Annotated in this window: 42 protein-coding genes and 1 riboswitch; of the genes, 21 read left to right on the plus strand and 21 right to left on the minus strand. The window is 57.1% G+C overall.

Translation table 11 applies throughout. The annotated features are described in order from the left end of the window. Positions 1-1,011, plus strand: a 1,011-nt coding sequence (locus B3759_RS16620) for a GTP-binding protein (RefSeq protein ID WP_291367742.1), incomplete at its 5' end; no start/stop codon positions are given. Then, positions 1,004-1,336 (plus strand): DUF6525 family protein, encoded by a 333-nt coding sequence (locus B3759_RS16625; protein ID WP_291367744.1) that lies wholly within the window; start codon positions 1,004-1,006, stop codon positions 1,334-1,336. The genes B3759_RS16620 and B3759_RS16625, both read left to right, overlap by 8 nt. Positions 1,337-1,516: 180 nt before the next feature. Here the strand turns inward: B3759_RS16625 and B3759_RS16630 are convergent, their stop codons facing one another. Together B3759_RS16630 and B3759_RS16635 are read right to left on the minus strand one after the other, a co-directional pair. Beyond that, positions 1,517-3,064: a trypsin-like peptidase domain-containing protein gene (locus tag B3759_RS16630; RefSeq protein ID WP_408736514.1), complete on the minus strand. Its 1,548-nt coding sequence runs from the start codon at positions 3,062-3,064 to the stop codon at positions 1,517-1,519. A 293-nt stretch (positions 3,065-3,357) separates the two neighbouring features. After that, positions 3,358-3,792 carry a nucleoside deaminase gene (locus B3759_RS16635; protein ID WP_291367813.1) on the minus strand — a complete coding sequence of 145 codons (435 nt, stop codon included), beginning with the start codon at positions 3,790-3,792 and terminating at the stop codon, positions 3,358-3,360. A 279-nt stretch (positions 3,793-4,071) separates the two neighbouring features. Here B3759_RS16635 and B3759_RS16640 point away from each other — a divergent pair, with 279 nt between their 5' ends. From B3759_RS16640 to B3759_RS16660, 5 genes are all read left to right on the plus strand, one after another. Next, positions 4,072-4,212 carry a hypothetical protein gene (locus B3759_RS16640; RefSeq protein WP_291367746.1) on the plus strand — a complete coding sequence of 47 codons (141 nt, stop codon included), beginning with the start codon at positions 4,072-4,074 and terminating at the stop codon, positions 4,210-4,212. Positions 4,213-4,283: 71 nt separating this feature from the next. After that, positions 4,284-5,039: a gamma-glutamyl-gamma-aminobutyrate hydrolase family protein gene (locus B3759_RS16645; RefSeq protein WP_010667387.1), complete on the plus strand. Its 756-nt coding sequence runs from the start codon at positions 4,284-4,286 to the stop codon at positions 5,037-5,039. Further along, positions 5,033-5,809 carry a pseudouridine synthase gene (locus B3759_RS16650; protein WP_291367747.1) on the plus strand — a complete coding sequence of 259 codons (777 nt, stop codon included), beginning with the start codon at positions 5,033-5,035 and terminating at the stop codon, positions 5,807-5,809. The genes B3759_RS16645 and B3759_RS16650 overlap by 7 nt, the downstream gene beginning before the upstream one ends. Continuing rightward, positions 5,809-6,363, plus strand: coding sequence for a 16S rRNA (guanine(966)-N(2))-methyltransferase RsmD (gene rsmD / locus B3759_RS16655; RefSeq protein ID WP_291367749.1), 555 nt, complete (start codon positions 5,809-5,811; stop codon positions 6,361-6,363). Before B3759_RS16650 ends, rsmD begins: the two co-directional genes overlap by 1 nt. A 6-nt stretch (positions 6,364-6,369) precedes the next feature. After that, a complete protein-coding gene (locus B3759_RS16660) occupies positions 6,370-6,960 on the plus strand; it encodes an IMPACT family protein (protein ID WP_291367751.1) in 591 nt (196 codons plus the stop codon). An 11-nt stretch (positions 6,961-6,971) separates the two neighbouring features. Here the strand turns inward: B3759_RS16660 and B3759_RS16665 are convergent, their stop codons facing one another. From B3759_RS16665 to B3759_RS16675, 3 genes are all read right to left on the minus strand, one after another. Next, positions 6,972-7,406: a hypothetical protein gene (locus B3759_RS16665; RefSeq protein ID WP_018307699.1), complete on the minus strand. Its 435-nt coding sequence runs from the start codon at positions 7,404-7,406 to the stop codon at positions 6,972-6,974. 95 nt (positions 7,407-7,501) lie between these two features. Then, positions 7,502-8,470 carry an NAD(P)H-dependent glycerol-3-phosphate dehydrogenase gene (locus B3759_RS16670; protein ID WP_291367754.1) on the minus strand — a complete coding sequence of 323 codons (969 nt, stop codon included), beginning with the start codon at positions 8,468-8,470 and terminating at the stop codon, positions 7,502-7,504. Then, positions 8,467-9,318: a 23S rRNA (adenine(2030)-N(6))-methyltransferase RlmJ gene (locus B3759_RS16675; protein ID WP_291367755.1), complete on the minus strand. Its 852-nt coding sequence runs from the start codon at positions 9,316-9,318 to the stop codon at positions 8,467-8,469. The genes B3759_RS16670 and B3759_RS16675 overlap by 4 nt, the downstream gene beginning before the upstream one ends. 441 nt (positions 9,319-9,759) lie before the next feature. Here B3759_RS16675 and B3759_RS16680 point away from each other — a divergent pair, with 441 nt between their 5' ends. Then, entirely contained in the window at positions 9,760-12,324 is a 2,565-nt protein-coding gene (locus tag B3759_RS16680; RefSeq protein ID WP_291367757.1) for a TonB-dependent receptor plug domain-containing protein, read from the plus strand. 54 nt (positions 12,325-12,378) lie between these two features. On the opposite strand, the gene B3759_RS16685 is transcribed toward B3759_RS16680, so the two are convergent. From B3759_RS16685 to B3759_RS16740, 12 genes are all read right to left on the minus strand, one after another. Further along, positions 12,379-14,502 carry a TonB-dependent receptor plug domain-containing protein gene (locus tag B3759_RS16685; protein WP_291367759.1) on the minus strand — a complete coding sequence of 708 codons (2,124 nt, stop codon included), beginning with the start codon at positions 14,500-14,502 and terminating at the stop codon, positions 12,379-12,381. 105 nt (positions 14,503-14,607) lie between these two features. Continuing rightward, a riboswitch (cobalamin riboswitch) is annotated at positions 14,608-14,842 on the minus strand. An 81-nt stretch (positions 14,843-14,923) separates the two neighbouring features. Beyond that, entirely contained in the window at positions 14,924-15,655 is a 732-nt protein-coding gene (locus B3759_RS16690) for a pyridoxine 5'-phosphate synthase (RefSeq protein ID WP_291367761.1), read from the minus strand. Next, entirely contained in the window at positions 15,652-16,680 is a 1,029-nt protein-coding gene (pdxA, locus tag B3759_RS16695; RefSeq protein ID WP_291367762.1) for a 4-hydroxythreonine-4-phosphate dehydrogenase PdxA, read from the minus strand. The genes B3759_RS16690 and pdxA overlap by 4 nt, the downstream gene beginning before the upstream one ends. Beyond that, positions 16,647-18,035 (minus strand): dipeptidase, encoded by a 1,389-nt coding sequence (locus B3759_RS16700; protein ID WP_291367764.1) that lies wholly within the window; start codon positions 18,033-18,035, stop codon positions 16,647-16,649. Before B3759_RS16700 ends, pdxA begins: the two co-directional genes overlap by 34 nt. 276 nt (positions 18,036-18,311) lie before the next feature. Next, on the minus strand, positions 18,312-19,553 hold the full coding sequence (locus B3759_RS16705; protein WP_291367766.1) for a tetratricopeptide repeat protein: 1,242 nt from the start codon (positions 19,551-19,553) through the stop codon (positions 18,312-18,314). 4 nt (positions 19,554-19,557) lie between these two features. Next, on the minus strand, positions 19,558-19,992 hold the full coding sequence (locus B3759_RS16710; RefSeq protein WP_291367768.1) for an ExbD/TolR family protein: 435 nt from the start codon (positions 19,990-19,992) through the stop codon (positions 19,558-19,560). 117 nt (positions 19,993-20,109) lie between these two features. Then, positions 20,110-20,532, minus strand: a complete 423-nt coding sequence (locus B3759_RS16715; protein ID WP_291367769.1) for an ExbD/TolR family protein — start codon at positions 20,530-20,532, stop codon at positions 20,110-20,112. A gap of 2 nt (positions 20,533-20,534) precedes the next feature. Then, positions 20,535-21,512 (minus strand): MotA/TolQ/ExbB proton channel family protein, encoded by a 978-nt coding sequence (locus tag B3759_RS16720; protein WP_291367771.1) that lies wholly within the window; start codon positions 21,510-21,512, stop codon positions 20,535-20,537. A 63-nt stretch (positions 21,513-21,575) separates the two neighbouring features. Beyond that, positions 21,576-22,238 (minus strand): energy transducer TonB, encoded by a 663-nt coding sequence (locus B3759_RS16725; RefSeq protein WP_291367773.1) that lies wholly within the window; start codon positions 22,236-22,238, stop codon positions 21,576-21,578. Between the two features lie 527 nt (positions 22,239-22,765). Then, positions 22,766-23,897, minus strand: a protein-coding gene (prfB, locus tag B3759_RS16730) for a peptide chain release factor 2 (RefSeq protein ID WP_132012048.1) whose coding sequence is annotated in 2 segments (ribosomal slippage) — positions 22,766-23,827 and positions 23,829-23,897 — 1,131 coding nt in all. Because the reading frame shifts where the segments join, the coding sequence is not laid out codon by codon here. A gap of 158 nt (positions 23,898-24,055) precedes the next feature. Beyond that, positions 24,056-26,968 carry a penicillin-binding protein 1A gene (locus B3759_RS16735; protein ID WP_291367776.1) on the minus strand — a complete coding sequence of 971 codons (2,913 nt, stop codon included), beginning with the start codon at positions 26,966-26,968 and terminating at the stop codon, positions 24,056-24,058. A 137-nt stretch (positions 26,969-27,105) separates the two neighbouring features. After that, positions 27,106-27,588 carry a glutathione peroxidase gene (locus B3759_RS16740; protein WP_291367778.1) on the minus strand — a complete coding sequence of 161 codons (483 nt, stop codon included), beginning with the start codon at positions 27,586-27,588 and terminating at the stop codon, positions 27,106-27,108. A 393-nt stretch (positions 27,589-27,981) separates the two neighbouring features. Between B3759_RS16740 and B3759_RS16745 the strand changes: the two genes are divergently transcribed. From B3759_RS16745 to B3759_RS16755, 3 genes are all read left to right on the plus strand, one after another. Then, entirely contained in the window at positions 27,982-28,503 is a 522-nt protein-coding gene (locus B3759_RS16745) for a hypothetical protein (RefSeq protein ID WP_291367780.1), read from the plus strand. A 22-nt stretch (positions 28,504-28,525) separates the two neighbouring features. Next, on the plus strand, positions 28,526-29,734 hold the full coding sequence (lpxB, locus tag B3759_RS16750) for a lipid-A-disaccharide synthase (protein ID WP_291367782.1): 1,209 nt from the start codon (positions 28,526-28,528) through the stop codon (positions 29,732-29,734). Positions 29,735-29,832: 98 nt separating this feature from the next. Further along, positions 29,833-30,378, plus strand: coding sequence for a hypothetical protein (locus tag B3759_RS16755; RefSeq protein ID WP_291367784.1), 546 nt, complete (start codon positions 29,833-29,835; stop codon positions 30,376-30,378). Between the two features lie 53 nt (positions 30,379-30,431). On the opposite strand, the gene B3759_RS16760 is transcribed toward B3759_RS16755, so the two are convergent. Beyond that, positions 30,432-31,088 (minus strand): copper chaperone PCu(A)C, encoded by a 657-nt coding sequence (locus tag B3759_RS16760; protein WP_291367786.1) that lies wholly within the window; start codon positions 31,086-31,088, stop codon positions 30,432-30,434. 206 nt (positions 31,089-31,294) lie between these two features. On the opposite strand from B3759_RS16760, the gene nrdR reads away from it, so the two are divergent. From nrdR to B3759_RS16810, 10 genes are all read left to right on the plus strand, one after another. After that, positions 31,295-31,765, plus strand: coding sequence for a transcriptional regulator NrdR (gene nrdR / locus B3759_RS16765; RefSeq protein WP_291367789.1), 471 nt, complete (start codon positions 31,295-31,297; stop codon positions 31,763-31,765). Between the two features lie 88 nt (positions 31,766-31,853). Then, the gene (gene nusB, locus B3759_RS16770) at positions 31,854-32,462 is read left to right on the plus strand and encodes a transcription antitermination factor NusB (protein WP_291367791.1); all 609 of its coding nucleotides are present in this window, start codon (positions 31,854-31,856) and stop codon (positions 32,460-32,462) included. Further along, positions 32,446-33,456 (plus strand): thiamine-phosphate kinase, encoded by a 1,011-nt coding sequence (gene thiL, locus B3759_RS16775; RefSeq protein WP_291367792.1) that lies wholly within the window; start codon positions 32,446-32,448, stop codon positions 33,454-33,456. Before nusB ends, thiL begins: the two co-directional genes overlap by 17 nt. A 208-nt stretch (positions 33,457-33,664) precedes the next feature. Beyond that, on the plus strand, positions 33,665-35,365 hold the full coding sequence (locus tag B3759_RS16780; RefSeq protein WP_291367795.1) for a methyl-accepting chemotaxis protein: 1,701 nt from the start codon (positions 33,665-33,667) through the stop codon (positions 35,363-35,365). Positions 35,366-35,705: 340 nt separating this feature from the next. Next, complete coding sequence (locus tag B3759_RS16785; RefSeq protein WP_291367797.1) at positions 35,706-36,506, plus strand: hypothetical protein; 801 nt, start codon at positions 35,706-35,708, stop codon at positions 36,504-36,506. After that, the gene (locus B3759_RS16790; RefSeq protein ID WP_291367799.1) at positions 36,506-37,531 is read left to right on the plus strand and encodes an isopenicillin N synthase family dioxygenase; all 1,026 of its coding nucleotides are present in this window, start codon (positions 36,506-36,508) and stop codon (positions 37,529-37,531) included. Before B3759_RS16785 ends, B3759_RS16790 begins: the two co-directional genes overlap by 1 nt. 53 nt (positions 37,532-37,584) lie before the next feature. Next, complete coding sequence (locus B3759_RS16795) at positions 37,585-38,571, plus strand: LysR family transcriptional regulator (RefSeq protein WP_291367801.1); 987 nt, start codon at positions 37,585-37,587, stop codon at positions 38,569-38,571. A gap of 56 nt (positions 38,572-38,627) precedes the next feature. Further along, positions 38,628-39,605 carry an ABC transporter substrate-binding protein gene (locus tag B3759_RS16800; RefSeq protein WP_291367803.1) on the plus strand — a complete coding sequence of 326 codons (978 nt, stop codon included), beginning with the start codon at positions 38,628-38,630 and terminating at the stop codon, positions 39,603-39,605. A gap of 161 nt (positions 39,606-39,766) precedes the next feature. Next, positions 39,767-40,447 carry a dienelactone hydrolase family protein gene (locus B3759_RS16805; protein WP_291367805.1) on the plus strand — a complete coding sequence of 227 codons (681 nt, stop codon included), beginning with the start codon at positions 39,767-39,769 and terminating at the stop codon, positions 40,445-40,447. A gap of 40 nt (positions 40,448-40,487) precedes the next feature. Next, positions 40,488-40,688, plus strand: coding sequence for a hypothetical protein (locus B3759_RS16810; protein ID WP_291367807.1), 201 nt, complete (start codon positions 40,488-40,490; stop codon positions 40,686-40,688). 67 nt (positions 40,689-40,755) lie between these two features. On the opposite strand, the gene ppk2 is transcribed toward B3759_RS16810, so the two are convergent. The 3 genes from ppk2 to B3759_RS16825 form a co-directional block, all read right to left on the minus strand. Then, on the minus strand, positions 40,756-41,679 hold the full coding sequence (ppk2, locus tag B3759_RS16815) for a polyphosphate kinase 2 (protein WP_291367815.1): 924 nt from the start codon (positions 41,677-41,679) through the stop codon (positions 40,756-40,758). Positions 41,680-41,803: 124 nt separating this feature from the next. Further along, the gene (locus B3759_RS16820) at positions 41,804-43,261 is read right to left on the minus strand and encodes a carbohydrate porin (protein ID WP_291367809.1); all 1,458 of its coding nucleotides are present in this window, start codon (positions 43,259-43,261) and stop codon (positions 41,804-41,806) included. Positions 43,262-43,266: 5 nt separating this feature from the next. After that, complete coding sequence (locus B3759_RS16825; protein ID WP_291367817.1) at positions 43,267-44,880, minus strand: inorganic phosphate transporter; 1,614 nt, start codon at positions 44,878-44,880, stop codon at positions 43,267-43,269. Between the last annotated feature and the right edge of the window lie 38 nt (positions 44,881-44,918).

Consider the following 44,918-nt stretch of genomic DNA (forward strand, 5'->3'; position numbering starts at 1 on the left):
ATCTGCTGCACGCTGCGCGACGATCTTCTTCAGGAAGTCCGGCGGCTCGCAGAGGAAGGACGTTTTGATTACCTGCTGATTGAATCGACCGGTATTGCGGAACCTCTTCCGGTCGCAGCGACCTTCGAATTTCGAGATGAGGCAGGCGAAAGTCTGTCCGACATTGCCCGGCTCGACACAATGGTGACGGTTGTGGACGCCGTGAACCTGCTGAAAGATTACAGCTCCACGGACTTCCTGCACGACCGTGGCGAGACCGCTGGCGAAGGCGATGACCGCGCTCTTGTGGATCTTCTGGTCGAACAGATCGAATTCGCCGATGTCGTCGTGCTGAACAAGGTTTCAAGCGCCACACCGGAACAGCGTGATGCGGCCTGGAAGATCATTCAGGCGCTCAACGCTGATGCTGACATCGTCGAAGCGGATCACGGCGTCGTTCCCTCCGCACAGATTCTGGACACCCATCGGTTCGATTACGACAAGGCCCACAAGCACCCGCTTTGGTACAAGGAACTGTTCGGATTTCAGAACCACATCCCTGAAACCGAAGAATACGGAATCCGCACCTTTGTCTGGCGGGCGCGGCGTCCTCTGGTGCCGGACCGCTTCAAAGCCTTCATCGACAGCATATGGCCGGGCGTCATCCGGGCAAAAGGCCATTTCTGGCTGGCGACACGCCCTGAATGGGTGGGAGAACTGGGTCAGGCGGGCGCGCTGGTGCGCACACAGGCGCTCGGACGCTGGTGGGCAACCATCCCGAAAGAACACTGGCCTGACGACGCTGATTGGCGCGACCATCTCTTTTCGAAATGGGACCCAGTTTACGGGGACCGACGACAGGAAATCGTCTTTATCGGCACAGCCGAGATGGATGAGGCCGCTATCAGCGCTGCCCTGAACGCCTGTCTTGTGCCCGACCTGAAAGAAGACCGGTTCGATCCACTGCTCTTCGCGCATCTGCCAGACCCTTTCCCAACTTGGGGGCAGCAGGAGGCATTGGAAGATGCCTGAAAGCGCAACCAGTAACGAACGGACCCTTCGTCACGAGATGTGGCGTCGTTATGACGGGGATGACTGGGCGGCGTTCGACGCGCTGCCGACAAGCATCCGCAGGCGCGTGACGGAACATGCTTATGACGCATGGTCGGTCAACGTGATGATCCTCTGGCGACACTACAAACGGATTTACGGACGCACGGCACGGGCCGAGCGGGCGTTGCTCCGCTATCTCGATTACTGTGAGCGGCTGGAACGGGAGGCCTTCGCCGCACGCTATGGCGAGACGTATGGCATGACTCTGCCCCATGACGCAGCAGCAGTGCCTGTTTTACGGTAGGCCGATACGAAACTTTAGGTCTCCTCTTTCAGGTTGGGGGGCTTTGCCCAGAACCCCACAAAGGGACACAGTCCCTTTGATCCCGGATGTTAAAAAAATGGGCGCACAGAAAATGTCTGTGCGCCCACCATGTTAAAACCAGCCTTCCCTCCTCAAACAGAAGGGAAGACCCGCTATATTTTACTGGCCGTCATCATCAGAGGACGGAGCATTATTGTCGCTGTTTCCATCCAGAGAAACAGCGACAAACAGCGACTGACCATCGCGCAGAATCCGCAGCATGACAGCGTGACGCGCCTTCAAGGCTGCCGAGACAGCGGAAACAGTCGCGGACGGCGTTTCGACCGCCTGTTCTCCGACGGCCTGAATCAGATCGCCGGGACGCAGACCAGCCTGATCGGCCGGGGAGCCGGGCTGCACATCCGACACCACCACGCCATGCACGGAATGATCGAGCCCAAGCTGCTGACGGATATCGCTGGTCAGCGGTTGCAGGCTCACGCCGATCTTCTCACCATGCGCTCCCGCACCAGCGGACGACGCACTATTGGCAGTGGACTGATTCACAATGTGGACAGTGAGATCTTTCGACACACCATTCCTCAGCACCGTGAGCGTCGCGTCTGTCCCTGGCGTAATGGCCGCAACCTTCACGGCAAGGGCATGCGGCGTCTCAACCGTTTTGCCATTCAGTTTGACGATCACATCGCCTGCTTTCACGCCCGCCTTGGCTGCAGGACTGTCAGGCGTGATGTTGGCGACAAGCGCACCAGCAGGCGGCGCACCCGGGCTGGCTGGTTTCAGGTTCAGCGCACTCGCCATGGACTGCGAGATGACCTGCGCTTCAACCCCGAGATAACCGCGCGTCACATGACCAGTCTTCTGAAGCTGCGACACCACCGTTTTCACGGTATCGGAAGGAATGGCGAAACCAATGCCGATCGATCCACCTGACGGCGAGAAGATGGCGGTGTTCACGCCAACAACCTTGCCGTCCTGCGTGATGAGCGGGCCGCCGGAGTTGCCGCGATTGATCGGCGCATCGACCTGAAAGAAATTGTCATACGGCCCATCGCCGATATCGCGTCCCAGTGCGGAAACGATACCCGCCGTGACGGTGCCGCCCAGCCCGTACGGGTTACCCACGGCGATGACCCACTCGCCCGGCTGCACATCATCGGACTCACCAAGCTCAATGAACGGCAGCTTTCTGGTGCTGTTCAGCTTGAGCAGCGCGATGTCGGTTTTCGGATCACGACCGATCACGCGGGCCTGCAGGGTGGTGCCGTCATCAAGCGTGGCCGTAACCTTTGTCGCCCCTTTGACCACATGATTGTTGGTCACGACATAACCGTCAGCGGAAAGGATAAAGCCCGAGCCACGCGCTTCCACCGTCTGACGCTGCTGCGGCATCATCTGGAACGGAAAAGGAAAGGGAAAAGGCGACTGCTGCATGCCCTGATCTTCGCCCTCGCCAGCATCCGGACGAATCATGGCGGTGATGGAGACGACAGCGGGTTTCACCTGTTTCACCAGCGTCACAAAATCGGGGATGGTCCGGTTTGGGCTGGTCGGCTGGATGGGACCGGGCGCGTCGGCCAGAGCCGATGGAATCAGATCAGGAACGAGAGGTGATGCAAGCGCGATGGTTCCGAGACCCGCCATGACGGCGGCTGTCGTCATGAAACGCTTGCGGGTCTGGCGGATCGACGAATTCTTTACTGGCATGTCTTTTCCGATAAATCCCTTGAACCGGGTCGTCTTGCGACCCCGAGCGATGATGGTCGGAGATGCTCGCAAGAGCAATCCGTCTCCTTGATACAAAAGGGAAATTGCCGCAGATCACCAAACGTCATCCATACGGCCAGATGAAACGTCCGTTACTTCCCTCCGGCGCGACTGCATCGGAAAGCGGGACAAATTCCCGGAAAACCCCGCTGCCCCGGGCGCAATGATCCGTTACGGAAAAGTATTAATGTTTGGTCATCCCGGAATGTCGGGTTCAAAAGGTTACACTGATCTCAGCCACGCAACTGTCTGAAAAAATCTTTCAGGAGCAGGCTGTTCTCTCTCTCCCTCACGCCACCAATAATTTCCGGATGACGCAGACAGGTTGGGTGATCAATGACACGCGGTCCATGATCAACCCCACCGCCTTTCGGGTCATACGCGCCGAAAATGATTCGCTTCACACGGAAATGCACCGCCGCCGCCGCGCACATCGGGCACGGTTCCAGCGTGACGACAAGCGTGCAGTCATCCAGCCGTGTCGAGCCAATGACCTGAGCCGCCTTTCGCATGGCGAGCATTTCGGCGTGTGCTGACGGATCGTGCCGCGCCTCGACCTCATTTCCGGCGGCAGACAGCGGAAGACCTGTTGCCGACAGAATGACGGCACCGACCGGTACCTCCCCGCGCCGGGCGGCAGAACGAGCTTCGGCCAGCGCCAGATCCATGCCGAAACAGGGCTGGAGCCCGCCGGAATGTCTTAAGTGTGAGGTCTTCTTCACGTTCTGTTTCAATAGCAGAGACCCAACCGGGAATTTTTTGTGGCGAAAAAATGTCAGAGACCACGTTTTTCGCTTGATTCCTTAACTTTTTCTCTGTCACAGTGCGTATCACGGCCTGTAACAATTCTCCATCGTGATCACGACGGAATTTGGGGATGCCGGACTGGATTATCACTGGCTACCGATGTCGTCCTGACATCGGCAAGCGTGGAAGGGGGAAAGGTCATGCAGAGTTTGACACTGGTTCTTGCCGCCGCCACCATCGGCCTGGCTTTTGCAGCATCAGATCATATTCATTCAAAACAGGAACCTGTGCCCGTCAAGGTTGATCGTGCTCATCACCACAGCGACAAGTCACAGTTCTGATTTCAGCAGTCCCTGACGTATAAGGCTCACCGCCATATACGTCAGCGGGTGTTTCCTTTAATGGGAGCGACATGGATTCATTCGCTCCCATGCCCCTTATCGGGGTCACACTCGATCAGGAACCGGGCGGCCAAGGGCAATATTCCGCGTTTCCGTGGTACGCCCTCCGTGCAAACTATATGGGCGCCGTTATCAAGGCTGGCGGTCTGCCTGTAGCGCTCCCCTACGCACCCTGTCTGACCAGCAAGATTCTCGATCGTCTGGACGGACTGATCGTCACGGGCGGTGCGTTTGACATTGATCCCGCGCTCTACGGCGAAGACCGGAGTGAAGCCACAACCACACTGAAGCCGGGTCGCACCGCATCGGAAATGGCGCTTTTGGAAGCGGCCATGGAGCGGGATATACCAGTACTCGGTATCTGTGGGGGCATGCAGCTTCTCGCCGCCGCACTGGATGGGTCACTGATTCAGGACATTGCGACCGAACAACCCGATGCTCTCCCCCATGAGCAGCCGAATCCACGCGATCAGGCCGGGCATATTGTCACCATCGAACCTTATTCCCTGCTCGGGAAAATTGTCGGGCGTGGCACGATGGCGGTGAATTCCTCGCACCATCAGGCCGTCCGTGATCCGGGACGCGGTCGAGTGTCCGCGCGGGCAGAAGATGGCATCATCGAAGCAATAGAAGACCCATCGGCACGTTTCTGTGTCGGGGTGCAATGGCATCCGGAATTTCTTATAGATCCGGGAGATCTCGCGTTATTTACGGCCTTTGTTGAGGCTGCGCAGAACGCAACAGTGTCGGGAGACGGTGTATGGTAGACGACAGTAACGAACACACGACAGAAGCACGCGGTGATCGTATCGCAAAATGGCTGGCCCGGAGTGGCGTGGCCAGCCGCCGCGATATCGAGCGCATGATCGCCGAACGCCGCATCAAGCTGAACGGCGTTGTTGTGGAACATCCGGCGACGTTCGTGACCTCCACCGATGTCGTTGCCGTTAACGGCAACATTGTTGAGGGACCACAGCACACCCGTCTCTGGCGCTACCACAAGCCGGACGGGCTGGTGACAACGCATCGCGATCCGGAAGGCCGCAAGACAGTCTTTGAGACTTTGCCGGAAGGTATGCCGCGCGTCGTCAGTGTGGGACGACTTGACCTGAACAGTGAAGGCCTGCTGCTGCTGACCAATGACGGTGCTCTGGCCCGTCGTCTGGAACTGCCTTCAAACGGCTGGCTGCGGCGCTATCGCGTGCGCGTATTCGGCGTGGTGAACGAGCGCGAGCTCGCTGGACTGGCCAAAGGCTGCTCCATTGAGGGCGTGAAATACGGCCCGATCGAAGCCTCGCTCGACTCTCGCAAGGGTGACAATGCGTGGCTGACCGTCTCCCTGCGAGAAGGCAAGAACCGTGAGATCCGTCGCGTAATGTCGGCCATGAATCTTCATGTCAGCCGTCTGTTGCGCACGTCCTACGGCCCGTTCCCTCTTGGCGAGCTCAAGCCAGGAGAGCTGGAGGAAGTGCCAGCGCGTGTCATGAAGGCGCAGATTCCACGCGATGTGGAGATCGACACCAAGCGGCGCGGCTGATGCGGATCATCGCCGGGATACGACGCGGGCGGACTCTGACAGCACCCGAAGGCAAGGCGACCCGCCCCACGGCTGACCGCGTAAGACAGGCCCTGTTCGACATGCTGCTTCATGCGCCGTGGGGTGGCCGGGACTGCGTTGAAGGCGCTCATGTGCTGGATGGCTTTGCCGGAACAGGGGCGCTTGGTCTGGAAGCGCTGTCACGCGGAGCCGCTTTCTGCACGTTCTTTGAAGTGGACCGCCCCGCTCTGGCTGCCTTGCGAGCAAACGTGCGCGATTGTCAGATGCAGGGCGTGAGCCGCATTCAGGCCTCGACGGTCCTGAAACCACCTCGGACCACAACAGCCTGCAATCTGGTGTTTCTCGACCCGCCTTATGGTCAGTCCCTGCCCGCTCAGGCGCTCACTGCTCTTACATCTATGGGCTGGATCGCGCCGGGTACCTTGATCGTCACGGAAACCGGACGGGACGAACCGATGCCGGTGGAGGGTGCGGAGATTCTGGCCGAACGGGCGCATGGCGCCGCACGCCTGTGGGTATGGCGACAGGGCTGATCGGGAATGGTCGAGACGCTGGTCGGACGGGCGGATTTCGAGAAGGAAATCAAGAAAAGCCGTTTTCTGGCAATGGCTCTTCCGGTTGAGACCGAAGAAGCCGCCATGGCCTTCATCCGGGACGTTTCCTACCCCGACGCTACCCATAACTGCTGGGCGTGGAAGATCGGCAACCGCTATCGCAGCGATGACGCAGGCGAACCGGGCGGCACGGCAGGACGCCCCATCCTGCAAGTGATCGAGACGCAAGGGTTGGACAAGGTTGTCGTGGTCGTCACGCGCTGGTTCGGCGGCGTCAAACTTGGCGCGGGAGGGCTAGTCCGGGCCTATGGCGGAACGGCGGCGGAGTGTCTACGGCTGGCGGAACGTGTCGAGGTGATCGAACGCACCCGGCTGAAATTCCACTGCCCGTTCAGCGATCTTGCTTTGGTCGGCTCACGCCTTCCCGCTCTGAATGCTGTCGTCGAAAGCGAAGAGTTCGATGCGACGGGCGCAGCCTATGTTGTGGCTGTTCCGGTTCAGCAGGTTGAGGATGTCACCCACCGGTTGGCCGACATGACCAGCGGACGGATCATGGCGACCGAAAAAGAGGACTAACGGACTGGTCGTTACCAGCCCATTCCCGGCCCCCACCAACCCGGACCATAACCATAGCCCGGACCGCCGCCCCAAGGCCCCCACATTCCCCAATTCCATGAGGAATCTTCGTAGGATTCGGCAGTCATACGGTTTTCGTCAGCCAGATACTGCGCCTGTTGATTGGCGCGGTATGTCGCATAAGCCTGCTGCGATCCGACATAAAGGCAGTCGCACACAGTCGGGTCGGCATAGACATAAGTGACAAGATCACCCTTGTCCCGCCGCAGAAAACGGTGAGCCGGGAGGCGGGTCAGCATCGCTGCCCGCTCAGGCGTATTGGCCGGTTTCAGAATAAATCCTGCCGCAGCCAGATGGTCTTCCTTCTGCGTGATTTCCTGTTGGGCGGACATGCAGCCAGAGACAGCGAGGACAGGCAGGAACAGCCAGTAACGCGATCGTTTCAAGGTTTCCTCCTTTTGCAGGCTCAGCTTTCTTCCCCTGCTACCATCAAGGAAACCAGAAAGCGTTTGTAAAAAATTTTAATCCCGTCACAGGCTCGTCAGAAATGCGCTTCCGGCCCTGCCGGCCGCGTCAGCAGACAGGTCATGACGGTTTCCAGATCAGCCCGGCCTTCGACAAGATCAGTGACAGAATCAATGATCGGCACCGAGACACCTTTCCGGCGCGCCAGTGCAGCGAGTGCTCCGGCGGTCGCAACCCCTTCAGCTACGCCTCCGCCGAGCGCTGCGGAAGTCTCTTCCAGCGTGCTTCCCTGCCCCAGCGCCAGCCCGACCCGATAATTGCGGGATGACCCTCCGGTGCAGGTCAGCAACAGATCCCCCACACCAGCCAGTCCTGCCATCGTGACTGCCTGTCCACCCAGAGCTTCTGCCAGACGACTGATTTCGGCCAGTCCACGGGTCACAAGCGCCGCACGGGCGTTCTCACCAAGTCCGGCCCCGATAGTGGCACCCGCCGCAATGGCGATGACGTTCTTTGCCGCTCCACCGAGCTGGACGCCAGCAATATCCGTGCTGTCATAAAGCCTGAAACGCGGCGTTCCGAGCAGATCAGCCAGAGAACGGGCCAGTCCCGGCTGTGCAGCGGCGATCACGGCGGCGGCGGGAAGACCATCCGCTACTTCATGAGCAAAATTCGGCCCCGAGAGGATCGCGCCGTTCAGATCGGGACGCGTGTCTTTCAGAATATCGAGCGGGAAACGCAGACTGTCCGGCTCCACACCCTTGCAGCACAGAACAACCGGTGCCGACGTTTGCACATGCTTCAGGACGGAAGCGAAATACTTCATCGGGACGACGGACAGGACCATATCCGCGTCCATCACCAGACTGTCTGTCACGGTGACGGTTTCAGGGAGCGGATGATCCGCAAGACGGGGCATGGCACCATTTGGCAACCTTGCCGCCGGATTGCGTGCCCACAACTGTACTGCTGCCCCGGCGCGTGCCGCCTGTAGCGCCAGTGCGATGCCCCATGACCCTGCCCCGATGACTGCAATCCGCTTCATTCCGGTACAATCCACTCCACAAGGGATTCCGTGTTTCCATCCCCGAGATACTTGCACAGTGTGGAGAGAATGGCAGTGCCTTCCTCATCAAATTTGAAGGGAGGATTGGCGATCAGCAGACCACAGCCGTTCAACAGTCCGGGATCGAGCGGCGGGCGAATGCTCAGTTCCAGATTCAGCAGATTTCTGTGCCCGGCATCCTGCAACGCGTGGAAAAACGCTCTCGGCGGAGAACGATGCTTAATTGGATACCAGACCGCCACAATGCCTGTCGGGAAACGCTGGCGCGCTGTCGTCACGGCCTTGACGAGATCAGTGAACTCGGACCGTTCTTCGAAAGGCGGATCGATCAGCACCAGCCCCCGCTTGGCGGTCTTGGGCGGTAACAGGGCCGTCACGGCTTCATACGCATCGCGGTGATGCACTGAGACCGCAGGGTTGTTGTGGAACAGACGTCGCAACGCCCGCTGGTCTTCCGGATGCAGTTCACAGCAGACCAGTGAATCGCCGGGACGTAGCGCACGCAGGACAATCTCCGGCGAGCCGGGATAGACCATTTTCCCGGCATATTCCTTCATCACCTGCCGCACGAGTGCGAGCCAGTCTTTCAGTGGTTCGAGGTCCGGTGTGTCGGGGGGCAGATCAAGAAGACGACCAATCCCCTCCCGCCACTCACCTGTTGCTTCCGCCTGTGGGCTGGAAAGATCGTACAGGCCGATCCCCGCATGGGTATCGAGGACAGAAAACGGCGTATTCTTACGACTGAGAGCACGCAGCAGGGCTGTCAGCAGCGCGTGTTTCATGCAGTCGGCAAAGTTGCCTGCGTGGTAGACATGGCGGTAGTTCATCCCGACGCTATAGCAGTCGATGACCTACGCTGAAACATGCCCTGCACAGCTCATCGACGTATCAAATCGCCACACAGAAACCGGCACAGAATGCTTTGCGTGAGGCACGCCTGTGGCTTAAATCCCACAACAATAGATCCCTTGTGGATGCAGTTTTATAAATTGTTGTCACTCAAGAACGTTTTCTGGTTTTCTGATCACCAGATTTCAACTCACGAAAAGCGTTCTTCGAAGACATCTCGCAAAATATACAGTTCTCATAAGCGTTTATTATAGCCGTCACATACACGGCCTCACTCTCCCATGACGGTCACGTCCAGACACAATGGCGTTGCAATCATGCAACATTAAATTATACATTTTACGATAGTTAAATGTAGTTTATTGCTTTTTGATCTATACGCATATCGAATAGGCGAAATCACCTGCGGAATATCTGTCATGACTTTTGACCTGAAACGACCCTATGGATTTTTGCATTTCAATTTCAAAACCATGGGATTGCTTGCCAGCACGTTCATCCTGACAGACGCAGCCTCAACTCAGGCGAATGCAGCGCCCTCCGCTTCGTCCTCAACGGTCACAACCAAAACGACAAAACGGAAACCGTCCGCCGCTCATCCTCTCGCAAGCAGCAGGCAGTCTGCGGTTTTCTCAGCGCCGTCACAGAAAGCCCCAATCACCGCAGTAAAGGCCGCAGACAGCGGTGAGACGGTCATCGTGACCGGCACACGTGAGACGGGAAAAAAGGCCCGCGACAGTGTCTCGCCCATCGATATTGTCACCTCCCGACAGCTTGCCGAAACCGGCATGCCTGATCTGCGAGAAGCCCTCACCCAGCTTGTGCCGTCTCTGACCATGCCGACGGGTGGGTTCGACAGCGGTGCACTGACGGATTCCTTCAGCCTCCGCGGTCTGAGTCCCAACGAAACGCTCGTGCTCGTTGACGGAAAACGCCGCCACACCACGGCCAATATTTATGCAGACCCCGGCCCTCAACAGGGGGCGACGCCCGTCGATATCGACATGATTCCGATGGCCGCCATCGATCATGTTGAAATTCTGCGAGACGGTGCCTCGGCCCAGTATGGTTCTGATGCCGTCGCAGGTGTGGTCAACATCATTCTGAAGAAAACCGATCACGGTTTTCACGCCCGCTCCATATCGGGCATTACAGCCGCCGGTGACGGATTTCAGCAGGGCATTTACCTTGATGGCGGCGCGCAACTCGGATCACGCGGTTATGTGCATGTCAGTGGTGATTTCCTGCATCAGGATCATACCTATCGAAGCGCCGATGACCTGCGCACGCAGTCCAAGATCAACAAACTTCTTGGCCAGCCCGAACAGACCCGCGAAAGCGTCTCCATCACCGCAGGCTACCACCTGACTGACTTCATCGAAGCCTATGCCGTCGCAACGTACGCGCATCGTCATGCCGAGAGCTACCAGAACTACCGGACCGCCTCCTCTCTGGCGAAATATCCAGCCTATGCAGTGATTTATCCCAACGGCTATTCACCGCTGGAAACACTTGATGAAAATGACTGGGAAGTCACAGCGGGCCTGAAAGGCGATGTGGATCACTGGCACTGGGATCTCTCGTCCGTCTATGGCCGTGATTACAACGATATCGGACTGAAAAACTCAGCCAACTACTCTCTGGCAGCAGCCACGGGACAGACGCCGACTGCCTTTATGGTGCAGGGCTACAACAACGAGATGTGGAGCAATACGTTCGATCTGAGCAAGTCTTTTCACATTGACGGGTGGCCCCACGCTATCAACGTGGCAGGCGGCGCGACCTATCGCTATGAAAGTTACGCCATCGGCACCGGTTCGGCTGCTTCGACCTATGGCTCCGGATCAGACGCCCTTTCCGGCACCACCTACCAGAATGCAGGCCATTTCAGCCGTGATGTCGTCGGCGGTTATATCGACGTGGCCACGCATCTGGCCAAAAATCTGCAACTCGATCTGGCAGGCCGTTACGAGCATTATACGGATGTCTCCGACACCGAGACCGGCAAGGCGGCGCTCCGTTACGATCCACTCCCCTGGCTCGGTTTCCGTGGCACCATTTCGAACGGTTTCCATGCCCCGACGCTTGCTCAGGAATATTACAGCTCCGTCGCGCTCTCTCCGACAGCCGCACGCGGCATCATCGGCGCAAACTCGCCGGGCGCGCTGGCAAATGGAGCCACATCCCTCAAGCCGGAGCGTTCCACCAGCGCGACGGGTGGCATCATCATTGAGCCCGTCAAGAAACTTCACATCACAGCGGACGTCTATCAGATCAATCTGCGTGACCAGATCCTGCCGGGCGGAAACGTTTATGGTGATCAGGCCATTTCCGCGCTCAACGCTAACGGCTTCCAGTTACCCTCCGAAGCCGCAAGCTGGAGTTCGGCCTCTCTTTCCACCCACTGGTTCGCCAACGTCGCCAGCACGCGCACGCAGGGCCTCGACATCACGGCCACCTACCCGACCAGTCTGGGCGATTACGGCCGTATCGACTGGGATGTCGGCATCAACCTCAACCGCACGCGCCTGACCCATCAGGGCACCGATGCACAGGGCAATAACCTGCTGACAGCGCAATCCATCGCCTACATCACCACAGGCTATCCACGCAGCAAGATGATCTGGGGAGGCCGGTATAACAGCGGCGACGGCAAGTTGACTGTCGGTCTCCACGAAATCCGCTGGGGTCAGACGACGTCGGAACTGACCTATTACACAGGGGCTACGAACTCCAGTGCGCTTTCGAGCACGGATTTTCTACCCTTCCGAAACTCGCCGAAATTCGTGACGAATCTCGAAGTGACCTATCACGTCATGCCGAAGCTCTCGTTCACGATTGGCGGCAATAATCTCTTCGACAAACGCCCAAGCCGCGTGCCGGACGGCAATCGCTATCTCGGTGTGCCGCAATATTACATGAGCACATCACAGCTTGGCATGAATGGCGGCTTTTATTATCTGCGCGCTGATCTGTCGCTCTGAAGACGCATGTCACACAGGAAAACAGCCTGTGTGACATGCATTTACGAAAACGCTTCAGTAGCTCAGCGTAAATCCGCCGTAACCGGCGCGTCCCTGCTGTAGATAACCGACCGGGTTTTCGAACTGACGGTTCAGCAGATTATCAGCCCGGGCAAAGACCGACAGGAAACGGTTGATCTGGTAGTTTGCCGCCACGTCAATGGTGAAATAGCCATGCCCCTTGGCGCATATCTCGCAATAGCTGCCACTCGCCGCGTAGACCGGATAATCGCGCCAGCCGCTGACATAGAGGATATTGCCGGACAGGGTGAGATCCTTGATCGGCTTCCATGTCGTGTTGAAGTTGAACTTATGCTGCGGGCGACGCTGGAGCGGCTGGTCATCCGTCGCGTCGCGTGCGTGCGTCCAGGTGTAGTTGAGATTGAATTCGAGATTATCGAGTGCTTTCCAGTTCAGGAACGCCTCGACGCCGAACATGCGGGCACGATCCACATTGGCGTAGGAATAGGTCGAAGTATAGCCGGAATAGGTCGCCGTTGACTGGATCAAGTTATGAACATGATTTTCATACCATGTCGCACCGAAATGCACTCGATCATGTGCCAGCTTCTGCTCAACAGTCACATCGTAACCGATCAGGCGTTCCGCTCTCAGCTTCTGATTGCCCTGATAGTTGTAGTAGCTACCGTTCAGCTTTCCAAAAAGCTGATAGAGAGACGGCCCATGAAAACCGCTACCCGCACTCGCCTTGATGACAGTTCCTGTGCCGGGAATATGGATCGCGGGCGCCACACGCCATGTCACATAATGTCCGTAGCGGGAGTTTGAATCATAACGGACATTGGCTGCACCGTAGAGGATCTGATTCCAGTTACCCTGATACTGACCATAGCCTGCTGTCGTATCCATGCTGGCGCGGTCGCTGTACGGCGCGTCATTCGTGCCCGTACCATCTCTCTGGTTGCCATAATAGGTATCATGGAAATGTTCCGCACCTACCAGAAACGAACCATATTTCTTGAGATCCAGCGTGCCGTGCCAATCAACTTTCAGACGTGAGGACCGATAATAGGTCGGGTCATACAGACGAGATCCTCCGTCCTCACCCGTGCCGGTGTAAGTAAAGTTACGCCAGTTGGTCATGTAACCAAGTCCGATCACCTGATCGAACAGGCCACCCCATGAGCGCAAATGCGCCGTGCCGCGCACGATGGCTTCATTCTGGATCGTACGCTGACGCTCGCGCTGGGCATCGCCGTAAGCTTCATCCATCATCTCGTAGGAGCCATATGACCGATAATTGCTCTGCATCAGACGCGAGGTGAGACCGAGATCGAAATTGTCCGTCACATCGTAATCCATACGGACATTCGCGCTACGGTTATCGTAGGTATTCCCGCGTTCGCGCTGCTCTTTCGTCACGTTCGAAAAGCTGCCGATATAGCGTTCGATATAACGCGGGATCGCGTGGAAACCGACCTGTCTGTAGTGCGACAGTTCGAAATTATAATGGAAGCGATCAAGGCTCCCGCGTGCGCCAAAAGCCTGATTGAACGTGCCGTAGGAGCCACCTTCCACACGCACGAAAGGCTTGATACGCCCCTGCCCTTTCGCCGTGGTCATGTCGATCACGCCCGCCATGGCGTCCGCGCCATAAAGACCACTCTGCGGACCACGCAGGATCTCAATCCGCCCCAGCCCGTCCGTCATGAATTGGGCCGGATCAAACGCACCGGACGCGCTGCTGCCGTCATTCACATCCATTCCGTCGAGGCGAACCTTTACCTCATTGGAATTGGTGCCACGCATATAGATGGCTGTCGTGCCGCCCATGCCTCCGGTGCGGACCACATTCAGGCCCGGCTGTCTTTCCAGAGTATCTGACAGGGAACGCCGCTGCTGGGTCTGAATCTGCTGCTCGGTAATGATGGTCATGGCCGTGCCGATTTCATCCGCCTTGATCGGCCGACGGGCGGCGCTCACGGTAATGGTTTCAGGCCAGCTATCGGTGTGTTCAGAGAGGATGGCGCGGACTGTCGGGACGTCAGCATTCCGGACGACCGGAGGGACAGCGGTTTTCTTCGTGTCCACAACAGTCTCAGCAGCTTGTGCGGTAGCAGCGATCAGGAACGTGGAAAAAAACGAGGCACCGGTTAACAGGAGGGCGCGAAAAGGCATTGTGGTTGGCTCGTGGTTGTCTGCGTTGCCACGAGCAAAAGGTCGTCCACGCTTTCACGCAGCCTTGCCAACCTGTCAGATCACCCCGTCCGACACGTCTCGTCCGCAACATCCGGTATGATGGCAGGTCTCCTGACTTGCGGCTGTGACAAGGATGACACTCCCTTCCCGGAGACAAATCCTCCAGTGGGCCGGCATGATGCCGGATGGACATCCTGACCGCTTACAGTTGCGGGGGCAGTCCGGGCATAGGTGGATAAACCACTGCACCCGGTTCCCTTTTCATCCCGTGGACGTGACGTGCACGCACCATATGGGAACCATCATGGGGACGTGGTTTACAGGCCGTTTACGACGAGTCAATCACGGCTGTGAGATCGGGACACAGACTGTGGCACACACGTCACAGTGCTGGGTCTTGTCAGACGTTCAGATTGGCGCGGGCCGCATCCATGAGCCGACGCATTTCCTGCACGACGGCTGGCAGGCCATCAAAAATTGCCTGTCCAATCAGGAAATGTCCGATATTCAGCTCAACAATTTCCGGAATGGCCGCCACCGGCGCGACATTACCGAAGCTGAGACCGTGTCCCGCATGCACTTCCAGTCCCAGACCCGCCGCCTGCTTCGCCGCAGCTTTCAGTCGGGCCAGCTCTCCGTCCTTCCCGTGCGCATAAGCACCCGTATGCAATTCAACCACGGCGGCACCAACGGAGGCGGAGGCTGCAATCTGCTCCGGATCAGGATCGACAAACAGGGAAACCCGAATGCCGCTTTCCCGAAGTTTTCTGATCATCGGAGAGAGAGTTTCCATCTGACCAGCGACATCCAGACCGCCCTCCGTGGTCACTTCCTCCCGACGTTCCGGCACGATACAGCAGGCGTTCGGTTTCAGTTTGCAGGCAAGCGCCACCATTTCTTCTGTCGCCGCCATTTCCATGTTCAGCGGCGCACGCAGGGTATTGCTGAGACGGATCAGATCCTCATCACGAATATGCCGCCTGTCTTCCCGCAGATGCGCAGTGATCCCGTCCGCACCCGCTTTGACGGCGAGCAGAGCAGCTTCGACTGGGTCAGGATGCATGCCCCCACGCGCATTGCGAATGGTGGCGACATGATCGATATTCACACCAAGGCGCTGACGCTGGGTCATGAGAGCAATCCTTCTTTGTGGTTCAGACGATTTTCAGACAGAACACTGGCTAGACGCAGCGCCGCGACAAGACTGGTCGCTTCGGCAATCCCTTTCCCTGCAATATCGAACGCTGTGCCATGATCCGGCGACGTGCGAACAATGGGCAATCCGAGCGTGACATTCACCCCATGCGCCATATCGAGCGTCTTGATGGGGATCAACGCCTGATCGTGATACATGCAGAGAGCAGCGTCATATTTCTGCCGGGCGCTTTCAGTGAACATCGTGTCGGGCGGCATCGGGCCAGTAACCTCAACGCCTTTCGCACGCAGACGTTCGATTGCCGGGATAATCATGTCGATCTCTTCCCGTCCCATCATCCCGTCCTCCCCGGCATGAGGGTTCAGCCCCGCAACAGCAAGACGCGGACGCTCAAAACCAAAATCCTGTTTCAGGGCAAGAGCTGTCGTCAGGCCGGTCTCGACAATCATGTCCTCACTCAGCGTATCAAGCGCCTCCCGCAGAGAAACATGGATTGTCACCGGCACCACACGCAGCATGGGGCTGGCCAACATCATGACTTCACGGCCCGGAACATGGCAGAGCTCGGCAAGAAATTCGGTGTGACCGGGATGAGGAAAGCCTGCACGCCGCAACACGGCCTTGCTGATGGGATTGGTGACAACGCCGCCCGCAACACCCGCTTTCGCCAATCCAACAGCGCGGGCAATACTGTCGATCACCGTCTGAGCATTGGCTGAATCAGGCACGCCAGCTCGGACCGGAGCGGACAGACTGAGCGGAAGAACCGGGAGAGCACTGCTGAAAACAGATGCCGCCTGCTCAATGGTTTCTATCTCTTTCACAGGCAGTGAAGCAGGCAGGCACGCCGGATCACCAAGCCACGCGAAAACTGTCCCTCCTTCCCGCAAGGCATGCCAGGCCCCGGCAGTGATCTCGGGACCAATACCGGCGGGATCGCCCATTGTCAGAGCGAGAGGCAGACGTGTCATTGTGCGAGCGCCATCAGAACGCGCACCCATGAGCGGGTGCCTTTGTGAAAGGATGTCAGACTGTATTTCTCATTCGGGGAATGGATGCGGTCATCATCCAAGCCAAAGCCGATCAGAAGCGTATCGAGACCAAGAGCTTCCTTGAGTTCACCAACAACGGGGATCGACCCACCGCAACCGATGACAGTGGCCTGCGTCCCCCATTCCTCGGTGAGCGCAGTCAATGCGCTGGCAAGTTGCGGCATGTCAGAGGGCACGACACTGGCGCGGGAACCTCCGTGCGGCTTGAATTCGACCGTGCAGTCAGACGGCACCCGCGCCCTGACGTGTTCACGAAAACTCGCGCGAATTGCTTCGGGATCCTGCTCGCCCACTAGACGAAAGGAAATCTTGGCCATCGCGCGGGCAGGCAGAACGGTCTTGAAACCGTCTTCCTCATATCCTCCGGAAATCCCGTTGACTTCACAGCTTGGTCGGCACCATGTCTGTTCCAGCGCGGAATATCCCTGCTCGCCTGCTGGCCAACGGAGCCCGACAGCGCCGAGACTGTCTTCATCTGTCGGACCGATCTCGCGCCATTGTTCGCGCACACTGTCTGGAAGCTCCGGCACACCATCGTAAAAACCGTTCAGCGTGACCCGGCCTGTCGCGCCGTCGCGCAGGCCCGCAATGATATCGCACAGCACCTGAATCGGGTTGCGAGCAGCGTTTCCGAACATGCCCGAATGAAGATCACGATCCGCGCCTATGATCGTGACTTCCTCACCGACCATGCCGCGCAACATCGTGGTGATGGCGGGCGTTTTTGCATCCAGCATGCCGGTGTCGCAGATCAGGGCGAGATCAGCTTTCAATTCTGCACTATGCGCCTTGAGGAAAGGGAGAAGGTTTTCACCTCCCGACTCTTCCTCGCCTTCAATCACAATCGTCACCCCGACGGGCAATGCGCCATTGCTTTCAATCAGGGCACGGCAGGCCTCGACAAAGGTCATGACCTGCCCTTTGTCGTCCGCCGCTCCACGGGCGCGAATTTCTTTTGTACCGTCGGGATTGGTCACAAGCTGCGGATCGAAAGGATCACTCTTCCAGAGCGAGAGTGGATCAACCGGCTGCACATCGTAATGTCCGTAAAACAGAACGTGCGGCCCGCCTGCTGGTCCTTCGCTGCGCGCCACGACAATGGGGTGACCAGGTGTTTCATGGATGGTGGCGGTAAAACCCAACGAAGACAGCTCTGCTTGCAGCCACTCGGCTGCGGCGCGGCAGTCTTTCGCGTGAGACGTCTGCGTCGAGATGCTCGGAATACGCAGGAGCGCGAAAAGACGCGCCAGCCCTGCTTCCAGATTGTCATCGACCTTTTGCAGAGCGTCCATCGGTGCGGGCATTGAGTGCTTCCTGTCTGATCCGCCCCTTCTCGCTGAGGCTGAAGCATCATGACACTGGAAACAGTCTTATGGAATGTCTGCGTAATTTTTCGATGTGTGGGGAGAGGTTTCTCTCTGCTGGCGGCAACCTCTTCCAGAAAGCGGAAATCTTACAGCGACAGTTTTGGCTCAGAATATGAGATGAGGTGCCCGAACTCTTGATCAAAGTTCGAAAGAACAGCGGCCTCATTCGTATCACCAGATGAACGGGCGATGCGACGGACCGCTGTATTGTGTTTATTTACTGGAGGCGCTTTTCAGCTTCAGTATCCAGAGCTGTGCGATATCATGCGCCGCACTGTCTCCTTCGACCGTCTGGAACGTCGCGATAGCGTTAGCTGTCTGACCGGCATCCATCTGGGCTTCACCCAGTCTCAGCCGTGCCATACCAACGTCAACCACGCCTTTTTCGATCGCCTGTTTCATAAGGGAAAGTCCCTTATCAGCCTGACCGAACGAGACGTAATTATAACCCGCGAACAGAAGCTGATCGCCAGTCTTCGCCTTCACGGCAGTCGCTTCGTCCGTTGCAAGCGACGCCTGCTTCTTGTCCGCTGCCGCGCTGATGAAGTTACGCAGCTTTACCTGACGGTCGGCACCGGCTCCCTGCCCCAGAACACCAAGCGTGTAACCCTGCGACATGATGTCCAGACCCACGCGGGGCAGTCCCATCTGAGTAGCGATTTCAGCGGCGTCGATAAAATCAGACGGCTGCTTCAGATTACCGGCAGCCAGACGGATCCGATACACATCCAGCTGAAGCGCCGGGGGCAGTTTGTTGTTGGTGACAAGGCTATGCAGCAGCTGTTCCCAGTAATCCGGCTTCGGATAATAGGTGGCCAGCATTGTATAGGTGTGCATCTGACCTGCCGTATCCTTGAGCTGCGTCTGGCAGGACGCCAGCATCAGCAGCTCATTTTCGGATGGCAGTTTCTTCGCCTTCAGCGTCTCGTCGATCAGCTTTTTCTGCACACGGGCCGCGTTGGCGTAATCTTTCTGAAGATAGTAGGCCTGAATGAGATATTTCTCGATATCCGTGTTCGGACCAATCTCTTTCAGATACCGCTCGAACCCGGCAGCCGCAGCCGGATAATCCTTGGCTGTATAGGCCACGGTCGCTTCGGCCTGAAGCAGCTGCGCCTTGGTGTCACGGGGCGTTCTCGAAGAAGCGATCAGCTTGTCATAGGACGACTGCATCACTGCTCGGTCACCCGACTGCGCTGCAATGGCGCCACGCATCTGCTCGATCACGTAAGAGTCGTAATCGCCCTTGCCCGACACGCTGTCGGCAGTCGTCACGTCCTGCATGGCCTGTGTGTAATTATGGGCCGACAGAGCGTTCCCCGCTGCCTCAAGGGATTTTGCGACAGCCGGATTTAGATTGTCCTCGGCATGACCGATTGAAACAGCCGTAAAGCAGAGAGGCGCAAGACAGAGGGCACTAATTGCGAATGGAATACGAATAAACCGCAATGTCATGACCTTACTGTGCTCCCATAAACTGGTCCTGCCCGACGATGCCAAGCTTCCTGATGCCCAGACGCTGCGCATCGGCAAGAACATGGGCTACTGTTTTGTAATCTGCAAGGCGATTGGGGTTAATATGCATTTCCGGCTGATCGGACTCAGCAGCCGCCGACTGGAACAATGAAACGAGATCGCCTTCACTGGATACGGGAATACCGTTCCAGGTGATCGAATTATCAAAGTCGATAACGACATTAACGACCTTGCTTTCCTGATCTGTTGGAGGCGGCGGATCTCCCTGCGGCAGATTCATCGAAACCGACTGCGTCTGAAGCGGGATCGTGATGATCAGCATGATCAGGAGAACCAGCATCACGTCGATCAGCGGTGTGGTGTTGATATCGACGATACCTTCGTCTTCGTCGCCTCCGGAACCCAGATTCATACCCATGGAAGAATCACTTTCTCAGCTGAACCCTGCATCGCCCACACTCATACAAGGCGATGCAGTTTATTGGTAACAAACGATACTCACACCTGACACGCACAGGCCATTTCACGGGACGCCTCAGTTATGAGGCGCCTCGATAATGAAATCGACCCGCATCACACCTGCCTCCTGACAGGCAGCTACCAGCTTGCCGACAGCCTCATAACGGGCACTGGCGTCACCACGGATCATGATCTGCGGTTGCGGCTTTTTCGCCGCAACCTTTTCCAGCCTCGCCATCAGGTCCGCATGATCACGGATGGGGCTCTGATCCCACCAGGCCTGACCATCTGGCGTGACCGCCAGAGTGATGTTGTCAGGCATGATCTTGCTTGGCTGATTGACGTCTTTAGGCAGGTCAACCTTCACCGAATGTGTCGCCACAGGAATGGTGATGAGGAAGATGATGAGAAGAACCAGCATGACATCTACAAGAGGTGTCGTGTTGATATCAGAGAGGACGGTGTCCTCGTCATCGCCTCCGCCTACAGACATCCCCATGATCAGGCGCCCTGAGCAGGAGTGGAGGAGGTCTTGCTGCCCGGACGGACAGAACCATGACGGAAACCACCGATCATGATGGACTGAAGGTCAGCAGCGAAGTTGCGGATGCACTCCATGGCTGTCTTGTTGCGGCGAACAAGCAGGTTGTAGCCAAGCACGGCAGGAACAGCAGTGCCGAGACCGATTGCCGTCATGATCAGGGATTCACCCACCGGACCAGCAACCTTGTCGATGGAAGCCTGACCAGCGATGCCGATGGCTGTCAGCGCATGATAGATACCCCAAACCGTTCCGAACAGACCCACGAACGGAGAAGTGGAACCGACCGTGCCGAGGAAGGCCAGACCGCTCTGAAGATCGCTCTGCACGGAATCAACCGCACGATGGATCTGGGAAGATGTCCAGTCAGTCAGGTCGATGGACTCCTGCATCGTGCCTTCGTGATGTTCAGCAGCAACAATACCGGTGTCTGCAATGTAGCGGAACGGCGATGTCGCTTTCAGGGCAGTCGCACCTTCCTGAAGGGAAGGCTTGGTCCAGAAGTGCTTTGCCGCATCGCGGTCAGCCGCAAAAAGCTTGGCCTGCTCGAGGAACTTGGTGATCATGATGTACCATGTGCCGAGAGACATCACCACGAGGATGACCAGCACGGACCGCGCTATGATATCACCGTTGCCCCACAGAGCACCCAGACCATAGGGATTTTCAACAGCCGTCGCCGGAGCAGCGTGCGCGGCCGGTGCTTCCGAAGCTTCGGAAGGAGCTGCCGGCGCAGGTGCGTCCGCCGGAGCAGCGGCAGGAGCAGGAGCCTCAGCTGCAGGAGCAGCCGGGGGAGCAGCATCCGGAGCAGGAGCTGATGCGGCAGGAGCAGCCGCATCCTGAGCAAGCGCCACCACTGGAGCCGCAGTGCTCAGAAGAACAGCCAGAGACGGGATGGCCAGCGCGGAGTAAGGCAGGCGGCGTAGCAGTCGGATCATCGAGTCAGTGTCCTCATCTGGTAGAACCATAGCATTATCGAACAGCCACAGTTTCAAATACGGTCAGTTATCACTCAGGCTGAAAGTAATCGTATAGGTGTGATGGAATTCCTTGACCGGAACACCATTAGCGGTAGCTGGCTGATAACGGGATTTACGAACATACTGCAGCGCTGCGGCAGCAAAGTCCTGACCGCCTTTGACGCTTGTTACAGTACAGTTATCGGTCGTTCCCGTCGGCTCCACGTCACAGACAAGTGTGACATGCCCTTCACGCCCTTCATCCTGCGCCTCATCAGGATAATGCAGTTCCACGTGATTCAACGGCGTGGAACCTGCCAGATGGTTCGGAACCGGAGGACCAACAGGAGCCTGCACCTGAGGTGTCGGCGCAGCCTTTGCCGGCGGCATGGGCTTGGGCGGCGGCGTATGCGTCACATGACGCACGACCGGACGCGGTGGCGGCTGCACCTTGATCTTTGGGGGCGGCACATATGGCGGAGGCGGCGAGGTCATCTGCGGCGGCGGAGGCGGTGGTGGGGGTGGCGGTGGTGGTTTTACCTCCGGAATAACAGTCGCCTTGAGCGGAGGCTGTATGACAGGCACCGACACCTTATCTTTCCAGGTAAAATAGACCACGCCAAGAATCCCGCACACCACAGCGACACCTGAGACGCCAGCAATCTTTAATGTCGGGTCACGTCGCTGTTGCGCGTAGTCCAGCATACTCGAAACTCTCCCTGGTCTGATGTCAGACGGCTCGACCTTGATGCATTCCTGCGACAACAGACGACGACCCGACCTGTCTTCGCTTTCTGGCAAAAAACAGGGGGACGCATCTGCGAGGCATCTGCATTACCGTGATTGGGCTATCGACGGGGGCAGATGTCAAGATGCCAAACCTCTCCTTACACAAATCATTTCCCATGCATTTATCCTGCACAATACAGAATCCTAAATGTTTCGATTTCGATATATTAATCGAAAGAGCTTTCCGGCGGCAATACGTAACTTTGCCGAATTTCCCCAAAAATATAACGTCATAGATTATCTCTATATCGTCATATCAAGACACTGGAGCAACGCCCTTATGACACCCATCGCATGAAGGCTCTGAATCTGACCATCTGATAAAAATTACGGGATACAAGAAAAAGCCCCTGCCTCACATGAGGCAGGGGCCACTCTAAATTTAATTTTACGATTCAGATTTTGCAGATTTCCGTCACATACGTAGGAAATCTGCAATCCTTCTACTGCGCAGAAGCGCTGGCTTCAGAGCGTGTCGCCCCAACACGTGCGGCAAGGGATGCCGCCATGAAATCATCCAGATCGCCGTCAAGGACAGCATCCGGGTTGCCCTTCTCGACGTTCGTCCGAAGGTCTTTCACCATCTGATAAGGGGCCAGAACATAGGAACGGATCTGGTGTCCCCAGCCGATATCTGTCTTGGCCGCTTCCGTCTGGGCAGCGGCAGCTTCCCGCCTCTGCAGTTCAGCCTCGTACATGCGGGCCTTCAGCATCCCCATGGCTGTCGCACGGTTGCGATGCTGGGAACGGTCCGTCTGACACGCCACGATGATGCCGGTCGGAACGTGTGTGATACGGATGGCGGACTCAGTCTTGTTGACGTGCTGTCCACCCGCGCCCGAAGCACGGAATGTATCGACCTTCAGGTCGGCTTCATTGATTTCAATTTCGATCGTGTCATCGACCACTGGGAAGACCCATACCGAGGCAAAGGACGTCTGACGACGCGCCGCTGCATCGAACGGGGAAATCCGCACGAGACGATGCACGCCCGCTTCCGTCTTCAGCCAGCCATAAGCGTTCGGGCCGGAAACCTGAATCGTCGCCGACTTCAGGCCGGCCTGCTCACCCTCCGAGCTTTCGATCATGGTCAGCTTGTAACCATGGGCTTCAGCCCAGCGGCTGTACATCCGAAGCAGCATCTCGGCCCAGTCCTGAGCCTCCGTGCCGCCCGCGCCAGCGTTCACTTCAAGATAACAGTCGTTCGAATCGGCTTCACCCGACAGAAGACTTTCGGTCTCCCGACGTTTGGCTTCTTCGGCCAGACGGTTGAGCGTCTTCATGCCATCGGCGACCATATCAGCGTCGCCTTCTTCCTCGGCCATACTGATGAGTTCGAGCGTATCCTCGACCTCATTTTCGAGGTTCTGCACGCCCTCGATCTGGTTGGCCAGAAGCGTACGCTCGCGCATCATCTTCTGCGCGGCCTCGGCATCGTTCCAGAGATCCGGGTCTTCGGCCCGGTTATTCAGTTCGGCAAGTCTGCCCTGGGCGACATCCCAGTCAAAGATGCCTCCTCAGCAGCGCAACCGACTGCTTGATCTGCTCGTTGAGCGCTTCTGTCTCGGCGGACATGGCGACCGTGACTCCGTCTCTCGTGGTTAATCTGAACGGCGCTGAATACAGGCAGGCGGCGCGGCTGTCATCCCTTGGACAGATCGGGAGACGGAAACAGGGTCCGTTAAAGCCGCTTCAACTCGTCCAATCGACAGAAAAGGGCTACCTACGGCTCCTCAATAAAGACCACCCATACCAATATCCCCGCCGGAGGGCTGTTGGGCAGGCGCGGGTGCCGGGGCAGGATTTCCACCTTCCCCACTACTGACCGCACCGCCACCGGAAGCACCGCCCGGAGCCCCACCAGACGACATATCACTTTCGGAATCCGGCAGGTTTTCCGCACCAGTATCCGCAGCCGTCAACTCGCCTGTTCCGGGGGTGCCGGCAGCAAAGCTGGAACTATCACCCGGCACCTGATCGTTTTTGAACGCATCCACTGTTACGCCGCGCCCGGTGTCATAACGCACGAGCGTCACACCCTCAGGCACGGGAAAATCAAGTTTGGGCCGGCCTTCGAGCGCCACCTTCATGATCCGGTTCCAGATCGGTCCTGCGATGGTGCCGCCGGTTTCATTCTTGCCAAGCGACTGCGGCTGATCGAACCCGATCCAGACAACTGTAACCAGATCGGCGGAATATCCCGCGAACCAGGCGTCATTGAAATCCTGACTGGTGCCGGTCTTGCCCGCGATCGGGTTGTCGATCCCCTTGCCTGCCTGCACGCCCGTGCCGCGTTTGATGACGTCCTGCATCATCGTGGTGATCTGGAACGCACTGGCCTCGCTGCTTACAGCCGGGCGTGTGTCCGTCAGCGCGGGCACATCCGCCTGCCCCGTCTCCTGAACCACTGCCGTTGCGGGAGGTTGTGATGAATGTGCAGCATCACCGTCCTGACCGGCATCCGGGAACACGGCGTTCGGTTCATTTCCAGCAGGAGCAGCGCCCTGCGGCTGAGCCGCAGACGACAGGGCCAGACCCTCCGGACGCCAGAGGATATGGCCGTTGCGATCCTGCACGTCATCAATAAGTGTCGGCGTCACCTTGCGCCCGCCATTGGCGATGGAAGCGTAGGCTCCGGCTTCGCGCAGCACCGTCGTTTCCACAGCACCCAGAGCGGCTGGCAGCACATGCGGCATGTTCTGAACCAGACCAATATCCTCGGCGATCTTGGCGACGCTCTTGATACCGATATGTGCGGCGAGACGGATGGTGACGAGGTTGCGGGACTCTCTCAGAGCGTCATGCAGTGTCGTCGCGCCCCAGAAATCCTTTTCATAGTTGTTGGGGTGCCAGCTTCCGTAGGAAACGGCGGAATCATCAAACTTCTGGGACGGGGAAATCCCCTGCTCCATCGCCGTCAGATAGACGAACGGCTTGAAGGACGATCCCGGCTGACGCATCGCCTGTGAGGCCCGGTTGAACTGAGACGATTCAAACGACCAGCCACCCGACATGGCCAGCACGCGTCCCGTGTGGACATCCATCGTCACGACCGCGCCTTCGACACGCGGGATCTGACGGATCGCAACGCGACCACCCTCGGCCTGCGGCTCAACCATCAGCAGATCGCCGGGACGCAGCGCCCGATAGACCCGCATCCAGCCCAGATCTTTCGCCAGCAACGCAGCACGATGAGGCGTGCCGCTCTCAAGCCAGCCGACACTGCCGTTTCCTGAATCCAGCACAACCGCCAGACGCCAGCGATCCAGCATGCCGCTTGGATGCGGCGCGGCAGCCAGTGCTGCGGTCCACGCGCCCTCATCCTGAGCCGTGCTGCGCGTAACGGCATCAAGATGCCCTACGGCACCACGCCAGCCACCGTGCGAACGGTCATAGGTCATGAGCCCGTCCCGCAGCGCCGCCGTGACGGAGGTCTGCAAGGCGGGATCGAAACTTGTATGCACGTCCAGACCACCCTGCATGGTCTGCTGCACGCCATATTTCTCGATCAGTTCACGACGCACTTCCTCGCTGAACCACTCCGATCCGGGAGCTGGTCCAGGGCGTCGGAAGCTTTTCGTAGCGAGCGCTTCCTGTCGGGCCGCTTCGGCAGACTGCGCGTCCAGCCAGCCAAGCTCCTGCATACGATCCAGAATCCAGTTGCGGCGGTTACGCGCCGCATCCGGGAAACGGTAAGGATTGTAGTTAGTCGGAGACTTCGGAAGCGCCGCGAGAAAGGCAGCCTCGGAATCATCAAGCTGATCAAGTGGCTTGTTGAAATAGGCCTGCGACGCCGCGCCAATGCCGTAAGCGCCATCACCGAGATAGATTTCATTGAGATAGATTTCGAGAATCTTCTCTTTGGGCAGCACCTGCTCCACCCGCAGAGCCAGCAGGGCCTCCTTGGCCTTGCGCTCCATGGACAGGGCGTTCGAGCCCAGCAGCATGATTCGGGCGACCTGCTGGGTGATGGTCGAAGCCCCGAGCGGCCGCCGTCCCTTGCCACGAGAAAGATCCGTCAGGCCCGCACGCAGGATGGCGACCGGATCGATCCCTTTATGGGACCAGAACTTCTGGTCTTCGGCAGCCAGAAACGCATTCTTCACGCGATCCGGAATGGCCGAATAGGGCACGAAGACCCGTCGTTCCGCCGCCAGTTCGGCAATGAGCCGGTCATCGCCGGAATACAGACGGCTCATCACCGGCGGCTGGTAGGACCGCAGACCCTCGACGGTCGGAAGGTCTGACACCAGACCGGCATATTTATACCAGACGACTACGCCCGCCGTCGCCGTCCCAAGAAGCAACACGGCCACAGTCGTTCCCAGCAGTTTCCGCCACATGCGGAAACGCGGACGACGCGGTGGACCGCCCCAAAAAGGTGGCTTGGAACCGCCATCGCCCCCGGAGCCGCCGCCGTCAGACCCACCTCCGCCATGACCGCCTTCCAGTCGATCATCGGAAGAAACCCGCAGATCACCGCCATTCCCATCGCCCGAAAGACCTGTCGCCTGCACCACCAGAGCGCCCCATGACCGTGCGATGGAGCCGCCAGGCACACCGCCCCATCCCTCAGAATACTGCGGGAAACCGGCGAGGGCCTGATTTCGGAAGATCGACTGCGAAAAAAGCGGGCGGGATATCATATGCGGGTCTCTATCACCGTCACGGGATGCCGTCGCCCCCGGCATAGCTGGAAAACGGCAGGGATACTGGTTCGGACTTATGGCGGTTTTATGGACAGCCTGACTGGAGACGAGAGCCTCCTCCTCGGCACGCGGGATCAGCTTCCCAGCACGACACGATTAACGGCGTCATGCACACGACCGGAGGAAGGCGAGGTTATGCTGGAGAACCAGTTCACAAGCTGCCCTTCCCGGTTGATCAGGTACTTGAAGAAATTCCAGCGTGGACGGGCGAAAAAGCCGCCTTTATCCGCCAGCCACTGAAACAGTGGCGTGGCTTCAGCACCCTTGACGTGACAGCGGGTCGTCATCGGAAAGCTCACGCCATAATTGCGGGCGCAGAAGGTAGCGATATCCGAGGCGCTTCCCGGTTCCTGCTGGCCGAAGTCGTTGGAGGGAACTCCGATAACGATGAGTTCGTGAGCCATTTCCGACCAGAGCGACTGAAGACCTTCATATTGCGGCGTAAAACCGCATTTCGAGGCCGTGTTGACGATCAGAAGCGGTTTTCCACGCCAGGCCCCGAGATCCACGACACCTCCCTCAAGACCGGGAAGGCTGAAATCATAGGCACAGGACATTTTGCCGCTCTCCGTTGGCTTGATGTGTCTCATTTTCCTGCCCTTGTCTCCGCCGCTTGTCGAGAGGCACGGACAACAGGGAGCGCATAATTCGCACGGACAACCTCCCGCAAGGCGGGAACTTCTGGCAGAGCAAATGTATGGCAGCGCCAGTTCCAGAAGTGGCCGTCAGAGCCCGAACAGGGCGCAACATTGCCTGCGGAAAGAGGCCGGTCAAATGAAATGCTTTCTTCTGGCAACCTCCGGGCTTCACAAACATTCTTGCAGGAGATGAAAAGAGATGAAACAAAGGTGTCTCCTGCAAGCGACAGCAGCCTTAACGGCCTGCCCTCTCTGCCAGTCGGTCTGAAAATGCCCGTTGTCTGTGGGAAACGCCGAATAAGGAGTGCGACCTTGACCCGACAATTTCTGGCCGCGACCATGATGATCACCGTGACCGGCTTTGGTATCGTCCCGGCAAAGGTGGCGCTGGCCGCATCGGTACCCGCCGAAACCACGGACACGGTCGCCCCGAGTGCCGATAGCGCAGACCAGATTGTCTTTCGTATCACGCAGGCCAATCTTGGCCCCGGCTATACGTGGGGCAATGGCGTTCTGCATTTCAAAAACACCGACTACGCCATCCGCGTGGCAGGCGGCGGCGCACCAGCGATCGGCTATTCCAATGCCTGCGTGCAGGGCTCTGTGACCGGACTGGCCAATGTCGAGGACTTCGACAGCACTTTCTGGGCCGTCAATACCGAAGCATCGGCTGGCAGTGGAACCGGAAGCATGGCGCTTCAGAATCACCGGGGAACCGAGTTGCACCTCAGCGTCAAAAGCCATGGCGTGCGTCTGTCCGCTGCGGCCGAACGCCTTCGGTTTCATATTCTCGGTCCAGCCCAGAAGAGCTTCGACAGTCAGCGCTGCTCCTGATCAGGCCGGATAGCCTTTTTCCATGACTGATGCCCCCCTGATTTGGCTTCTCGCAGGAGAAGCCAGCGGAGACGTGCTGGGTTCACGCCTGATGGCCGCCCTGCGGAAGCAAAGACCGGACATCCGCTTTGCGGGGGTCGGCGGTCCGCGCATGACGGAAGCCGGTCTGGTCAGCCTTTTTCCCATGAAGGATCTTGCCGTCATGGGGCTGGTGGAGATTCTTCCCCGCATACGGTCTCTGTCCCGCCGCCTCGACGAGGCTGTGGCCCATATCGAGGCCCTGCGACCCGATCTGGTTGTGACCATCGACAGTCCCGGCTTTTCGCTCCGGCTGCTGCGTAGGATCGCGCCACTGCGTATTCCACGTATTCAGTATGTCGCGCCGCAGGTCTGGGCATGGCGGGAACACCGTGTGAGAAAATTCCCCGGTCTGTGGGAAAAGCTTCTCGTTCTCCTCCCGTTTGAGGAAACCTTCTTTCAGAAGCATGGTCTTGATGCGCACTTCGTCGGCCATCCGGTGCTTCAGTCGGAGGCCGATACTGGAGACGCACAGCGGTTCCGCAGGCAGCATGGTCTGTCGGATTCAGCCCCCGTCCTGATCCTGATGCCCGGTAGCAGACGCTCGGAAGCGCCACGCCTGTTGCCGGTTTTCGGCGCGATGCTGGTGCTTCTCAAAAAGCGAATGCCGGAAATTGTGCCGGTCATTCCGGTTTCTCCGGTCGTCGCGGATACTGTCAGAAAAGCAACGGCCCGCTGGCCAGTGACACCCCTGATCGTGACAGAAACCTCCGAAAAGCACGATGCTTTCGCAGCTGCCAGCGCGGCGCTGACAAAATCGGGAACATCGACGCTGGAACTGGCTCTGGCTGGCGTGCCCATGGCTGTGACCTATCGCGTCAACCCGATCACCGCTGCCATCGCCCGTCGCCTTATCCGTGTTCCCTATGTCGCCATGGTCAATCTTCTGGCGAAAAAGGCGCTTGTGCCGGAGTTGCTGCAGGAAGACTGTCGCGCGGACAAGCTGGCGCAAACGGTCGTGCAGCTCATGACCAATCCGCAGCTTCAGTCTCAGCAGAAAGAAGGGTTTGCGACCCTGCTCACCGGCCTGCACGCGCCGGGGACGGCAACGCCTGCCGATGCGGCTGCCACGGAAATCCTGACACTTCTTCAGGACAATGCAGCCGATCCGGTCTCACTCCATTCTGATGGCAGCTTCCCACCGAAGGCATAGGGCCTCACCTCACCTCTTGTTACAGTAGGTAACTTTCCTGCCTCATTCAGAGAACAGGAAAACTATAAGACTATGACTAGAAACAGCATCAGGAATTTATGATGAAGCGCGTCGCTTTTGCAGGTCTTGCCGTTCTTTCTCTCGCCATTACGGCGCAGGATGTACGCGCCCAGAGCGCTGTCCCGGCGGACCAGCAGTCATTTGGTTCTTCCCTGCTTTCGGGCGTTCGCCAGGCAGGCCAGGACGCTGTCAATCAGAGCGTGACAAACACGCGATCCAATCTGGAAAACCGCGCCAACTCCTACAATCAGAACATTTCCAATCGCGAAAAGGCCCTGACCGACAAGGTCAATGGCTACCGTGACAATGTCAGCAATCGTGAAAAAGCCCTGAATGACCGGGTTAACAACGCCCGCAACAGCGTGAACGACAAGGTCAACGGCTACAGGGACGGCATAACGGAGCGTGAAAAGGCTCTCAACGATCGGGCCAGCAATGCCCGAAACAATGTAAACAATGATCTTAAAGGCTATCGGGACGATGTGAATAACCGCAGGCAGGATCTCGACGATTCCTACAAGGCCAAGAAGTCACAGCTGAAGGCAACGAAAGACGCCACCAAATCGCTTCTCGGCAACTGGTAAACGGCCTTCTGACAGGAGAGATTCAGCTGATTTCTCCTGTCAGCACACTCAGTTTACTTGAGTTTGTTATAGGACACGCCAACAGGGCGATGCACTCTGGCGCTCCGGACCTCAAAATTGACGGTCTTTTCTGATCCACCAAGAAAGTGGAACTGAACAGGGATGCTCATTCCCTGATTGATGGTCTTTCCATCTGCCACCTTGCAGACAAGATGATAACCACCCGGCGGGAAGACCAGCATCTGTTTTGCCGGCAGGGTCAGATGCGTGAAGAGCTGTCGCGTGAGGGTGCCGACCTCCAGATCGGAATGATAGCCGAACATCACCGTGCAGGATGATGATGAAATGCGGTCGATCAGGTAGGACGTGTCCGAGTTGTTTTCCAACTCAAAATAGGCGGCGACATAGTGCTGCCCTTCACCGACATGCTGCATCCACGCGTTTTTTATGACCACATCATCGGCAGCATGCTCCTGCCCAGGCACATCAGCAGCAACGAAGCGAGGCTTGCCGGTTTCGGTCTCCAGTTCATCCTCATGAGGAAGCTGCGTTGAGTCCGCATACCCCGTGGAAGCACACACAAGCATGGAAACGCCGAGCGCACCTGTCAGATAACGTCGCAATACAGCGCTTTTTCCCATAGCCCTGATGCCTTTCCACGAACCATACAGACTTCTCACACCCCACTCCTTTCCGCATGCCCGCGTCATTTTCTTCCGGTTCGCGTCCGCGTGTTTGCGACTCTGCGAAAACTACCCCGGGTTGCGGGTGGGACTCCCGGGTGATTTGACGGTATACCACTGAATTATGAAAAACAGTTCCAGCGCGCCAGTCGCAGGAGCCATGAAAGAGCAGGACAGAGCGCCACCACCTTCTCAAGGTGCTCCAGTCTGCACGGGATCAGGAACAGTAGACGATGCGGTGCCCTTTCTGCAGCGAAGCCGAGACACAGGTGAAGGACAGCCGCCCGGCGGAAGACGGAACATCCATTCGTCGTCGTCGCGCCTGTGCGACCTGCGGGCAGCGTTTCACAACCGTTGAACGTGTCCAGCTCCGTGAACTGACTGTGGTGAAGGCCGATGGACGCCGGGCGCTGTTCGATCGGGAAAAACTCTCCCGCTCCATCAGGATCGCCCTCCGCAAGCGCCCGGTCTCGGAAGAACAGATCGAACAGATGGTCAGCGGCATTGTCCGGCGACTGGAAGCTTCCGGAGAAAGTGAGATTTCCACCACGCGGGTGGGCGAACTCGCCATGGAATCGCTCCACGCGATTGACGCTGTGGGTTATGTCCGTTTTGCCAGCGTGTACAGGGACTTCCGGGAAACCAAGGACTTCTCGGAAATCCTCACCAGCATCGACGACAAACGCAAACAGACGACTAAATAAGACATCAATGCTCCGAAGGGCTGGACCTTGCGCCTCAAAGGCGTCATTTAGCGCCCCCTTGGATAACCATTTGGCAGGAGGCACGATCATGGCCCATTCAGACGACCGACTGAGCCCGGCCATGCGTCCGCGCACCGCCGCCCGTGTCGCCGCCGTTCAGGCTGTCTTCCAGATCGAACAGGGGAATGACACGGCAGACAGTGTCATCATCCAGTTCGTACAGCACCGTTTGGGCACGACACTCGCTGGCGAGACCTTTGACGACGGCTTTATCCCTGAGGCCGATGTGACGCTGTTCACCCGCCTCACCCGTCAGGCGGAAGCCGGCACAGAGCATGTCCATGAACTGCTGGCGGAAGTGCTGCCGCCGACTTGGCCGGTCAAGCGCCTTGATCCGGTGCTCCGATCCCTGTTTGCCGTCGCGATTACCGAGATGGAAGAAAAAGACGCACCGCCGGTCAACGTCATCATCAATGAATATCTTGATGTGGCCCACGGCTTTTTCTCCGGCGATGAACCCAAGCTGGTGAACGGCGTTCTTGATGCTGTCGCCAAGCGTCGTGCTGCTGCGGCACAGGGCACAACCTCCTACGAAGAGCCGCAAGTGACGGCAGAACTGTCGGAGGATGGTCCTGCGGATCACGCTCTGACAGAAGCCGCCGCAGAAACGGACCACTCCCATGACGGACAGGCCTGACCTCACTTCCGCTACGGACAGCTTTCCGCAGACGCTTCCGGACGAATTTTCCTTTATTCGCCGTCATTTCCGTCGCCTCGCCGGAAAGGACGCGCTGGATCTCACTGACGACGCTGCAGTGTTCACGCCATCACCGGGAAAGGAGATGGTGATCGCCGCCGACGCCATGGTCGAAGGCGTGCATTTTCTTCCCGATGATCCGCCGGATACCGTTGGCCGCAAGCTCCTGCGTGCCAACCTTTCCGACATGGCGGCCATGGGCGCCCGTCCTTTTGGATGGCTGTTGACACTCGCCTGCCCCAAGGCAGACAGCCGATACAACGATGCCTGGTTTGAAGCTTTCTCTGACGGGCTGGCGGAGGATCAGGCGCTGTTCGGGGTCTCTCTGCTTGGCGGCGACACGACCTCTACGCGAGGCCCCCTTGTTCTCTCTCTCACCATTCTTGGCGACATTTCACCGGGTCACGCGCTAAGACGCAATGGCGCACAGGAAGGTGACGGACTATGGGTGACAGGCACCATAGGAGACGGAGCGCTGGGCCTTCTGGCGCTTCAGGGCAAGGTTGCTGACCCCACCGGCTGGCTGGCGGAACGCTATCGTCTGCCTCGTCCCCGACTTGGGCTGGACCTGTCGGGCATCGCCCATGCCGCCATGGATGTGTCAGATGGGCTGGTGCAGGATGTCGGACATCTCGCACGCGAGAGTGGATTGGGAGCACGGCTCGATGTCGATAGTGTGCCGCTGTCAGACGCTGCACGGAGCATTGTCACTGACGATGAAGGACTTGCTCTCTGTCTGACCGGAGGCGACGACTATGAATTGTTGCTGGCTGTTCCCGCGGATCGAACGGCCGCTCTGCTGAGTCACTGTCAGGAACGGAACATAGCAGTCACACGCATTGGTGAATTTGTGGGCAACGCGCCGGGTGTGCATGTCGTCTGTCATGATGGTTCACATTTCCCGATACACCGTCAGGGCTGGAGCCACTTCTGATCCGGCTTTCGGTAGTTCTCTGAAAGCGTTTATGGACCGCCGGTCCTGATTTTCACGATACTGATTATTGAATCATGCACGAGGCTCAACGCCCGTCAGATCCCTTTCTATTTAATTCTGAATCAAGAATATACCTTAAGGTGGAAATAAAAAATTATCTATTTAAATATTATACTCGCTTGATCAGATACCTTCGAGGACAAGCAGAATGTTGAAATCTTGGCCCGGTGGCTGGGCGGATGCGAAAGCAACACTGGCAGCGCTCCAACAGTCATTTGCGGTCATCGAATTTGACACCCAAGGCGTTATCCTGAACGCGAACGAGAATTTCTGTCACTCAATGGGATATCGATCCGAGGAAATCGTCGGACGACATCACAGGATTTTTGTCGAACCGGATTATGCCGAAAGCCCGGATTACCGCGCTTTCTGGAACAAGCTTGCCAGCGGTAAATTTGTCACCGGCGAATGTGTGCGTATCGGGAAAAACGGAGAGGAAGTCTGGCTACAAGCGTCCTACTCCCCTGTGCACGATGTCTCCGGCAATGTTTACAAGATCGTAAAACTGGCGTCCGTCATCACCGGGTCCGTCATGGAGGCTGCCGATTCAAAAGGAAAGCTGGATGCGCTTTCCCGGGTGCAGGCCATGATCGAGTTTCTGCCCGACGGCACTATCATGACCGCCAATAAAAATTTTCTGGATACGATTGCATACGATCTTCCCGAAATACAGGGACGCCACCACAGTATGTTCGTTGGGCCTGAGGTGGCGAAGTCTGCCGAATATGCCGCTTTCTGGGACAAGCTGAGAGCCGGTGAATTCGTCTCCTCCGAATGCAAGCGGATCGGCAAGAATGGCAAGGAAATCTGGCTACAGACGTCCTACAACCCGATTTTTGACCGCAAGGGTCGTGTCATCAAGGTCGTCAAATTCGCCACAGACATTACCCGCCGTGTCCACGCGATCAATGAAATCGAGACTGGCCTGAAAAAACTCGCCAATAACACGCTCAATTATCGTCTTACGACCCCCATCGACCCGACATATGAGGGGCTACGGAACGATTTCAATACCGCCATCCAGAACCTTGATCGGACAATTGGCGCAATTTCTTCATCGGTAGAAACTGTTGGCAAGGGGGCGGATGAGATCAGCATGGCGTCCGGAGATCTGGCGCGACGCACAGAAACGCAGGCCGGCAGTCTGGAAGGCACAGCCTCCCGCCTCAACCAGCTGACTGACGCTGTGACACGAAGTGCTCACGGGGCCATGGATGCATCGACCCTCGCCTCCAATGTCCGAACCAATGCCGCTAAATCCGGTGAGGTTGTGAACAATGCAGTCACGGCCATGGAGCAGATCCGGAACACGTCAGAATCAATTTCACAGATCGTTGGCATGATTGATGAAATTGCTTTCCTGACCAACATGCTGTCCCTGAATGCGGCGGTTGAAGCAGCGCGAGCGGGAGAAGCCGGGGTAGGCTTCTCTGTGGTTGCCTCTGAAGTCCGACAGTTGGCGAAACGGTCCGCCGATGCCTCAAAACAGATCCGGGATCTGATCTCCAGTTCCGACGTTCAAGTGCAGCAGGGCGTTGAACTGGTGGGAACGGCGGGCAAGGCCTTGCAGTCGATTGTGAGCGAGATGTCTCACATGGATAATCTGATGTCCGATATTGCCACATGTGCGCAGGAGCAGGCTCAGGGACTGGCCCAGATCAATGATTCTGTAAGCAAACTTGACCATATGACCCAGAAGAATGCCGCGATGGCGACGCAAAGCACAAAAGCGGCTCACGCTCTGGATAGTCAGGCGAAGCGGCTGGAGAAGCTTACCGGACACTTCAAAATCAGTTCTTTCCATGACACTGAAACACGGTCTTTCGCTCCCGTGCTTTGTGACGTTTAGGCTTAAAACCTATTGGTGAGAGCGTCGGGTATCATCATTGCAGGTGATGCCCGACTGTTTTTTGCCAGATCAGATCGGTTCAGAAGAAATCGGCTACGTCCCCCCTGCTGCCGCATTGAGTGTATAGAAATTTCTTCGCGATCAAGAAACTATCACTTTACAAATCATATAATATTTTCCTGTTTATTTTGAAAATAACTTCAATCGTCAGAAGACAGTAAAATTAGACCCTCCCTCATAGATCACATCTATGAAAGCTATTGACCGTTTATACGTTACGATTCCATTATGATATATGAGAAAAAGGCAATCAGAGGCGGTGTTCGGATAAGAGACCCCAATGGACTGTCGAGAAATCATCAAAGCAAAAATCACTATCCCTAGTCTCGTTGGGCTATGGACGCGAAGCCTTATTGAATGGGGCGACGGACGGCGTGACGAGAGCACAAAGGTCTTCTGGTTGCAGGGGAAAAACCATTTTATTGACCTGCGCCAGCCTGCCTCCCTGCCCCGTTTTCCTGACAGAAAATGTCGTGACGATCTGACGCATCAGGACTGCCTCGCCCTGTCCCGTCAGGAAGGTTTTGCAGGTCATCTTCAAACACATGGCGACGCTTACGAGTGGATCCGCATGATCGACTATCAACCCGCTCAGAGTATCGCCGATGCTGGCTTTCTGCATTGGCAGAATACGACATTGATAGAGAAAGGCAGAGACTTACCCTATACCGAGTATTGGCACCGCGAAAAAGGCTTCACCTCGTCAATCCCGCTACATCTTCAGCTTGAAGATCCGGCAAACGGTTGTCGGGCTGCCTTTCTCATGGTCGGGCGTGACTTCATGTTCACCAGAGAGCGATCTCTTTCTGTGCCAACAGACATGACGCTGCACGAAGCTGTCAGTCAGGCTTCGAACGAAGAACATGCCCGCCAACTGGTCGATTGTGAAATCTCCTTCGGCAAAATCGCTGAGGCCGGTGGGCCGCTCATCATCCACAACTCAACGCTGCCCTGGAAAACAGGGACATCATTCCAGTTTGATCTGTCAGGCGAAACCATCGTCACAATTCCCGATATCGCGCCGAATGGAAAAAATCTGACACGCAGGTGGCATCGGGTACACACAGAAGGAAACTACTGATGAACAGTACTTTCACGACGATACCTGTCATTGATATTTCAGGGCTGTCCGGCACTCCCGAACAGAAGCGGACTGTCGTCGAAAATCTCGGTGATGCTGCACGACATGTCGGTTTCATGTACATCACCGGTCACGGCATGGATCCTTCCCTGTTCTCCAACATGCTGCGTGAGACGAAAGCTTTCTTCGACCTCCCCATTGAAGAAAAAATAGCTCTTTATATCGGCAAATCTTCTAATCATCGTGGGTATGTCCCACAAGGAGAGGAAGTTTTCTCAAGTGGAAGCAAAGATCTCAAGGAAGCCTTCGACCTGTCGCTGGACCTCCCTTCTGACGATCCTGATTACCTCGCAGGCAATCCTCTGCTTGGTCCCAATCAATGGCCACCCATTCCAGAATTCCGTGAGATCATAACAGCTTACTACAACAGCGTTTTCAACGTAGGTCGCCGCCTGATATCAGCGTTTGCTCTGGCGTTGGGACTGAATGCTGATGCGTTTGAGTCGAGCCTGACCAGACCTCCCAGCCAGTTGCGGCTGATCCATTACCCTTATGATCCGACAGCGCATGATGTGGCCGGCATTGGTGCGCATACCGATTTTGAATGTTTTACCTTATTGCGCGCCACCGCGCCCGGGCTGGAAGTCATGAACGGTCAGGGAGAATGGATTGATGCGCCCCCGATCGAAAATGCCTTTATCGTCAATATTGGTGATATGCTTGAGCTACTCAGTGGAGGAGAGTTCATCGCAACATCGCATCGCGTTCGTAAAGTAAAAGAAGAACGCTATTCTTTCCCTCTGTTTTTCTCTCTGGACTATGATGTACGGGTGCAGCCACTTCCCGGACGGGAAAATCCCGCTCTCCCGACACAGAGTCTTGTGGCTGGCGAGCATCTTTTTGCCCAGACAGCGCAGATATTTACCTATCTGAAACAACGCCTTGCGGATGGAACGCTGGTTTTGCCAGACGCATCGCTGGCACTGTCCTCTTTTGGACAGGAAGCACGTCATCCCAATACGTAGTTCCATAACTTTTCTGTAGATAAAATTCTTTTTCAAATCGGAACGGGATGAAGGTGAAAACACAAAACGCTGTCTCTCCCACAGAACAGATGCTCAAGGCTTTCATCCGTAAAGTTGACTGGAATCTCTGCCGGGATTTCCTGGCTATTGTTGAATATGGCGGTATAGGTGCTGCCGCACGGGCAACCGGACGCCAGCAACCCAGTCTGAGCGCCTCACTCAAACGATTTGAAAATCATATCGGCTTCACGCTCTGCTCCCGATCAAGCCGGGGGATAGAACTGACACCCTCAGGAAAGGCCGTTTTTGAGCTGTGCAGGGAAATGTCCAGTTGTGTCATGGCCATTCCTCAACATGCAGCCGCAGCCGCCGGGTGTGTTGAAGGAACTTTACGACTCAGCATGGTCGCCGATCTTGGAATTCGTGCTGTCGATGATGCGATCATCATGTTTCATGAAATCTATCCGTCGGTTTCCCTGCACATCGACGTGGCACCATGGCGGGACACCATTGAAGCTGTTGTGAGAGGCGATGCGGATATTGGCATAAGCTGTGACAATGCGCCCCGGGACACACTCCGATATGTCCCGATTGGACGAGAAGAGCAGCAGCTTTACTGCCATGCCTCTTCCCGCATTTTTCAGGAACTGAAATCCTGTTCACCCGACACCACTCAGTACAAGCCGCATATTTTCTCAAAATACAATTTTGTTCTGACGGGCAATGATGAGCCGCAGGAGCTTTTCTCATTCCGCAAACGTCATGGGCTGGGCCGCCATATCGGTGGACAGGCTGACACACTGAGCGAGGCCCGACGACTGATCCGCCTTGGGGTGGGGATTGGTTTTCTGCCAACGGATTTTGCGGCCGGGGATGTCCAGAACGGGCAACTGGTTCCGCTTCTGCCCGAGACTATTCTCCCGCGCTACCCGATCTACATGATCACCCGTGCGGAAACCCCCGACGGCACGGCGGCATCCCTGATCGTGAACGTCATCATTTCAAGAACAGCAGGAAAGGAGATGCAGAAAAGCCTCTGACACACTGTTGTCCGTTCTTGCCACAAACTCCCTCGCCTCCGACAAAAGGAACTCTCATGACACTACGATCAGGACTTAAACGCCTCGCTTTCGTCCTCGGCCTGTCTCTTGCCACATTGGGTTCCGCGCGGGCCGCTCCCCTGCAGGTCGGTTTCAGTGACTGGCCCGGCTTCGTGGCCTGGCAGATTGCCATCGAGAAAAACTGGTTCAGGGAAGCCGGCGTCGACGTCAATTTCCAGTGGTTCGACTACAGCGCCTCACTGGATGCCTACGCAGCCGGCAAACTTGATGCCATAGCGGCGACCAATGGCGATGTTCTCGTAACAGGCGCATCCGGTCGCAAAAGCATCATTGTCATGGCCAATGACTATTCCGACGGCAACGACATGATCATCGCTGTTCCCGGCATCAACTCCCTCACCGAACTGAAGGGCAAAAAGATTGCTGTGGAAACCGGGCTAGTCGATCATCTCATGCTTCTGACGGCTCTCAAACAGGTCGGGCTATCAGAAAAAGACGTGACACTGGTGAACACCAAGACCAACGAGACCCCGCAGGTTCTGGCGTCTGGCGCGGTAGCGGCCATTGCCGCCTGGCAGCCCAGTTCCGGTCAGGCTCTTCGGGAAGTGCCGGGTTCCAGACCACTCTTCACCTCGCGTGAAGCGCCGGGGCTTATCTATGACATTCTGGCTATCAGTCCGGAAAGTCTGAAAGAGCACAGAGAAGAATGGAAACGGCTGATTTCAGTATGGGAGCGTGTCGTGGCCTACATCAAGGACCCGAAAACACGTGACGACGCCGTCAAGATCATGTCTGCCCGTGTCGGCCTTCCTCCTGCAAGCTATACAAAACTTCTCAAGGGCACTCATCTGCTGACCATTGAAGACAACCGCGAGATCTACAAGCGGACCGAGGGGCTTTCCTCCCTTCTCGGCTCCACCCGCAATGCCGACGCTTTCAATGTCCGTTATGATGTCTACAAAACACCGCAGAATCTTCCAGCCTACCTTGATGCAAGCCTGATCCAGCCTTAACGGCCTTTTTCAGTCCGGCCTGTGCTCAGGATGCCTGAGCCAGCCGGACCATTCTGCCCTGAGCGCAGAGCACATGATGCCCTTCCGGCATTGACAGCCGTCCTCATCGGTTCAGGATCGGAGACAGACGACAACGCTTTTCTGTCGAGAGGATATACGTCATGAGTTCAACCATTACCCTGACCGCTGCTGACGGCCATGAGTTTTCAGCCTGGCAGGCCGGAGCGCAGGACGCGCCCTATGCGCTGATTGTCGTGCAGGAAATTTTCGGCGTGAACCATAATATCCGGCATGTGGCCGACGAATTTGCCGCAGCCGGATTTTCGGTGCTCGCGCCGGCTGTTTTCGACCGTGCGCAACGGAACGTGGAGTTGGGATACAGTTCCGAAGACGTTCAGGAAGGACTGCGGCTGCGAAGTGAAATTCCGCTGACCGATACGCTGGCCGACCTTGAGGCCTGTGTGAAACATTTCAGACATCATTTGCCCCACCGCAAGGTCGGCATCATCGGCTATTGCTGGGGCGGCACGCTGGCATGGGATGCTGCGACCCACACGCACGATCTGGGAGCGGCTGTCAGCTGGTACGGTGGAGGCATTGCGGCGCACAAGGACGCGACGCCTCACTGCCCCGTGCAGCTGCATTTCGGTGTGGAAGACACGTCAATTCCGCATCAGGACGTAAAAACCATCCGGGAGACGCATCCGGAGGTCGAGATATACGTTTACGATGATGCAGGACATGGTTTTGGGAACAGGGACCGCTCCAGCTTCAATGCCGAGGCCAATCGTCTGGCGTGGGAACGCAGCGTCGAATTTCTGAAAGCAAATCTGCATACATAAGTGGCCGTATGGCCGCGCAATCCGCATGGAGGACAAGCTCATGCAAGGAATGACACCGGATTTTCAGAAACGACAGATGCCAGCCGCCAGTCTGATCATAGCGGCGAGTGTCGCTGCGGCAGGCCTGCTAGTCACGCTCGTCAGTAAGGCGATGGGAAACAGGAAGGCCACTTCCACACCGCCATCTAATACCCCGGCACCGGCAGCGCCTCCGACGGCAACACCAAAACCGGCGGCGTGATCAGGGCTTTGAAAAGCCTGTTATGAAAGTAAGGGAGAGGTGATGCTCGCCTCTCCCATTCTTCTACTCAGTAAACCTCGGGCACGATCAGCGATTCAGGTGTGGGCTGACGCTCATAATCCGGGTGGTATGTGCGCGGCGGCAACTGCGCCAGCGGACGTTCCACTGCTTCGTAAGGCACCTGCGAAAGCAGATGATTGATGCAATTCAGACGTGCCTTTTTCTTGTCCACTGCCTGCACGACCCACCAGGGCGCTTCTTCAATGCTTGAGCGCTCAAGCATTTCTTCCTTGGCGCGGGTATAGTCTTCCCACCGGATGCGGCTCTGCAGGTCCATCGGGCTGAGTTTCCACTGCTTCAATGGATCCTCAATACGAGCGCGGAAACGGCGTTCCTGCTCATCATCCGTGATAGAAAACCAGTATTTCACAAGTTTGATGCCGCTTCTGACCAGCATGCGCTCAAACTCGGGGACGGAGCGGAAGAATTCTTCATACTGCTCGTCGGTGCAGAATCCCATGACGCGCTCAACGCCCGCCCGATTATACCAGCTACGATCAAAGAGAACGATTTCACCGGCGGAAGGCAGGTGGCTGACATAACGCTGGAAATACCACTGCGTGCGCTCACGCTCCGTAGGTGCTGACAAAGCGGCTACCCGGCAGATACGCGGATTCAGGCGCTGGGTAATGCGTTTGATCGCGCCTCCCTTACCTGCCGAATCACGTCCTTCGAACAGCACGACAAGGCGATAGCCGGTTTCCTGCACCCAGTCCTGCAATTTGACGAGTTCACCCTGCATACGCAGAAGTTCACGGAAATAGGTCCGGCGGAAAGAACCGCCTTCTACAGCCTCACCCTCAAAACGTCGGTCATCGAGTTCAAGCTCGAATTCTTCGTCAATATCGTCGAGAATTTCCTCGCGGGTGCGAAGCCGTTCTTCCACCGCAGACAAGGCTGCCCGTTCTTCGCTCACCACATTCTCTCCCATCATGACCTCGGATATCGTGACTGTTATCCGGAAAATTTCGTGCTCTCGATGTGGCAGAAATTCTGTAACTGGTCATGATATATTGAGCGGATATCAGGAGATTTCATATAAAATACACAAATAATCAGAAACTCGTCGTCATATTGAGACCAAACACCGCTGCGTCGCCCACACGTCGGCCGGTCGATGTATTGAGTATCCCACCGCCAACGTGATGGACATATTGAAAATCAGGCTGCACCACGACGCCATTCCAGACGGGCGCCTGCCAGGTCAGTTCGATATGATGTTCCGTACGTAAAGGAAGAACGTCATCTGCACCGCTTTGCAGACTGTCACGATTGAAACTCCAGGCTCGACTGCCCGCAGTACTCATCCCCCATCCCAGTCCCAGCACGTCATTTGCACGCCAAGGTACGATGCCGTGGAATGTAAAACCGGCCTGCACGCCGAAAGACAGGCTGTTCTGCTTCCCGCCTGTTCCCATGATCCGCGCAAAAACACTTGCCGCCTTCGGATCGTCGCCGTCAGGATTCCAGAACGTCTGATCGACAATGCCGTAAATCATCCAGTTGCCGTGATGCATCAGGGGCTGACCGTTTGAATCGCTCGCCGCCAGAAGATGTCCCTGCGTATCGTAACGACGATCGGGAAAGGCACCGCTGTCGTAGAAGCCGCCTAGTTTCCACACGCCCGGCAGCGCACCGGACGGCGCATCACTCAACATGGCGGCATCAACAGAAACATCAACCTCCGCCATCGCAAGAACACCGGTCGAGAGACTGAATCGTGTGCCGGTGGGATTCATGTCCAGCACGGAACGCTCACTGAAAAATGCTCCTCCTGTCGGATTGTCGTCCATGACACCGACAAGAATACTGACCGGATAGGTCGGAATAATTCTGGCGCGGATACCCGGAACCGAGAGCGGCCAGGATGGTCCTCCGCCATACAGATTGGCCGACGGCACACCCGGCCAGCCAAAATCCGCGTTCAGAAAGAGTGACGCGTTGTCACTGACAAGAAATTCCGTGTCCGGATCTATGGCCCCCAAACGGATGTCGAGCCTGTTGTTCCAGAAGCCCTGACCATACCAGAGCTCGAACAGGCGGGTATTCCGACCACCGGCATCGTAGCCACTCAGCGTGTTGATCGCCCCGACACGATCTTCCGTCGCCGAACGTCCCCGCAACTGGATGGCGCTTATATTGAACAACCCGTCATGCCAGCCGAACAAGGGAGCCGTATCGAGGTTGAGGGTGACAATCGTCGCCCCATCATAGGTCGCGCCACGTGACATCCCACCGGACGCAACGCCCCACAATTCCTCGACATCCTGAAGGTTGATACGAACGCCATGCGCTCTGAGGCGCGAGCGGACACCATACGGATCACCAAGGAGAGTGGTATCCCATCCCTGCGGGATGTTGTCGGGAGCCGTACTTGGAAAGGGAAGTGGCACACCGGAAGGAAGAACGTCGGTGACCGGAGGATTATCCGCTGCCTGTGCCGGAGCCGCCATCGGGAGGAGTCCTCCCAGAATGACGGCGCCGATGAGACGGGACAGAACGTCCCGCTTCATACCAATCAGAAAACCTGACGCAGCAGGATGTAAAGCACGCCACTGATCAGCATGGCCGCCGGCAGGGTGATGACCCATGCAAGAGCCATTGTTCTGAGAGTGGACCACTGAAGACCTGAACCATTGGCTGCCATCGTTCCGGCGACACCCCCGGAAAGAATGTGAGTTGTGGACACTGGCATACCATACCCTTCGGCAAGGCCAATCGTGCCCATGGCCACGATTTCGGCAGCAGCACCCTGCGCATAGGTCAGATGTGTCTTGCCTATCTTCTCACCAACCGTGATGACAATACGCTTCCAGCCCACCATGGTTCCAAGACCGAGCGCCACGGCGACGGCAATCTTCACCCAGATCGGGATGAAGCGCGTGCCTTCGTTCAGCGCGGCCATGAATTTCTTGAGGCGGCCATTCTCATCTGTGGTGAACGTATCGCCACCCTTCATAGTGCGGATGGCGTCGGAGGTCAGATACATGTCCGTACGGACGTTGGAGACAGAAGCGGACGGCATGCTGCGCAGCGAACCGTAGCTTTTCACAGCATTGGAAACGGAGTCGGACAGAACGGCCAGAGCGGACCAGACCTGCGGGCCTGTGACATTGCGGCTGCTCAGAGCGTCACTCACGATATGACGCGCCTGCTCAATGTCCGGAGCCGATGAGCCCGGAGCGGCATGAGCACGGAAAGCCTCGGCGGCATAATCGGCGGACTGCACGAAGCCCGGTGTCATGCCGTCAGGCATGGCGCGGTTGAGCGCATAAGCCGTAGGCGCTGCACCGATGAGGATCAGCATGATCAGGCCCATGCCTTTCTGACCATCGTTGCCACCATGGAAGAAGGACACGCCGGTGCAGGTGCCGATCAGCAGGCCACGAATCCACCATGGCGGCGGCTGATCACCTTTGGGGGCTTCGTAGAGTTTGCGGTTGCGGATGACGACTTTCATCAGGATCAGCAACGCGGCCGACAGCGCGAAACCGCAGATCGGGCTGAACAGCAGGGACTTGAACACTTTGGTGACCTGCACCCAGTCCACACCCTGCGTGGCGATGCCGTGCGGGGCCATGAGCTGGTTGGCGATGCCGACGCCCATGATGGAGCCGATCAGGGCATGGGAGGAGGAATTGGGAATACCCATCGCCCATGTCGCCAGATTCCAGATGATCGCAGCGAGCAGAAGCGCGAAGATCATGGCGTGACCAGCACCGCTTCCGACCTGAAGGATCAGTTCGACAGGAAGCAGGGAGACGATGCTGTAGGCGACCGCGCCAGAGGAGACGAGAACACCGAGCAGGTTCCACATGCCGGACCAGACAACGGCGACCAGAGGCGGCAGGCTGTTGGTGTAAATGACCGTGGCCACGGCGTTGGCCGTGTCATGGAAGCCGTTGACGAATTCAAACCCGAGCGCGATGAGAAGAGCGAGGCCCAGAAGCACGAACGCTCCTATGGCCACGCCCTGACCGTCTGCGGCATGAAGGTCTGAGAGAACGCTGTACCCCACGAACCCCAGGGCAATGAAAACGATGCCCAGAAAGAACATCCGGAAAGCGGGGTGTTCCCCGCCCCGCATATCCGGCCGCCCAGTGGGGATGGCGTCGGCTGTTGTGTCTGACATGTATTTACCACTCAGTAAGAAAAACTGGTGCCCTTCTA

Origin of the sequence: Acetobacter sp. UBA5411, from assembly GCF_002409645.1 — a bacterium.
In the GTDB taxonomy this organism is placed as follows: domain Bacteria; phylum Pseudomonadota; class Alphaproteobacteria; order Acetobacterales; family Acetobacteraceae; genus Acetobacter.

Coding starts and splice junctions, on each gene's coding strand:
- B3759_RS16625 (WP_291367744.1), top strand. CDS start 1,004: ATGCCTGAAAGCGCAACCAGTAACGAACGGACCCTTCGTCACGAGATG.
- B3759_RS16630 (WP_408736514.1), bottom strand. CDS start 3,064: ATGCCAGTAAAGAATTCGTCGATCCGCCAGACCCGCAAGCGTTTCATG.
- B3759_RS16635 (WP_291367813.1), bottom strand. CDS start 3,792: ATGGATCTGGCGCTGGCCGAAGCTCGTTCTGCCGCCCGGCGCGGGGAG.
- B3759_RS16640 (WP_291367746.1), top strand. CDS start 4,072: ATGCAGAGTTTGACACTGGTTCTTGCCGCCGCCACCATCGGCCTGGCT.
- B3759_RS16645 (WP_010667387.1), top strand. CDS start 4,284: ATGGATTCATTCGCTCCCATGCCCCTTATCGGGGTCACACTCGATCAG.
- B3759_RS16650 (WP_291367747.1), top strand. CDS start 5,033: ATGGTAGACGACAGTAACGAACACACGACAGAAGCACGCGGTGATCGT.
- rsmD (WP_291367749.1), top strand. CDS start 5,809: ATGCGGATCATCGCCGGGATACGACGCGGGCGGACTCTGACAGCACCC.
- B3759_RS16660 (WP_291367751.1), top strand. CDS start 6,370: ATGGTCGAGACGCTGGTCGGACGGGCGGATTTCGAGAAGGAAATCAAG.
- B3759_RS16670 (WP_291367754.1), bottom strand. CDS start 8,470: ATGAAGCGGATTGCAGTCATCGGGGCAGGGTCATGGGGCATCGCACTG.
- B3759_RS16675 (WP_291367755.1), bottom strand. CDS start 9,318: ATGAACTACCGCCATGTCTACCACGCAGGCAACTTTGCCGACTGCATG.
- B3759_RS16680 (WP_291367757.1), top strand. CDS start 9,760: ATGACTTTTGACCTGAAACGACCCTATGGATTTTTGCATTTCAATTTC.
- B3759_RS16685 (WP_291367759.1), bottom strand. CDS start 14,502: ATGCCTTTTCGCGCCCTCCTGTTAACCGGTGCCTCGTTTTTTTCCACG.
- B3759_RS16690 (WP_291367761.1), bottom strand. CDS start 15,655: ATGACCCAGCGTCAGCGCCTTGGTGTGAATATCGATCATGTCGCCACC.
- pdxA (WP_291367762.1), bottom strand. CDS start 16,680: ATGGGTGCGCGTTCTGATGGCGCTCGCACAATGACACGTCTGCCTCTC.
- B3759_RS16700 (WP_291367764.1), bottom strand. CDS start 18,035: ATGCCCGCACCGATGGACGCTCTGCAAAAGGTCGATGACAATCTGGAA.
- B3759_RS16705 (WP_291367766.1), bottom strand. CDS start 19,553: ATGACATTGCGGTTTATTCGTATTCCATTCGCAATTAGTGCCCTCTGT.
- B3759_RS16710 (WP_291367768.1), bottom strand. CDS start 19,992: ATGGGTATGAATCTGGGTTCCGGAGGCGACGAAGACGAAGGTATCGTC.
- B3759_RS16715 (WP_291367769.1), bottom strand. CDS start 20,532: ATGGGGATGTCTGTAGGCGGAGGCGATGACGAGGACACCGTCCTCTCT.
- B3759_RS16720 (WP_291367771.1), bottom strand. CDS start 21,512: ATGATCCGACTGCTACGCCGCCTGCCTTACTCCGCGCTGGCCATCCCG.
- B3759_RS16725 (WP_291367773.1), bottom strand. CDS start 22,238: ATGCTGGACTACGCGCAACAGCGACGTGACCCGACATTAAAGATTGCT.
- B3759_RS16735 (WP_291367776.1), bottom strand. CDS start 26,968: ATGATATCCCGCCCGCTTTTTTCGCAGTCGATCTTCCGAAATCAGGCC.
- B3759_RS16740 (WP_291367778.1), bottom strand. CDS start 27,588: ATGTCCTGTGCCTATGATTTCAGCCTTCCCGGTCTTGAGGGAGGTGTC.
- lpxB (WP_291367782.1), top strand. CDS start 28,526: ATGACTGATGCCCCCCTGATTTGGCTTCTCGCAGGAGAAGCCAGCGGA.
- B3759_RS16755 (WP_291367784.1), top strand. CDS start 29,833: ATGATGAAGCGCGTCGCTTTTGCAGGTCTTGCCGTTCTTTCTCTCGCC.
- B3759_RS16760 (WP_291367786.1), bottom strand. CDS start 31,088: ATGACGCGGGCATGCGGAAAGGAGTGGGGTGTGAGAAGTCTGTATGGT.
- nrdR (WP_291367789.1), top strand. CDS start 31,295: ATGCGGTGCCCTTTCTGCAGCGAAGCCGAGACACAGGTGAAGGACAGC.
- nusB (WP_291367791.1), top strand. CDS start 31,854: ATGGCCCATTCAGACGACCGACTGAGCCCGGCCATGCGTCCGCGCACC.
- thiL (WP_291367792.1), top strand. CDS start 32,446: ATGACGGACAGGCCTGACCTCACTTCCGCTACGGACAGCTTTCCGCAG.
- B3759_RS16780 (WP_291367795.1), top strand. CDS start 33,665: ATGTTGAAATCTTGGCCCGGTGGCTGGGCGGATGCGAAAGCAACACTG.
- B3759_RS16785 (WP_291367797.1), top strand. CDS start 35,706: ATGGACTGTCGAGAAATCATCAAAGCAAAAATCACTATCCCTAGTCTC.
- B3759_RS16790 (WP_291367799.1), top strand. CDS start 36,506: ATGAACAGTACTTTCACGACGATACCTGTCATTGATATTTCAGGGCTG.
- B3759_RS16800 (WP_291367803.1), top strand. CDS start 38,628: ATGACACTACGATCAGGACTTAAACGCCTCGCTTTCGTCCTCGGCCTG.
- B3759_RS16805 (WP_291367805.1), top strand. CDS start 39,767: ATGAGTTCAACCATTACCCTGACCGCTGCTGACGGCCATGAGTTTTCA.
- B3759_RS16810 (WP_291367807.1), top strand. CDS start 40,488: ATGCAAGGAATGACACCGGATTTTCAGAAACGACAGATGCCAGCCGCC.
- ppk2 (WP_291367815.1), bottom strand. CDS start 41,679: ATGGGAGAGAATGTGGTGAGCGAAGAACGGGCAGCCTTGTCTGCGGTG.
- B3759_RS16820 (WP_291367809.1), bottom strand. CDS start 43,261: ATGAAGCGGGACGTTCTGTCCCGTCTCATCGGCGCCGTCATTCTGGGA.
- B3759_RS16825 (WP_291367817.1), bottom strand. CDS start 44,880: ATGTCAGACACAACAGCCGACGCCATCCCCACTGGGCGGCCGGATATG.